Raw genomic sequence first — 57456 nt, forward strand, 5'->3', positions numbered from 1 at the left:
ATGGATAAAACTTGTACACACGTTTGGAATAGCTGCCTTCTAATCATAAAAGACAACATCCCAGCACAGAGCTTTAAGACTTGGTTCGAACCAATCAAGGCTTTGCGCATGGAAGGAAGCGTTCTGACGATACAAGTTCCAAGCTTATTCTTTTACGAATGGCTGGAAGAACATTATGTAGGATTATTGCGTAAGACGATAAAGAAACAGCTTGGAGAAGAAGGCCGCCTGGAGTATAATATCGTTGTTGAGCAATCATCTTCAAGTAAGCCGTACACCACCAATATGCCGTCGAACGGTAACGGTGCCGAATCGAAGAACCAATCCATGCCTGTTCCTATATCAATTAATAAGGATATCAAAAATCCATTTGTTATACCAGGCTTGAAGAAACTGAATGTAGACCCACAGCTTAACCAAAATTACACCTTCGAAAGCTTTGTGGAGGGTGATTGTAACCGTTTAGCCCGTTCGGCAGGTTATGCGGTAGCTGCCAAACCGGGTGGTACCTCATTCAATCCACTAATGATATATGGTGGCGTTGGTCTTGGTAAAACACACCTTGCACAAGCTATTGGAAACGAGATCAGGGTTAAATTACCGGATAAGCTGGTATTGTATGTCTCCTGTGAAAAGTTTACCCAGCAGTTTGTTGACGCCCTTAAGCATAATAACATTAATGATTTTGTGAACTTTTACCAGGCTATTGACGTACTCATCATGGATGATGTGCACAACTTTGCCGGTAAAGAGAAAACACAGGATTTCTTTTTTCATATTTTCAATCATCTGCACCAATCAGGCAAGCAACTGATCATTACTTCTGATAAAGCGCCTAAGGATCTGGCTGGTTTGGAAGAACGTTTGTTATCCCGCTTTAAGTGGGGTCTTTCAGCCGACCTTCAGGTTCCTGATCTGGAAACACGCATGGCTATCCTTAAAAATAAAATCTACCAGGACGGCATTGAGCTATCAAATGATGTGGTTGAGTACGTGGCACATAATATTGATAACAACGTGCGCGAACTGGAGGGTGCTATGGTATCCCTGTTAGCACAATCAACCCTTAACCGTAAGGAGATCGACTTGAACCTTGCCAAGCAGATGTTGAAGAATTTTGTAAAAAATTCGTCCAAAGAGATCTCTATGGAATACATCCAGAGCCTGGTTTGTGAGTATTTTGAAGTGCCAATTGATATGGTAAAATCACAAACCCGCAAACGCGAGATCGTACAGGCAAGGCAGATATCTATGTACCTGGCTAAAGCCCATACCAAAAGCTCATTAAAATCTATCGGCAGCTTCTTTGGCGGACGCGACCACTCAACCGTGATCTATGCCTGCCAGACAGTAGAGGATCTGATCGATACCGATAAGAAATTCAAAGGCTACGTAGCTGATATACAGAAGAAATTGAAAATGTCTTAATCGACATTCAGAAATATTTGAAACGCCGTTGTCAACAGCAGTGGCGTTTTTTTGTTTAATCACTAAAGGTATATCTCATAAATGCCTGCATCTTCATTTATTTGAAAGTTAATGATCTCTTTTTCAAGCTGGGTCAAGCGGTCACATATTTCTTCTGTGCTAATATTACCCGTACGTAACCAGATTATTTTGGGAGGAAAAGAATACAAGTTTTGAAGTTCCGAGAAATCTTCATCAAAAGTTAAAATGGTGTATTGATTTTCTTTTGCGAATTTCCAAATAAATAAATCAGATAGTCTTTCTCCTTTCTTAATTTCATTAGCCGGTAGAATATTCCATTGTGGGATCAGTTTCTTAATTCGCCAGGAAACATTCTCGTCAGAAACTAAACGAATGCTCATGCAACTTTAATAATTCTTTCTTTATTGGCTGCATAAGCAAGACAGGCTAATATATGCACTTCGGCCAATTGCGGAAAGTCATTGAGTATTTGTTCGTGCGTTAAACCGGAAGCCAGCCATTGTAACACATCATAAACAGTAATGCGTGTACCTTTTATAACAGGTTTACCAAACCTGATATCCGGGTTAACTTCAATATATTGTTTATAATCAACTTGTGACATACACAAATTTACTTAAATATAATGACAAATTGCTGCATACATCTATTTCAATTCCCCCAACTTTACTAACGCATAAAATAGCCCGGTGCAATGTAAAGACTGAGCTATTTTATTATCCATCAATAGCTGTTTTACTTCGGGGATGGTAAATGTCTCCACTATCAGTTCCTCCTGCTCATCCAGATGTTGTTCCTGCACTTTTTTGCCTCCCCGTGCCAAATAGCAATGGGTATGGTTATTAGCAGTGGATGGATTAGCATAAACAACGGACAGTAATTCAAAATCATCAAACTGGTAACCTGTTTCCTCTAACAATTCTCTACGCATGGCCTGTTCAGGGGTTTCGCCATGGTCAATTACGCCACCGGGTATTTCAAGCGACACAATTTCTGCAGCGTGGCGGTATTGGTGTACCATTAAAACTTTATTGTCTTCGGTAATAGCAACGGCATTTACCCAGTTGTTATATTCTAGAACGTAGTAGTCTTCAACAATATGACCGCTCGGCATTTCACACTTGTCAGTACGAAGTGTGGCCCATGGGCCTTTATGAATATAATGAGATGAGAGTTTTTTCCAGATAAGTTCGTTATAGCTCATAGTTGATAGTTCATGGATCATAGTAAAACATGGCTAATGTAGGGAATGCCTTTATAAGAAAAAAGCTTCTTGCCATGAACCATGAACTATCAACTATGAGCTAATTACTAACTACCAACTTCCGCTTGATCCGCCTCCGCCAAAATCACCGCCGCCAAAACCGCCGAAGCCTCCGCTATCGCCACCACCGCTGTCTCCGCCACCGCCTGAGAATCCACCCCAGCCGCCACTTTCACGCCCGAGCACAGCACCACCCAGGAACCACCAGAACGGACTTGCTCCGCCCCGGCTGTCAATGATATGCCCACCTCCGCCACGGTTACGGAAAATAACGATCAGAATAACGATAACAATAATGATCAGGATTGCTATACTACCGCCGCCACCACCTTTGTTCTGAGCCTTTTTATCAGCTTTGTATTCGCCTTTAAGGTATTTAATAATGTCATTAGTACCTGCATCCAGCCCGGCATAGTAATTACCGGCCTTAAAATTGGGTCTGATGTCATTTTGGATGATCTGATGGGTAATTATATCAGGCAAAGCGCCTTCTGCACCATAACCTGTTTGGATAGCCACTTTGCGGTCGCCAATAGCCACCAATATAACAACGCCATTGTTTTTACCTTTTTGGCCTATACCCCAGGCACGGCCAACACGTTGAGCATAGTCGTTAATGTCATAGTCACCTACCGATTTCATGATCACTACCGCTATTTGAGAAGAAGTAGAGTCATCATAAGCAACCAGTTTTTGCTCCAGTTGCTGTTGTTCAGAGGCTGACAGCGTATTGGTAAAATCAGTTACCAGCGTGCTTGGTTTAGGGGGCAATTCCTGCGAAAACGTAAAAAGTATGCATAGCACAAAACAGGAAAGCAATATAATTTTCTTAAACATGGTTTTAATTTTTAATCGCCGTCCATAAAGGCAACATCATCTGACAGTTCGTTGTTATTGTCCACTGTCTGAGGGAAATATTTTTGAAGATGTTCGCCGGCTATTTTAAGGCCGGTAACTATTCCTTCTACCAAATCACCATACTTAAAATGGTTGAGCATCTCCTCTTTGGTATCGTCCCAGAAATTTTCAGGTACCAACTTGTTGATACCCCGATCGCCTATAATGGCAAATTTACGGTCAACAGTAGCCAGATAGATCAATACGCCATTACGCAGCTTGGTTTTATGCATATCCAGCTGATGGAAATATTTGGCAGCACGGTCAAGTACATCCTCACTACAGGTTTTCTCAATGCAAACCCGTATCTGACCTGAAGTATGCTTTTCGGCATCCTCAATAGCACGGCGAATGCGCTGCTGTTCTTCTTCGTTGAAAACTGCCATATAGTTTATGATTACACCGATTATGTTTGGATTACACTGATTTTTGTAATCGCACCATCTGTGTAATCTATTTCAAAAATCAGTGTAATCATTTAATTAAAATTGAACTTTAGGTGCATTTGCTGCAGCTGCATCAGCCTGGAAATATCCCTTAGGTCCGAATCCAAACATATTAGCAAGAATATTGCTCGGGAACGACCGCACTTTCGTATTGTATGTCTGAACAGCTTCGTTGAAATCGCGTCTTGATACAGCTATCCTGTTTTCTGTTCCTTCCAACTGTGCCTGCAAACCGCTGAAGTTCTCATTTGCTTTTAATTGAGGATAGTTTTCAGAAGCAACCAGTAACCTGCCCAGGGCTGTGCTTAACTGCCCTTGTGCTGCCTGGTATTTCTGAATAGTTTCAGGAGTAAGTTTGGTTGGGTCAACCTGTATTGATGTAGCTCTTGCGCGGGCCTCCGTTACTTCAACTAAGGTACTCTTTTCAAAATTGGCTACACCCTTTACAGTAGCAACCAGGTTAGGGATCAGGTCAGCACGACGCTGATAATCTGTTTGTACAGTTCCCCATTTTGACTGAGTGTTTTGATCAAGACTTACTATCGAATTGTAGCTCGATGTGCAACCGCAACCACCTATAAAAAGGATAAGTACGACTATGCCTATTACGATATAAGAAGTTTTCATTTTTTGAATGTATTAATTTAAAAGTTGAATTTACAACTTTGATCGCAAAAGCTATACCGTTGTTACAAATTGATTTATGTAGACTTTTTGGCAGGTGATTTGTCTGAACCTGAATTCTATAAACGGCGTAGCCTTCTTGAACACCATTGAAAACAAACAATAGGTGAAAAACTCTGGTTCAGACATTGTAACTAAATTGTGTCAAATACATTTTTATTTAGGAATTAACTTTTTTGCTGTTATCTTAAGCTGCCCAATTAGTTATAATATCCAAACCCATCTTAAAACAGCATATTGAAGGATTTTTACAAACGCCGATCTTTTAAAATACCCCTTCTATTAGCATTTTGTTTGCTGGCTTTTGCTGCCAATGCGCAAAAAAAGAACGCAAATTACAGGTATCATATCCGCAGAGCAAGTTCTGCCATCGCTATTGATGGTGTAGGCGATGAGCCGGCCTGGCAGCAGGCAGATTCAGCCATAAACTTCCACATGGTGTTGCCGATGGATACCAGCCTGGCAAAAGTGCCAACCGTCGTGCGCATGACCTATGATGATCAAAACATGTATATCCTGGCGGTTTGTTATACCAATATCCCCGGACCATACATGGTGGAATCACTGAAACGGGATTTTAGTTTTTTAAAAAATGACAATTTCATTTTCTTTATGGATCCATTTGACGCCCGTACCGATGGTTTTACTTTCGGCGCCAACGCAGCGGGTGCACAATGGGATGGCAGTATGTATGCCGGTGGCAGCGTGGATCTGAACTGGGACAACAAATGGACATCAGCAGTAAAAAACTATCCTAATAAGTGGGTGTTCGAGGCAGCTATCCCTTTTAAAAGCATCCGTTATAAAAAAGGGATAAAAGAATGGGGTATCAATTTCAGCCGGAATGACCTGAAAAGTGCTGAAAAATCAAGCTGGACACCTGTACCACGTCAATTCCCAACTGCGTCACTGGCTTATACCGGTGTATTGGTTTGGGATGAAGAGCCGCCAACCTCAAGCAGTAATGTTTCTATTATACCTTACGCGTTGGCAGGCGTGACAAAGGATTATGCTGATAATAAATCTGCAGCGTTTAAAAAAGAGATAGGTGGTGATGCCAAGATCGCAGTAACTCCTTCACTAAACCTTGATCTCACGGTTAACCCGGATTTCTCACAAGTGGATGTTGATCAGCAGGTGATAGACCTGAGCCGGTACCAACTTTTCTTCCCTGAAAAAAGACAGTTCTTTCTCGAGAACGGCGACTTATTCTCCAATTTTGGCTATTCAGATATACGTCCGTTCTTTTCAAGGCAGATCGGTCTTAACCAGCCTATTGATTTTGGTGCACGACTGACCGGAAAGCTTGACAAGGACTGGCGCATTGGTGTAATGGACATCCAAACCGGCACATCAACCCAAAATGATCTGGATGCTGCCAATTATGGTGTGATCACACTACAAAGGCGTGTGCTCGATCGTTCTAACATTGCTTTTATGTTTGTGAATAAGGCTGTTACGAGTGCGGCACCCGGCAGCACAATTGGCCCTAATAATTATAATAGCAATATCGGCATGGAATTTAACCTGGCATCAAGAAGTAATATCTGGACAGGTAAATTGTTGGGATTAAAATCATTTACACCAGGCAAAAACGGGCACGACCTTGTACTTGCTGACAACGTTCAATACCTGAGTAAGTACTGGACCTTATACATGCAGGAGGAATACGTAGGTAAAAACTATAATGCTGAAGTTGGTTTTGTGCCGCGGGTAGGCTATATCAAACTGAGTCCGCTTTTATTGCGCAATTTCTTACCGAAAAAAGGTGATGTACTCAGTTATGGCTTACAGTTTACCTCCAATTATTATTTTGATGAGAGCTTTGACCGTACTGACAATGAAAGTGCTTTATCCTTTATCACTACTTTGCGCGACCGCAGTACCATCACCATTTCGGGGATCAATGATTATGTGAAGCTGCAACAACCCTTTGATCCTACTAATACCGGTAAGGACAGCCTGGCTATCGGCACCGAGCATCGCTATAATTCATTGGATATATTATTGGTATCCAAACCCCAAAGTGTATTTACTTATCAGTTAGAATCCATTTTTGGTGGTTATTATGATAACGGGCACAGGCTTAGTTTTAGCGGTACTATCGGTTATCGCATACAGCCTTACGTCAATATCGCCCTGAATGGCAATTATACAGATCTGCGCCTGCCATTGCCTTACGGTGATACCAGGTTTACACTCATCGGCCCAAAAATAGATGTCACTTTTACCAACACGTTGTACTTTACTACCTACGTGCAGTATAATGATCAGCAAAGGAACATGAACGTGAATGCACGTTTCCAATGGCGATACAAACCAGCTTCTGACTTTTTTATTGTGTATAGTGAAAATTCAATGCCATCACCATACACACCAAAGAACAGGCAGCTAGTGATTAAGTGGACCTATTGGTGCAATCTGTAATAGATGATCCGAATATTTAATTAAACATGATAATTTATATTGCGAATATTCTAAATTTACAAATGGATAGCCCTGAAAAGGCCGTTTCACACCAAATATAAACCTATTATCAACCAACAAAGTACAAACATGAAAACCCAATTTAAACTATTGTTATTGTTACCGGTGGCGGTTGCTGCATCTCTTGCGTTTACCGTTTGATTAGGTTGATTGAGTGAGTGGTTGATTGAGTTCAACGCATTTAAACCAATCCAACTTAATCAACCCAATCTAACTTAATATAACCAATTAACTATCACCCATTTATTCATGGAAGAAAAGAAAATAAATTCCCGGCGCGACTTCATCAAGAAGTCGGCTATTGCAGCAGCAGCATTTACTATTGTGCCACGCTTTGTATTAGGTAAAGGCTATCTGGCTCCAAGCGACCAACTGACCAAAGGCATTATCGGTGTAGGTGGTATGGGCAGAAACCATATCCCTTACGGAGGTACCCGTGTTGTAGCTATTTGCGACGTGGACAAGAACCACTTGTCAGACGTAGCTAAGATGCTCAACAACGGTGCTAAAACAATGAGCGATTACCGCGAGTTGATACAACTGCCCGAAGTAGATATTGTGCACGTAGCCACGCCACCGCACTGGCATGGTATTATTGCTGCCGATGCTGCACGTGCCGGTAAAGACATCTGGTGCGAAAAACCCATGACCCATACTATAGGCGAAGGAAAGCGCCTGATGGAAGCCGTACAACAACACGGACGGATCTTCAGGTTAAATACATGGTTCCGCTTTGAGGATAATTTTTATGGGATGGGTACTACCGTAAAACCGATCAAAAAATTAGTAGAAAGTGGTCTGCTTGGCTGGCCGTTGACTGTTACTGTTGGCAGGCATACCGGGTTCGACTGGAAATTTTATTGGGTGGGAAAAACCGATCTGCCTGAGATGCCCGTTCCGCCTGAATTGGATTATGAAACATGGCTCGGCCCTGCACCTTACAAGCCTTATCATCCTCATAGGGTACACCAAACCTTTAGAGGGTATTGGGATTATGATGGCGGTGGCTTAAGTGATATGGGGCAGCATTACCTTGACCCGGTACAATACTTTTTGGGCAAGGATGACACCAGTCCGATAAGTGTTGAGCTGGATGCTCCACAGCAAAATATGGATGCTGTAGGTACCTGGCGCAAGATCACCTATACTTATGCTGATGGCTGCAAGATCATCCTGGATGGTGAAGGCAGTGTAGAGGGTGTACCTTATATTGAAGGACCAAAAGGTAAATTATACCCTGGTTTTAAATCGGATATACCAGACCTGGACAAGAAACTGGCTGATTTTCCTGACCCTCAGCCACAGGTGACCGACTTTATAGATGCTGTAAAGAACCGGAAGAAATTTGCTCTGAACGAAGAGAACGGTTATCGCTCTTGCACCATTATCAATATGGGTTTGGTAGCGCTGCGTTTAGGCAGATCATTAAAATTTGACCCGGTTAAACAGGAGTTTATTAATGATGAGGGTGCCAATCGTTTGATATTCCCTCCACTGCGTGCACCCTGGACCATTTAATGTTTAAGCTTGATTCACAAACCATGAAGAAAATATTTATTGCAATTGCCTTTCTGCTTGTCTCTGTTGTTTCAACCAGGGCGCAGGATAACCGCATTACTGCCATTTTAGATAAAGAACCTGCAAATAATGCTACCGAGCTGAATGCTAATGCCGCTGCTGTTGCCCAGTTGGGTGAGGCTGGCATTGTTGATATGCTGAGCACGCTGCAACCATCCGGACAGGCAGATAATACCAAAGTTTATGATGCCATAAGCGGCTTTTCGTTCTATACCACCCAAACCGGCCGTGAACAATGGCGGGCTATGGCTGTACAGGCGTACGCCGAAGCCTTGGCTAAAGTAAACGATAAAGAAAACCAGGCGTTTATCATCAGTCAGCTCCAAATAACCGGTAAGGACGATGCCATTATCACCCTAAAAAAATACCTGAACGATGAGCGGCTTTGCGATCCTGCTGCAAGAGCTTTGGTGAAGATCAACTCTCCTGCTGCAAAATCAGCATTATTAGCAGCTTTGAAAACTTCCCAGGGAACTTGCACGCTATCCCTTACAAAATCATTAGGCGATAGTAAAAACGCTATCGCTGTAAAGAGTATTTCGGCATTGATTGGTAAAGACAAAAAGCTGGATAAGGTAGCTTTATATGCATTAGCCAATATTGCCGACCCTGTTTCTATCAATCTGATGGCAAATGCCGCCGATAAGGCCGGGCTTACTTATGACGAGACCAACGCCACATCAGCTTACCTGTTGTACATTGGCAACCTGGGTAAAAAGAATTCCGTTACTGCTACCCGTTTAGCCACAACCCTATCAACCAAAGCTGAATTAGCTAATCAGGTACAAACACATACTGCTGCTTTAAAATTGCTGGTAGATATACAGGGTGCAAAATGTACGCCATTGCTCATAGAAGCGGCACGTAGCAGTAATGCACAATATCGTGAAGCTGCTTTAAAGTTCGCCGGGCCATATATCACCCCAACTACCACTACGCAATGGGTAACCGAGCTGAACAGAGCCACTAAGGATGAGAAAATTGCCATCATCAAAATGCTTGCCTACAATAATGCAACGACTGCCTTACCTGCTATCCAGAAGCAATTGAAAAGCAGCGACAACGATATAACTATAGCCGCTATCGCCGCGTCGGGTAAAATAGGTCAGGATAAGGTGTTGACCGATCTGTTAAATGTAATGAGGCATGGTGACCAGGCACAAATCACAGCCGTACAAAATGCCTTATTGATAATGAAAGGGCCTACTGTTACTACCAAAGTGGCTAAAGCATTGCCGGATATGCCTACAGATGCCAAGGTGGCTTTGATCAGCGTATTGGCCGCACGACAGGCACATTCACAAATCGATATTGTAACTCCTCTGTTAGACAATCCGGATCCAAAAGTACGTGCAGCAGCCTATGCATCATTAAAACAATTGGCAGGTCCGGATAACCTGAACCAGCTATATGCTTTATTGGCTTCATCAATCCAGCCAACAGAAACCACAGATCTGCAGGTTGCCATTATTGCCGTTATCAGTAGAATGAAAGATAGATCTGCTGAAACTGCACAGGTATTGGAACAGATGGACAAAGCTTCGGCAGCTAAAAAACCAGTTTACCTTAATATCCTGGCAAGTATTGGCGATAAAAAGTCCCTTGGTGCCGTGTCAAATGCGTATAACCAGGGTGATGATGCAACCAGGCAAGCGGCGGTTACCGCGTTATCCCAATGGACAGACGTAACATCGGCTCCTGAATTATACCGCATCAGCAAAGAAAGTACCGATGCAGGCCTAAAAAACCAGGCTTTAAGAGGCTTTATTGCAGCCATCAGCAAATCAGATTATCCGGCTGACGAAAAAATAATTTACCTGCGCGATGCTATGGATATAGCGCAAACCGTTCCACAGAAGAAACTGATATTGCAGGAAGCATCAAACAACAAAACCTTCCCGGCGCTGGTATTTGTAAGCAAGTATTTGGATGATCCTCAATTGCAGGCTGATGCTGCCGAAGATGTATCAACCATTGCACTGTCTGACAAATCCTTCTATGGAAACGACGTAAAAGTATGGCTCACCAAGGCTATGGCGATAAAAAAGGGCGGCGATAGTGATTACGAAAAAGTAGCAATCCGCAAATTTATTACCGAGATGCCGCCGGATGCCGGCTTAGCTTTACTGTTCAACAACAAAGATCTTTCCGGCTGGAAAGGATTAGTGGGCAACCCTATCCTCCGCAGTAAAATGGATGTCCCTACGCTGGCTAAAGAACAGCACAAAGCTGACTCCATTATGCGCAAGGGCTGGTATGTGAAGGACAGCATATTAAACTTTAGCGGCAATGGCGAGAACATTTGCACCATAAAACAATACCGCAACTTTGAAATGTATGTGGATTGGAAGATAGAAAAAGAAGGCGATGCTGGTATTTATCTCCGTGGATCGCCACAGGTACAGATATGGGATACATCAAGGGTGAGCGTGGGTGCACAGGTTGGCTCTGGCGGTTTGTATAATAACAAGACACACGAAAGCAAACCGCTCAAATTGGCCGACAATGCCATTGGCGATTGGAACAATTTCCACATCATCATGAAAGGTGATAAAGTAACCGTATACCTTAACGGTGTGCTGGTGGTTGACAACATTGTAATGGACAATTACTGGGATTATAAACAGCCTATCTTCCCGAAAGAACAGATAGAGTTACAGGCACATGGCAACCATGTATATTACCGTGATATCTACCTGAAAGAGCTTTCGGATTGATGCTATTGATAGATAATAGTTAAATTGCTGCTATAACCAGACTGTTTAAACAATCGTATAAGCTTCCATGAGAAGTTTATCAAAATTTGTTGCAGTACTGGTTATAGCGTTTGCATTTAGCGCTTGCAAGAAGAGCAGCACACCTGCTCCGGATACTACCACCTCAACCATCATGACGCTTACATCTAACGGAACTAACATTAGTTTCGATGATTGTGAAGAGGTAACTGCATCAGTAAATAATGTTGTACATACCTTAATTTCCGGCAATAGCACTACCAATAAGAATATAAGCTTTACTGTAGACATTGTTCATGATCCCGCAACTATAAAAGCAGGACAAGCCTACCCGGTGATATCCACATCTAGCCAAACAGCAGATGCTGCGACTCTTTTCTATTCTCCTAACGCTACCGACACTTATGTTAGCCAACTGGCAAATAGCCAGGGTTCAGTAACTATTAACGGCGTTACGGCTACTACCATTACCGGCACTTTCTCGGGTGTATTATTTGCAGAGGGCGATTTTGAGACCGTAGTTTACACTATCACTAACGGCGCATTTACAGCAAAACGCAATTAAGAAAGTTGGCCGTTGGCACAAATCCGACTGCTACTGCAACTGCCACTGCCAACTAATATTTCTGATAAACATTATACAACACATTCAGATCCAGCTGGGTGAGTTGCGCGGTGACATCTGTTTGTACAAAGTGCCGTTTAAAGGCCACTATAGCGGCAGTGATGTTGGATGTATCATAGCCTATCAGTCTGAGGGCGGTGGCATAATCAAAATTATCCGGGGCAAGCTCCAGCACATCATCGCTCCAGTAGCCGAAACCATGCTGCGCCAATACTTTCCACGGGAAGAATGGTCCGGGGTCTGGCTTGCGGAGTGGTGCTATATCCTGGTGACCGATAAAATTATTCGCCGGTATATTATATGCCTTTTTCAGATGGGCCAGTAAAGCCAGCAGACTCTTTATCTGCGGATCGGTAAAAGGTTCGTTTCCATTATTATCAATCTCAATCCCTATCGAGCAGCTATTCATATCGCTGATACTGCCCCACTTGCTGATGCCGGCATGCCAGGCGCGCAGGTAATCGTTCAGCATATGCACCACCTTGCCATCCTTGCCCACCACATAATGCGCACTCACCTGTGTTTTTACCACCGTGAAAGTCTTGAGCGTTTGCCCTAGCGAATCCTGCGCGGTAAAATGGATGATCACATAATTAGGCTTGCGCATATTAAAGTTAACCGTCCCTACAAATGCCGACGGCACCGGCACACCCGCACTATCCGCCAGCATAGCCGGCTGCTCCTGCTCAATCACCTTAGCCATCGAGTCCGACTGGTGCTTGTACACCTTATTGGTAACCGCATAGGGTCCTTTAGGCGAACAGGAAGCCAGTGTGAAGGCAGTTAGCAGTAGCAGTAAGTAGTGGCGGTAGTTCATAAATGCTAACTTAAGCAATGTATCAATGTAATGCTATACAGCCACAAAAGTTTTACTTAAATACTGATTATATGCTTTTATCTTTCTATTGAAATTTTACATTGAACTTGCCGTTTGTAATTGTAACTGTATGGACAGCAGAGCTTTGATCCTGTTCATGAAGCGTTCCGCTAAAAGTACCTTGTACATTGGTGCTGCTAAGTGAAGTAATTGTTACTGTACCTGTATAAGGCCCATCGCTGGTACCATACGCATTTAACCGATTGTCAGGGCCATCAGAATTAAAATAATTTATCTCCGGACCCAAATTGTTGACATTTGTTGGATCAAAACTATAAGTGCCTATGGTTGGCTGATTGGGAAAGTTTACAATAACTTTAATGCCAGAAGAATTGCTGGGATCTTTAGCCGCTAAAAAAATAATCTCATAACCGCTTCCGAGACCATCCTGAGTGCTTTCAGCAAATGCTGCGAAATTAAAGGTTTCATTTACGCCATTAATAGTTGCCGAAATACCATTAGTAAGAGGGGTAACTGCTGGAGTGCTTTTCTTGCACGAGTACAAAACAAACAGCACACCTGCCGCAAGGAATAATAGCTTCTTCATTTTAATAAGGTTTAGTATTAAATAAGGTGGAAAGTTAAGCGGTTTTAGTTTAAGATGCAATATACAGGCATAATTGCTGTAGAATAAAGTGATTATTACTGACAAAACCCTGTCACCATAAGTTTTTTAGCGTTTGCCGAACTTTAGACCTATTAAATAAAATATGGAGAACAAACAAAAACCCACCTCAATGCAGCCGGGTCAGGCTGCCCCGTTCTCAAGTGTCTATGATCTTAGCCTTGATGACCTTAAAACATCCATCAACCAAATGATGAGTGATGACGACCAGAGTGACAAACCATTTGTTACCCGCTCAGCTTCTGCATGGCTGGAACATCAAAGCAACAAAGCCGCTGCCCTGCCACTGTTTGGCGAACTTTGGTTTGAGCATGAGCTGTGCATTCTATTTTCTGACACCAATATAGGCAAGTCTATTTTAGCGGTGCAGATAGGCGACAGTATTGCCAAAGGCGAAGGTATAGCGCCTTTTACTTTTGAGGCTGATCAGCAAACGGTGCTTTATTTCGATTTCGAGCTATCGGGCAGGCAGTTTGAGAGCCGTTATGTAGATGAGCATAAAAGCCGGTATGCCTTTAGTCCAAACCTGTACCGTGCCGAGCTAAACCCCTTGCTTGAAGTCCCCGACGGTTTCAGGAACTTTGAGGATTACATCTGCCACATGATCGAGCACGAAGTATTGCAGGTAAACGCCACTATTGTTATCATCGATAACATCACCTACCTGCGTACCGAAACTGAACGCGCCAAAGATGCCCTGCCACTGATGAAACAGTTAAAAGCACTGAAGGAAAAGTACAGTTTATCCATACTTGCGTTGGCGCATACACCAAAAAGGGATAAGTCAGCACCAATCAACCGTAACGACTTGCAGGGCAGCAAGATGCTCATCAATTTTTGCGATAGCGCGTTCTCTATCGGCGAGAGCCAGAAGGACTCCAGCATCAGGTATTTAAAGCAGATAAAACAGCGCAATACCGAGGAGCTTTATGGCGAGAAGAATGTGATAGTTTACCAGATACTAAAGCCTGATAATTTTCTGCATTACCGGCACATTGGTTTCAGTAGCGAATGGGATCACCTCAAACAACGAACAGACGAGGATGATGATGAAAGAAACACCCAGATATTCCAACTGCATCAAAAAGGTTTTAGCTTACGCGAAATTGGCAAGGAGCTTAACGTTTCGCATCAAACTGTAGGCCGGATACTGAAAAACCTTAAAGACTAACTGTAACAGGTGTAACGCCTGTCGCCCTTCTTTACACCTGTTACAGGTGTTACACTTCATCACTCAACAATCACTGTAACACGTGTAACACCTGTCACTCCCCTTTACAGGTGTTACAGATGTTACACTTCCCAAATCACCAATGACCACTCTACGCTATACCCTCGAACCCTATAACGGTCCGGCAAGCCGTTACCATTGCCCCATATGCAACCATCGTAACAAAACCTTTTGCCGATACATTGATACCGAAACCGACCAATACCTTGCCGATCATGTAGGTAGATGCAGTCGTGAAGACAAATGCGGATACCATTACAAACCACGCCATTATTTTTATGCCAACTGGATGTACAAGCCACAATCGACCCAAAAAACGTACAACGTAATACGTAAAACCTATAACCCATCGCCACCAAGCTATATCCACCCAGATACCGTTAATGCCAGCTTTACCAATTATGGTCAAAACTACTTTGTACAATATTTAATTACTCTTTTTGGGTTTGATAAGGCTGATGAATTAGTAGGCCGATACCGGATAGGCACATCTAACCATTGGCCGGGAGCAACCATATTCTGGCAGTTAGATACCGCAGGCAACGTACGTACCGGTAAAGTAATGCTTTATGATAAGCAAACCGGGAAACGGGTAAAAGAACCATTTAACCATATTACCTGGGCACATAAATTGGCTAATCTTGATGTGAACTTCAACCTAAAACAATGCCTATTCGGTGAACATCTTTTAAACGAAGAACCCACCAAACCGGTAGCCATTGTGGAGAGCGAAAAGACGGCCATTATAGCCAGCGCCTTACTACCCGACATGCTATGGCTGGCAGCAGGCAGTTTGCATAATTTGAAGTTTGAAATATGCCAGGCACTAAAAGGCCGAAAGGTATACCTCTTCCCCGATCTGAACGCTTATGACAAATGGCGCATAAAAGCCCTATCCATCCAAACCCAAATGCCCGGCACCACCTTTAAAGTTTTCAAAGCAATGGAACATAAAGCTAATGAGGATGAACTTAAACAAGGGCTGGATTTAGGGGATTTGTTGGGAAGGGGGTAAGATCATCAGGAGAAAGGTATTGTATTATTCAAATTATTATAAAACTTCACTATTAAAACAATAGTTAATATTACCAATATGATCAACAGAGCCACCATTAACCGCATCAAATATCTTACTCTCTTATTTTCAATATTTCTAGACCTAATTAAATTATCCGCTTTAATGTATGTTGTTGCACTAAAATAAATTATTACCAGCCCCAAAATAGCTGTTATCATCATGACTCTATAATCTATTTTTTCTGCGGCATTAACTTTTTTGAAAACCTTTATGCCAAGAACTTTCCCATTTAATTTAAACCCCGGATTTTCATTACCTGTGTAAATAATCTGAAATTTAAAAGCATAGTCAGGGTCAAAGTATTTCCAAGATAAGCCAAGTGATTTATTATTTATCTTGGTTAGATTAAATTTTGCAATATCAGGATCAGTCTGTTTTATTATTTTAAAATCGAGTATTTTTTGGGTTCCTGATAAGTTTAGAGATATATTTTGTCTAACATCTTCATTTGTTACAGGCAGATTACCACTATTCCATATAGTTCCTGTTAAAATGTAAACATTATCCTTTATTGGTATGCTGTCTTTCTCAATTACTTTTATTGCAGAAGATGAGTTTTTACTATCATAAATTAATGATGAGGGTTCAGTAATATTGTAAGATATAACTTTATTTTTTTTACTGTTCAGATAAAAAAAGAAGCCTGAAGCTATCCCTAAAATTGCTAATAGGATAGAAATATAATTAATAGGTTTTTTAAAGTCTTCTATAAAGGTCATGGTTAAAGGTTAGGTAATAATAAAATAAATATAAACAACTCACTTCAAATACACCACATCTCTATGATATTCTAAATATTGCAAGTTGTTATTGAATACCTTTCTCAATTTCATATCAGGAGATAGATTGAGCAAATCAGAATAGGGTTGAATATTCTTTGAAAGGATAATCCCACCGTTATTTTCAAAGGATATAAATCCTTCATCAAATAAAGAATCTAATGTTGGTGTAAGTATTAACCCATTATAAGGGTCTAGTCTTTCACTATTATCAGAATCCTTCCATGGTTTGATATGAGAAGCTTTTAATATTTCTGGAACTTTAACATTAGTAATTGCACATGCATCCCATAAGTTCAATAGGTTAAAACGGTACTTACCTTGTCCTATCCTGCTTAGTGAGAGAGAACGTTTTTCAGTTTCTTTCACGTTGTAGATAAATTCAGGTTCAGCAAATATTTTCGGGTTCTCATTATTATTAATTATCGGAGAGACTTGAAAAATGAATTGAAGCGGTCTATCAATTTTTTCGAAAAAATCAACCAATTCAATTATTCCTAAATATTTAAAATATGTGTGGTGCTTAAGTCGATAAAAAAGGTGTATAGGATCGCCATTTGCCTTCGCATTAATTATCCTATTATTGTTTGCGTCTTTTTCCTCACCTTCCCAGTAAAGAAAATCGTCATTTATATAATCATTGTATTGGGTGGCAGAGTTTTGTTTTTCTTTGGTAACGAAAAGGATTATTGCATTAGTGGATACAGGGGTAACTACGCCTCTGCTTAACGCTTGACGGCCTTTGTAGCGCCATAACTCAGTGAGGTAGTTCCGATCATAGAACTCTCCGACTTTAAGACTACCAAAATTTATGCTTATATCCAACTCAATTATCAGGTTCTATCTCTAAAAATACGTGTTTGCATTTAATATTTAAACATTCATTTATAAACAACTTGAGATTAGTATGATAGAAATCGGATATAATAGCAGTTCTTGCACCACAAATCGGGCAGGTAGTAGGCTGGTCGTTCATCAAATAAAATTCCATTAACGAATATAATTAGTGACGGAATGCTTATCAATCGACTATAAGTGAACTGTAACACTTGTAACACCTGTAAAACGGAGTGACACCTGTTACAGATGTTACAGCATCCCCAAACAAAAAATTGCCACAATAATTTTAATCCCTTATATTTAACCTCAAACCAAATCACGATTACCTAAATGAGATCACTTTATATTCTCTTGCTTGTTGCTTTGCCGACGGTCGTTTTCGCGCAAACTAATTTTCACCAGGGCTATGTTGTAAAAACCAATGGCGATACGGTAAAAGGCTATATCGATTACCGCGAATGGTCCGAGAGTCCCATTTCTGTTGACTTTAAGGCCACTAAAGACGACCAGCAAACGCAACAGTTCGACCCAACTACTGCCCGTGGTTTCGGCGTAAATGGTATGGAAACCTATATCACCTATACCGGGCTTATCAGTAATGACCTTAACCATTTCCCCAATTTAGCACCCAAACTGGATACCAGCAAGATACAAGCCAGCATATTTTTACGGTTGGTAACTGCCGGCAGTCATCTGTCGCTCTACTCACAAGCCGATGGCCGTAAGTTCCGCTATTTTGTTACTGAGGCCAATGGTACCCCTGTCGAGCTTAAATACACGCAATATTACAATGAGCAGCATCAGTCTGTTGAGCGGGCATTTTTTCGCGGGCAGCTGATCGTTTATATCAACCAATATACTCCGGGCAACACCAAACTAATCGACGAGGCCGGTACTATTGCCTTTGAGCAGGACCAGATAGAAAAGATAGTTTACAAAATAAATGGAGATACTGTAGCCAGGGCAAACGGGCATATTGAAAAATCAAGATTTCGCTGGTTCCTGGGCGGTTCATTTTCTTATGCGCAGGAAAAGTATGAGTCGGGCGTGTTCAATGCAATCCCGAGGATAAATTTCGGGTTCGACGCATTTGATAACCCAAACGTACAGCAATGGGTATTCAGAGTTACTGCCGGGCTTTCATACATCAACGCAAAAACAAGCTATTATACATCAACAGGCGCCGTTGCCATCGCAACATTCGATCAGGCAAGCTTCAGCATCGGTCCGCAGATACTCTATAACCTATACAACAGGGACAATATTAAGGTATTTGTTGGTGGCGGTGCAAACCTCAATTTTTCCGCCTACAGCAGCGATCCAACTTATGTTAACGGTTACAAACTCGTTGATCCGGGTGTATTTTGGTACAATTTACCTATTACAGCAGGCGTAGCGGTCAATAAAAAATTCGAAGTTGCTTTTAGCTATGCACCTTATGAGCGCACTCTTAGTATGCGTTTCTTTGATATAGGAGCGAAGTTTTATTTGGATAAGTAAACAATGTCAATCGGGCGGGAATGTGCGATTATGAATATTATTATTTGTTTTTGTTAGGTATTCATGAGCTCCTAAGGTCGGTTCCTTCCTCGGGGAAGGTGTAGGAAGGGGTTTTCCGATAGTTTTAATAGCGCAGAAACCCCTCCCTGCCACTTCACCTCCAGTCGCACCCCTCCCCAGGGAGGGAATTATATCGATAACTAAATCTTTTGAAAACTCCGACTTCGTTCCTCGCTATGAACTATAAAATCTGCATCTGCTTTAAAGTATCACTCAACTCCTCTGCCGTAGTAAAATGAATACATAGTATACCTATCTTCTCGGCGGCAAGTATATTGCGGTAGTTATCGTCGATAAATAAGGACTCTTCAGCTTTCACATGATAACGATCCAGCAGGATATGGTAAAACTCTGGAGTAGGCTTGCGCATTTTTTCGGCCCCTGATACTACGATACCGTCAAACCATTTCATGAAATCAAACCGCTCATAAGCCACCGGAAAAGTCTCTGCCGACCAGTTGGTGAGCGCATAAATTTTGTATTTATCATGCTGCTTTAACTGGTGCAATATTTCTACTACATCATGAAATGCATCGCCAAGCATCTCGTCCCAGCGACTGTAGAAAGCGCGGATGTTATCCTCATGCTCGGGGTGTTTGTTTACCAAAAACTCCGTCCCCTCCAGCAAGGAACGACCACCGTCCTGTTCCTCATTCCAGTCGGACGTAGTCACTTCACTCAGAAAACGTTCCATTTCGGTCTCATCGCTAAAGATAGTCCGGTACATGTATCTCGGGTTCCAGTCAATTAGCACCGCACCGAGGTCAAATATGATGGTGTTGATCATGAGATAAAATTCAGTACTAAATAAACACTTTTACTTTAAATTATAGTTTAGTAAATTAGAAGTATTAAAATATAGCTATGCTGACAAGGGAAGAAGTGTTAAAAAGTGTGAATGAATTGCCCAGTGAATTTAGTTTTGAAGAAATTCTGGACAGGTTATTATTATTGGATAAGATCGAAATCGGGTTAAAACAATCTAATGCCGGAAATACAGTTTCAACTGACGAGGCAAAAGAAAGTTTATCGAAATGGCTGAAGTAAAGTGGACAAAGCAAGCTATTCAGGATATTGATAAGATCGCTGAATTTATTGCTAAAGACTCGGACCATTACGCTAAAATTCAGGTACAAAGATTCTTCGATGCTGTAAAAGTTTTAGAAAAACAGCCAAAATCCGGTAAGATTGTACCCGAAAAGCAAGATATTTCTATCAGGGCAATTTTAATCGGAAGCTATAGGATCATCTACAAAATAGTATCTGAAAAAAGAATAGATGTGATTACAGTTCACCACAACAAACGCTTGCTTTCAAATAATCCCGGTTTGAAATAAGTATTCACCGCACCGAGATCAAATATGATGGTGTTGATCATGGGATAAAGATAGCTCAATAAGGATTTTACGCTTTGTATTTTTTAATTTTCCGGGGATTCCGGCGATTATCAATGAAGGAAATCAATTCAATTTCTTTTGTGCTTGTTTTAACACGATAGATAATGGACACCTGTTTAATTATAAGACCGATATGAACATTTTTAAATCTCCCTGTATTTTTCCCAATGAGAGGCTCTTCTTTTAATACCTCAAAATACTCATTTACCCTTTTCTTGAAATTTTTGATTTCTTTTTCTGTCCAGTTTATTTTCAGGTAGGTTATTCTGTCCTCAAAAGTTGTTAACGCTTCTGATGTCCATATTATCGTATAACTCATAAACCAAGCCGGGTAGCAGCTTTTTCGTGGCTAATAGTTTCTCCCTTGTCCGCCTGTTCCAATCCCCTTTTAACAGATGCCTGCTGATCAGTATCAAGATCATCAAACCAGTCATGATGATGACTTTTTAATAAATTTTCGACCTCCTTAATCAGGCCGATATCTTCTATATTCAACACAGCTTGAACTAACTTTAGTTTCTCTGCCTGTAAATCCATATCTGTTTACTTTAATAATACTAAGTTACTGAAGATTTGATAAATTTTAGTCTAAATGTTTTTTGCTTTCTAACGCCCTTCTCTATTCATTCTTCAATAACCAGTTCTTAAATCCTTCAAAATCTACTCCCAAAGATGCCGCCTGTTTAGTTTTGCCTTCCAGTTCCTGCACCTCGCCGGGTATCTCAATAGCTTTTGCAACATGCCCCGGCAATACATCCGGAAATTTACAAGGATGGGCGGTGGATAAAAATACGCCTGAGGCACGTCCGGTTGGCTGGTCCTGCTGCCAGTCTTTAAGCGCCTGCCAGGCAATTGCTGTATGCGGACACGCAACATAGTGGTAACTGCTGTAAATCTTCTCTACGGCAGCCAATGTCTCCTCATCATTATAGCTAAAACCGATGATCAATTCACTCAATTTATCTGCATCATCCTTAAACATATCGGCTATCCTAACCCAGTTGCTCGGGTTGCCTACATCCATCGCATTGGAGATAGTTTGTACCGATGGTTTGGGTTGATAAACGCCCGTCTTCAAAAACTCGGGCACGGTATCATTGGCGTTAGTAGCAGCTATAAATTGCGTTACGGGTAAACCCATTTTCCATGCTAACAACCCCGCACCGATATTCCCGAAATTACCGCTTGGCACAGAAAACACCACCTTATCCCTGCCCTGCTTCAGCATTTGGGCGTAGGCATTAAAATAGTAAAATGTTTGGGGGATAAGCCTGGCGATATTGATAGAGTTAGCAGATGTCAGGCGGAATTTAGCATTCAACTCAGGATCGGTAAAGGCCTGTTTTACCAGCGCCTGGCAATCGTCAAAAGTACCGTCAACCTCAATAGCACGGATGTTCTGGCCGTTTGTGGTGAGTTGTAATTCCTGTATGCCACTCACTTTCCCTTTGGGATAAAGGATGGTTACCCTTGTATTCGGCACACCTAAAAAGCCCAAAGCCACAGCACCACCGGTATCGCCTGATGTGGCTACCAGTACGTCCAACTGCTTTTCGCCATCCTCTAAAAAGTAGCTCATCACCCGGCTCATGAATCTGGCGCCAAAATCCTTAAACGCCAATGATGGCCCGTGGAAAAGCTCCAGCACAAAAACGCTTTCTTCCAGTCCAACCACAGGTGCATAAAAGTTAATAGCATCATGGATGATAGCCTTCAGATCTTCCGCCGGAATATCATCTTCCAACAGATTTTTAGCCACATGGAAAGCGATCTCCGGCAAAGTATAACCGTCCAGATTGTTGAGAAACTTATCATCCAAACGCGGAATTGTGGCAGGCATGTACAAGCCCCTATCCTGTGGCATACTATTAAAAACCGCCTCTTTAAAAGAAACACGGGTATCGGTATTGTTAGTACTGTAGAATTTCATCTTTGTATTTCGGATTTCGGATGTTCGATTTCGGATTTATTAATCTTATACTTTTATTAGTTTTCTCCTTTAAGCCTAACCTAAAACCCTATTAGAGTTTAGAATTTAGAAATTAGTGTTTTTATAAAACCTTCGGTCCTTTATCATTAATATCCGACACATAAGTATTTGAGCCGATCTGGATACTTGTCAGGTGCCGTTGTAATTTTTGGGTGATCTTCCTGGCGGTTTCCTCATCGCGCGTGAACGCAAACACCGATGGACCAGAGCCTGAGATACCAAAGCTTACTGCACCCATTTCCATCGCCATCTCGCGCATTTTATAAAAGTCGGGGATCAGCATAGAGCGTACGGGCTCAACCAGTATGTCTTTCATGCTTCTTCCAATCAGGTCGATATCATTCATAAACAGGCCGCTTACCAGTCCGGCGATATTGCCCCATTGGGTTACGGCATCTTTCATTAGTATTTTATTTCGGATGATCTGACGGGCCTCACGAGTTGGTACATCCACATCAGGAAATACGATAGCGCAATACAGATCTTTCGGATGCGGCAGCCTGATCACATCCAACGGATCATAGCTTCTGATCAATACAAAACCGCCCAACAGTGCCGGAGCTACATTATCTGCGTGTCCGTGCCCACAGGCCATTTCCTCACCTTTTCGAGCAAAAGGAAGTAGTTTTGCAGGGTCTGTATCATCGCCCAATAAGGTCTTGGCAGCAAACAAACCGGCAACCGTACTCGCCGAGCTTGAGCCCAGGCCACTACCTATCGGCATCTTTTTATGCAACTCAATATCCAACCCAATATCCGTCCTCCCAATGCTTTGCAAATAATGCTGAACACTTACGCTCACGGTATTCTTAGCCGGATCAAGTGGCAAGCGTCCATTGTCTCCGGTGATCTTACTGATGATAATACCTGGCTTGTTGGTTATACGCATGATCACTTCGTCGCCCGGTTCATTTACCGCGAAACCCAGCACGTCAAAACCGCAAACCACGTTGGCGACAGTCGCCGGGGCAAAAACTTTAACCCCCCGGCCCCCTGAAAGGGGAGCAAAAATGCTTGTCATTTTCTTTGATTCTTGTATATTATTGTCCATTTTGTTTTTACCATTACTCCCCCTTCAGGGGGCTGGGGGGCTGTTTGATTCTTGTTTTTACCATTACTCCCCCTTCAGGGGGCTGGGGGGCTGTTTAATTCTTGTTTTTACTCCCCCTTCAGGGGGTCGGGGGGCTAAGCCCCCACGTTTATCAGGTCAGCAAATACACCGGCAGCGGTTACCTCGGCTCCGGCACCGGGACCTTTTACCACCAACGGTCTGTCTTTATAGCGATCAGTAGTAAATGAAATTATATTATCACTTCCCGACAGCATGTAGAACGGATGGCTCTCATCCACCATTTGCAGGGTGATGGCCGCTTTGCCATCCTCCAGCTTACCAATGTAGCGTAATACTTTCTTTTCTTTTTCGGCTTGTTCTTTCAATTTGGTAAAGTACGCGTCTTCTTTTTTCAAAGCTGCATAAAAATCATCTACGCTTTGGGCCTCGAGGCAGCTTTTTGGCAGCATACTTTCTATCTGCACGTCTGCTGCTTCCATAGCATAACCTGCATCACGGGCGAGGATTAATATTTTACGCATAAAGTCTGTCCCCCTCAAGTCATCACGCGGATCAGGTTCGGTATACCCTTTATCCTGGGCCATTTTCACCACATCGTGGAAGTTAGCATCACCCTTAAAATTGTTAAAGATGAACGAAATAGTTCCCGACAGTATTGCTTCGATACGCTTAACCCTGTCACCGCTGCTCATCAAATCTTTCAAAGTACGGATGATTGGCAAACCAGCGCCTACATTGGTCTCATAAAAGAAATCAACCCCATGCTGCCTCGCAGTATCCCTGAAGGTTTTATACTGACTGTAAGCAGCCGAATTACCTATCTTATTACAGGTAACTACGGATATATTCGACTTAAAAATATCCTCGTAAAACTCAATAGGTTGCGGACTTGCGGTATTATCAATAAACACGCAGTTAGGCAAGTTCATTTGCTTCATCTTGGCTACAAATGCCGCCAAATTTGCTTTTTCATCCGATTGCTGTAATTCGTCCTGCCATTTATCCAGCGACAAACCATCCGCGTTAAAGATCATTTTGCGGGTATTGCTGATACCGGCAATTTTAACTTGTATACCGTTATTCTCCTGTAAAAACCCGCTATGCTGATTTAATTGATTGAACAAAGTAGTACCGATATTACCAGTGCCAAGGCAAAAGGCATGCAGCGTTTTATTCAGCTGAACAAAAAAGGCATCATGCACCGCATTCAGCGCTTTCGCCAGATCCTTGCTTGAGATAATTACCGAAATATTGTACTCAGACGAGCCCTGTGCAATAGCCCTCACATTGACACCATTACGGCCAAGCGCATGGAACAATTTACCGGATATGCCCGGAGTTTGCTTCATATTTTCCCCTACTATAGCCAAATTAGCCAGGTTTTGTTCAATATCCGGATGCTCCAGCTTATTGGCCAGTAGCTCCAGTTCAAATTCTTGTTCGATAACACGTCTAGCCTTTTCTGCATCGCCGGGGTTAACTGCAAAGGTGATGCTATGCTCTGATGAAGACTGAGTGATCAGTATAATATTGATCTGCTCGCGTGCCAGAAGGGAAAACAACCGTCCACTAAAGCCTGATTTTCCAACCATCCCGCTGCCTTCAACATTAATAATGCTGATATCATTAATAGATGATATTCCTTTTATCGGTAAAGAGGATGGTTTGCAATGGTGCTGTATAATTGTCCCTTCAAAATCTACCTCAAAAGTGTTTTTTATAATAATTGGTATTCTCTTTAAAAAAGCCGGAATCATCGTTGGCGGGTAGATCACTTTCGCACCAAAGTAGGATAACTCCATCGCTTCAGTATAGGTCAGCTCGGGTAAGGAGAATGCCTTCTTCACCATACGCGGATCAGCGGTCATCATCCCGTTTACATCGGTCCAGATCTGTATTTCAGCAGCATTCAGTGCCGAACCGAATATCGCCGCAGTATAATCACTGCCACCACGGCCTAAAGTAGTGATCTGTCCGGCATCATTAGAGGCTATAAAACCGGTTACAAACAACATCTTATCCGGGTTCTCCTGTGTAAAACCTTTGATCAGCAGTTCGGTCAGCTCCATATTCACCTTGGCGTGACCGAAATCACTGTCAGTCTTTATAAGTTCAGAGGCATCCACAAACAAAGCTTCCGGGAAATACTGCGCTGCCATTTTACTGATCATCAGTGTGGAGCAGCGTTCGCCATAGCTCAATATCAAGTCGCGGGTTTTCGGGGTAAGCTCACGGAGGGTCAGCACGCCTTGCAGCAATTCTTCCAGGTGGTTAAAGTTGATCTTGAGCCTGGTATACGCCGGGTTCTGATGCTGTACGTTGAGCAGCGTTCGTACCATATCAAAGTGACGGGTTTCCAGCTCTGCCAACTGAACTGTAAAATCTTCGCCTTTTGACGCGTTTTCAGCCATGGACGAGAGCAAATTGGTAACCCCGCTCATGGCCGACAAAACCACTACCGGCTTTTCACCAGCTTCGTACTCTTTTTTCAGGATGTCGATCACTGTACTGATGCTTTTTGCTGAACCGACGGAAGTACCTCCGAATTTTAAAATCTTCATTTACTGCTATTAAATAAAAAAGCCTCCCTCGTTTCGGAGGGAGGCTCGTTGTTGGTTTCTTTCTATGTTTTACACCACAAGATCATCTTCCTCCGGAAATTATCCCGGTGGTAGTTGTTGTTATAATTATGGTGCTGTTAATTATCATCTCTGTAATGCCTGTAAAGTAAGTAGATATTTTTTATATATGCAAGGGTTATTTTTATTTATAGCTCAACGTCTTAAATTCCCTCCCTCGGGAGGGGTGCGGTTGGATGCGAAGTGGCAGGGAGGGGTTTCTACGCTAAAAAGTCTATCGGATAAACCCCTTCCTCCACCTTCCCCAAGGAAGGAATCGCACATGGCTATGCACATTTATCATTTACTAACCAAGAAATTACCATTTAAATTATTTAAAAATATACTTGCGTAACTCAAAAGTTACTTATACATTTGAGTAACTTAAAAGTTACCTATTATGACAACAAGCATCAATCACCAATTTTTCTTCCCTCACCCGCAGGAGTCGGTTTGGGAATATCTGACCAATGCCGACCTTATGGCGCTATGGTTAATGAAAACTGATTTTCAACCTATTGAAGGGCGCGATTTTCAGTTCAATGTAAACCCGATACCGAGCCTTAATTTTGACGGCATCGTTTATTGTAAGGTGTTAGAGATCATTCCTTTTAAAAAACTCTCCTACTCGTGGAAATGCGGACCAGGTGATGGCAAGATCACCCTTGACACTGTAGTTGTGTGGGAGCTGCGGCCAAAAGGTAAAGGAACTGAGCTTTTCCTGGACCACTCAGGCGCTTCTACACTGGAAAATTTCAACTTGTACAACGCTATGGACGGCGGCTGGCTTCAAAATATCAATAAGATCGCTGAACACCTAAACGCTGAAAAAAAAGGCACACCGGTTTCCAGTTAGGGTAAACTATTAAAATATCAAACTATGAATATAGGAATCATTGGTGCAGGGCAAATTGGAAGTTGCCTTGCATCAAAATTTGTTAAGCTGGGCCATCAGGTTTCCATTGCTAACTCCCGTGGACCAGCTTCTTTAAAACAGCTTGCCGGGGAAATTGGCGCAGAGGCAACCACAGTTGAAGAAGCTGTAAAAAATAAAGAAGTGATCATTGTTACCATCCCGCAAAAGAATGTACCGAATCTTCCTAAAGAACTGTTTAAAGATCTTCCGGAGGACGTGGTTATCATTGACACCTGCAATTATTACCCAAGGCTTCGCGATGGAGTTATTCCTTCGCTTGAGCAAAGTGGTATTGAAAGCTTATGGGTTCAGGAGCAGTTGGGTATTCCTGTTATTAAGGTATTTAATTCCATTTTTGCAGCCAGTCTGAATGATCTGGGCAAGCCGAAAGGGGCGAAAGACCGTATTGCTTTAGCAGTCTCTGGCGATAATACTAAAGCCAAAGAAGTTGTATTTAAGCTGGTAGATGACTTGGGTTTCGACACTTTTGATATTGGCACAATTGCCCAATCGTGGAAGCAGCAGCCGGGCAGTTCTATTTATTGCAGGGATATCACGCTTGATGAACTCAAAAAAAGGGTTGAAGCAATGGGAACCGAGTGGTCTGACATGCGCGACCAGATCACAGGGAAACATCATGACAACGAGGCACAAATGGAGGCAGATTTTACAACCTGGCTGAAGAACTTTAAGGAGAATAAAATATAGCAGCCTCACCCTGCCCTCTCCAAAGGAGAGGGTTTTAATGGGAGCGCAGTTAAAGTCCTCTCCTTTGGAGAGGATTTAGGTGAGGCAACAAAAAACAACTCACATTTTGCTTGAGTCTTTGGCCATTTTGCCTTTTTTACTCATTTTATCGGATTTCTTATCCATCTTCTTATCCATTTTGTGATCCATCTTGCTCATTTTGCCGGTATCAGCGGGTGAAACATGAACTGATGCCATTACATTAAGACTGAAGCAAGCTGCAACTACAACGGCAATAGCCGCTTTTGAAAAAATTGATTTCATACTGTGTTTTTGGTTTGTTAATAGTTTTTTACACTTTTCTCCTTAGTCGGACGGGATTAACAAGCCTTACAAAGTATTTTAATTAAAATTTTAAGCTGTGATTTTTCTCTTTTGATGAGGCTCTGCACTTATCTTAAAACGTCCTCTTTTTGTCGCGGAACGCCCTCACTGTGAATGACTAAGTCTTTTATCTTTGATCTGATCTTAACAAAACACATCAGAAAAATCAAAGCTAAAACCAATAAAATGAGAAATTTAATCTACGCCATAAACACCACCTTAGATGGCTGTTGCGACCATACCAAATTTTCTCCTGCTGAAGAAATGATGGAGTATTTTATCCAACTCACGCGGGATGCTGACACATTCGTCTACGGGCGTAAAACTTATCAATTGATGGTTCCTTATTGGCCCGATGTGGCGAATGACCCTTCCCAGCAGGCAAATCCAGATTACGAATTTGCCCGGGCATTTGACGCTGTTGAAAAAATTGTTGTTTTTTCCCGATCATTAGAAAGCGCCGAAGGAAAAAAAACGAGAATTGTTCGTACGAGTCTTCAAGACGAAATACTTAAATTGAAACAAGAGCAAGGTAAAAATATTATGACCGGCGGTGTAACCATTCCGTCACAATTGGCAGAGCTTGGCCTGATTGATGAATATATTTTTGTGGTTCACCCAATAGTTATAGGAGAAGGGAGACGGGTATTTGACGGGATCAACCTGCAAGAGAAATTACAATTAAAATTGGTTGAGTCGACGGTTTTTAAATCGGGGACTGTTGTGCTTCGGTATTTGAAACAGTGAAGGGAAAATTTGATGGGGTTGAAGGTTGTGTTGACGAAAAGATAGAGCGATTATCTAATGCAGTTTGCTTATTCTTTAGGTGAGCATGTAAGATAATTTCTATATTCGGGAAACCTTATTGCAAGTGAAATTAACATACACACTTTCTGAGTCATCTAACCTCGATTCCAAAACTGCTATTGATAAAATCGTATTAGAGTTAAATAATAACAAGTATAGAGTACTTGATACCACCAATAATAAAGTTGAATTTGATGATAACTCTTTTAAGTTTATGTGGAGTTTTGAGACAGTAGGACGCATAGATGGCGGAACATTTAAAGTCGAAGTTCTCAAAAACAATATCGAAGTAACTTTAGACTACAACATAAACGTATTGCCCATATTAATCGGGATAATTGGGATAATTATTCTTTTTATAACTGAATCTCAATATATCGGAGCTATAATTTCTATTATATTTTGTTTCATAATAATTTATAGACGCACGATTAAAACACAAACAACAGCCAGAGATTTATTATTTGAAATTTTCAATGGAAGCTTTTGTTAAAAAATAGCCTTCCTGTCCAAATTGAGGAATATAATTAGTTCGCGAAAAAACTCTGTCCCTGCAGGGTCTCTCTGCGAGAGACCCTGCAGGGAAATAAAAAAACCGTAATTTCGCCCAAAACCCTATTACAACAAAAATCAAGTATGGAAGATAGTAATTATTGGAACTGTAGCGCCACAATAAGGGAAAGTGAAAAATACTATATCGATGGACTAAATATTTGGGAACACCAATGGAAAAGTACTCGTGAATATTTTTTAAAAAAAGACCGGTGCGCCAAATCAACGACAAAGTAACTGTCTACGAAATAGAGAATGAAGGCAAACTTATAAGATTTGGGGCTAAAGAAGTTTCGAGAGATACATATCTAATATATACCCATTACAAATAGTTTCCTAACTGCTATATCATTACATTCAAGAGGAAAATCGCACAATCCTCCATCCTAATCCTTATTCAACTCCTCCTCAATCCTATCCTGCAAATCCTTTTTAAATTCATCATCCAGCTTTGTTTCCTTATTTACAGCGCTATTAAAAAGCTGGCGGATCATCTCAGTGATCTTTATTGTTTGCTTTTGGTAAATGCGGCATACCGAGCAACCGAACAGGTGTATCCGCAGTTCTAATTGCTCACGCAGGGTAATGCGCCCGATAAGCTTCTTCTCTATCAGAAAAGTAGCCTTTTTACAGTTGTGTGTGATCTTTTTTAACGGTCCCATATCAAATCCAGTTTTTTTGAAGGCAAGCCCTCAGGTTAAGTTTTGTACGATGGATGATCACCCAAAAATTGGCTGCTGTCAGTTTCAGTTCGGCACAAATAATATCAGTTGTTTGATCATCCATATGCTTCATCGTAAAAACAGACATCCACAATGCCGGGAGTTTCTGCATACATTTTTGCAGTATACTATTAAACTCTTTGCTTACCACCAGGTCATGATTGTCAATACCGAACTCCCTCGGTGCACGTTCAGGCATCCAATGTCCATCTTCCGGGTCAAAAAAGTCTGCTTGCTCATCTTCCGCTTTTTCTACATCAGCATTAAGCAACCGGGATGATTTTTTACGGTATATATCTATTATTTTATTTCGCAATATGGCCGTCAACCATGTGCGCTCCGAGCTTTTTCCTTCAAATGAATTTACCTTTTCAAGTGCCGCTAAAAAGGTTTCCTGTACCAGGTCCTTCGCCTGCTCCTCATCATTGATACGGGCGTTGGCATAAGTATACATATAATCGGCATAAGCCTCCACCCACTTATGCGGGTTTAGCGTTTCTGTTTTAGTTATCATTAATTAAGCTGTAAGTATTAATGCTTAGTCGTAAATTTATCAAAACCTTACAAGGTATTTTTGCAAAAAATCATAGCCCGGTAAAAAAGTCGTAAATTTATGTAAGGAAAAGATTCTGCTGCCGACTAACTCTGTAAATAAGATCTCGACACACATTAAATATCAACAACATGAAAGCAATTAAAGTATTTATAGCCGCCACCTGCCTTGTAGTGGTAACTATATCAGCATTAGCTTTTATCAATGGCACACATTCAAAAGCAAACATTAACAGCAATGGTAAAGGATTTGCCGTGATCGAATTATTCACTTCCGAAGGCTGCTCAAGCTGCCCGCCTGCGGATAAGCTGATTGCCCGCTTAGAAAAAGAAAGCGGTGATAAACCAATCTATATCCTGGCTTTCCATGTAGATTACTGGGACCGGCTGGGATGGAAGGATGCATTTAGCAGCGCTGATTATACCGCTCGCCAAAAACAATATGCTCAATGGTTAAAATTACCACAATATTACACACCACAGGCCGTGATCAATGGTACCTCTGAATGTGTAGGTTCAGAAGAAGCCAATTTGCGCAATGCGATTAAAACCGGTCTTGACGGATCAGAGAAAACCAAACTAACGCTTAGCGGTATCAAAGTAGAAAATAACAAAGCAACCGTGCAATACCACACCGAAGGGGCTAAAAAAAATTATGACCTGCTAATAGCCCTGATCCAGAAGGATGCGACTACAAAAGTAGAGGCCGGAGAAAACGGAGGGCATACGCTATCGCATGTGCAGATCGTAAACCAACTGAAAGCTACGCCATTAAAAAAGGCGGCTGATGGTACACAAAGCTTTTCCCTACCCCAAGGCTTCGATCCGCAAAAATGGGAGCTGATCGGTTTTGTGCAAAATACATCAAGCGGAGAGATAATCGGGGCATCAAAAGCTGCATTCCCTGCTAATTTGAGCAGCAATAATTAATGTAGATTGAATATTAAAATGAGTGCCGGGATGTGCGATTCCTTCCTCGGGGAAGGTGTAGGAAGGGGTTTAACGATAGCTTTAATAGCGCAGAAACCCCTCCCTGCCACTTCACATCCAGTCGCACCCCTCCCAAGGGAGGGAATTTATTTCGAACATTTGTAGTTGGAAACCTATCGCTGATGTATGCCGTATTTTAAATAATTTCGCCACTGAATGAAAGTCATCAAAGAAAAACATCCCTTAGTAATGCGTTGGACGCATTGGGTTAACTTCCCCATATTAACCATCATGATATGGAGCGGGATGCTTATTTATTGGGCCAATGATGAGTATAGCATCACCCTATTCGGGCACACTTTTGTAAGGTTCTTTCCCGACTGGTATTATAACCTGCTACATATCCCCTCACGCCTTGCCGAGGGAATGGCGTTCCACTTCCTGTTCATGTGGTTCTTCACGCTGAATGGCATATTCTATATTTTGTACACCATTATATCCGGAGAGTGGCGGCAATTGGTGCCAAAGCGCAATTCATTTAAAGAAGCGTGGCTGGTGCTGTTGCATGATCTGCACATCCGTAAAACTGTCCCTCCGCAGGACAAATATAACGCTGCTCAACGTATTGCCTACACTGCTATTATAGTAATGGGTGTGGGTTCGGTCATCACCGGACTGGCTATTTATAAGCCCGTTCAGTTTTATTGGCTCTGCTGGCTATGTGGAGGATATCACCTGGCGAGGATTTGGCATTTTGTGTTGACCATCGGCTACGTTTTATTTTTTGTGATCCATATTGTACAGGTAATATTAGCCGGGTGGAACAATTTCAGATCGGTCATATCCGGATTTGAAGTAATAAACGAGTAACCAAAACCGGCAATAGAAATAGAAAGGAATAACGAAAATGAAAAAGCCTAAAAAGGAACTGACCATCGATCAGAAGATCAAACGTCGGAATTTTATTTCGTTTGCCATTTTTGGTGCTTATGCCGTTGGCGCCTATGAAGGCTGGCGATGGCTGTATAAATCGCCCGATGAAACTGCCGGGATAACTGCAGGCGCACATAAGCCATTACGCCGTGCCCTTAATAAAACCGAATTATTTTTCAGGAGACTTACGTTCAACGAAAACCATTTGGTAAAAACCTACCCACGGTCAATGGCTGCTAAAAAGATCAGGCATAATAGCGATATAGGTTCAGAAGGCAAACTGCCGCCCGAGAATTGGAAATTACAAGTAAAGAAACTTTCAGGTGAGACATTACAGATCACACTGGACGAAATCATGAAATTGCCCAAAACCGGCATTACCTATGATTTTAAATGTGTAGAGGGCTGGGACCAGATCTCGCACTGGGAAGGAGTAAAATTCCGCGACTTTATAGATCATTATAATCTCCAGTCTGAAGCGAAAATGGGCTATGTAGGCCTCGAAACACCCGATAAGCAATACTATGTCGGTATTGATATGCCAAGCGCCCTTCATCCGCAAACATTACTGGCTTACCAGATGAATGACGAATTGTTAAACGGTAATCATGGGCAACCTCTCCGGCTGATCATCCCGGTAAAATATGGCATCAAAAATCTGAAACGCATCGGGAGCATAAGCTTTAGCAACACCCGTCCGCGTGATTATTGGGCAGAACAGGGTTATGATTATTACTCTGGGCTGTAATATTTTTTTCGAATTAAAACGCGATAATCTATTTATAAGGAAGACCGCATGAGTTCCAATCGCTTTTAAAAAATTTTTGCTGATTTTAACTAAAGTCTCGCTTGTTTCCTCATCGTTTCCGTCTCATAAATGGCTACCGAGTACCCATATCATTTCATATACCCCAGCGGGGTAACATGTCGGTAGAAAAAAAAGACGCCATAGCTCATTTTGCCCCGTAGGTGCAATACATTTCGCCATTGTTATTCGAAATGCATAGTTCGGGTGTTGCACCTACGGCGCAAAAAATCATTTCAATTCTTCTACCAACATTTAGCTCCTAAAGGAGCAGCTTTTTTTGAGAAATATAGATGTGGATAGCCAGTAGCCATAAATGGGACGACAATGAATTTTAGCATCAGACTTTTTATTCATTGCTGTTTGGCTTTAGCTCCAAATCTATACGTATAACATTTTAAACGCCATTTCCATGATAGGAGCCCCCTGTTTATTATTAATTAGTGATCCCGCTTTCTAAAATAGCTTAATATTTGCATCTTGCGCTAAATGCCTGTTGCAAAATTACCCCTGAGCAAACAGCTCGCCTATGCCTGCGGAATGATCGGCTGGAGCATCATGACCAATATCATTATCGTGATGCTGCCCTACTTTTATCTTCCACCATCTAATGCAGGGCTTGTCCCTTTAGTTCCTCAGTTATTGTTGTTTGGAGTTGTTAATATCTTATCGATTATTGCTGCATCAGGCAGATTTGTTGACGCCTTATTCGACCCCTTTATTGCCTCCCTCAGCGATAAAAGTAAAAACCCCAAAGGACGACGCACTCCATTCATGAAATGGGCTATATTACCAGCTGTCGTTTTTTGCTGTCTTACCTTTTACCCGTTAGTAATGCGACAAAGCGGCAGTAACGCCGCCTGGCTTGCCGTTACCATGACCTTGTTCTTTATGAGTGTAACAGCTTATATAATCCCTTATAACGCATTGCTTCCCGAGCTAACAGAAACCCCGGAAGAAAAAGTTAAGCTATCTTCCTTTCAGCAAGCTGGGTTTGTGGTAGGGATCATGATCGCGGCATCCGTAAACAATTATGCCGATGTAGTACAATACCTATTCCATATTACCGCGCGCGACATCGCAGTACAATATACCATATGGGGGTTAGCTCTTTTTGCCGGAATAATTATGATGATACCCATATTTGCAATTGACGAGACAAAATACTCAAGCAGCAAACCATCGCATTTACCTATCCTGGCGGCTATCAGTAAAACTTTCAGCAATGTCAATTTTAAATACTACCTCATATCCGATTTTTCGTTTTATATGTCTCTGAGTGTTATCTCCAGCGGGATGCTATATTTTGTTACGGTGTTGCTTGGCCTGCCAGAATCTATCGGCGGGGCGTTAATGGGTGCAATGGTGGTATTATCATTGTTTTTCTACCCGCTTATTAATTACCTGTCCAAAAAGATAGGTAAAAAACCTTTGGTGCTTTTTTCATTTGCCTTGCTAAGCCTCATTTTTGTGGCGATGTATTTTCTGGGGAAGTTTCCAATATCGGCATACATACAGGCTTATGCTTTGGTGCTTTGTACATCGTTTCCATTGGCTGCATTGGGTATTTTACCTAATGCAATATTAGCCGGCATTGCGCAGGAAGATGCAAATGAAACCGGAGAAAATAGAGAAGGCATGTTCTTCGCCGTAAAATACCTGTTTGTAAAAATGGGACAGACATTAGGCATCGCCCTATTTGCCTTTCTTACTGTTTATGGTAAAGATCCCGGTCACGATTTTGGCCTGCGCCTGAGCGGTGTATGCGGGTTTGCACTTTGTATTACGGCGTTTATATTCTTCAGCCGTTTTAAAGAGAAGAGGGGTTGATTAAGAGAGAAGTTGATTAAGTTGATTGAGAGAGTGGTTGATTAGGTTTTATTCATCTTAACCAAATCAACCTAATGCAACTTATTCAACCAAGCAACTTATTCTAACCTAATCCAACCTAATCAACCGACCTTCCTCAACTGAATGATCCTCAACTTATGCATCAGTTTAATAACCGGGTATGATGGATCGAACTCAAACCAACGTTTGGCGAAGTTGGCATCATTTGGTTTTTTGTGATGGTTGTTCTGGAACAACTCGCCCAGCATCAGGAAATCAAAAGGCAGGGTGTTCTTGCTGTGATCGTCGTTATCAAAGTTAGAATAACCGTATTTATGCCCGCACCAGTTAACGATAGCGCCATGGATCGGTCCCATAAAAAAGTGGATCGGCAATAACAGGAACATCCACCAATAGCTGGCAAACGTAATATAAAAGGCAATATATAACAGACCGAAGCAGACACGCGTAATCCAAAGATCGCCTATCCGGTCAATAAATCCCCATGCAGGATAACGGTCTCTGAATTGAGGCTCAGGCTCTATTTGAAACCGCTGGTAATTCATGTAAATGTTTTTTGTCTTTATCATCATTCCCCAAACATCTTTGATAAAATGCGGCGAATGAGGGTCCTTTTCGGTATCACTGTAAGCATGGTGCATACGATGCATAATGGCATAAGCACGAGGGTTTAAAAATGACGATCCAAGGAATAAGAACGTGCACATATAAAACACCTTCTCCCAAAAACTATTCATTTTAAACATTTTATGAGATGCGTAACGGTGCAAAAAGAATGTCTGGAAGAACAGGGAGAAAAACCAGTGACAGAGAAAAAAAGCTAATATGATCATTGATGTAATAACAACTAAACTGACTGCCAGTTTATAATTGAGGGGACAAAGTTAGGCTATTTTTTCGCTAAAGATTATTTACTTCCGTTTTTTTAACATTTCTATAACTAAAAAGAGCTTTCCGATATCGGAAAGCTCTTTTTATTAATGTTTAAGCAAAAGCCTGCCGGCAACTGCTAACTGATTTAGAAAGGAAGATCATCCTCATCCGGTGCTGAACTAATGTTAGCAGGAGGAGCATATTCAGGCACGGTATTACCGTTAGCGCCCGAAAGAACATTCACTTTCCATAGTTGCAGCGAGTTAAAATAGCTCTTTTTGCCTGCTTTGTCTGTCCACGGACGACCTTTCAGATTAAAGAAAACCTCTATATCATCGCCAACGCGGATATTATCCAGTAGGCTGCAGCGATCTTGTATTGCTTCAAATTTTAAATATTCGGGATACTGAGGATTCTCTATATATTCAACAATCAGTTCTCTCTTCTTTAATGATTCGGTCACCTGTGCTGTAGGTGATACCTCGTGTACTTTACCCTTAATTTCCATGATTATAACAAAATTAAAAATGTAAAGTTAATGGTTAAGAAATTAAATAGCGGCTATTTAATTCATAAATTCGCCAACTTAATTATGCAAGTTTTCCACACTGAGAGTAAAATAATCATAACCTGTAACAAAAGGTTATCCGTCTACCTGCAAAAGGAGGTCGAAGAACTGGGCTTTACCCCTGTGCGGGTTTTCCCCACCGGTGTCGAGTTGTTAGGAACTGTTAATGACTGTGTTGCACTAAATCTTAACCTTCGCTGTGCAAGCCAGGTCATCTATCTTATAAAAAGCTTTACGGCGGCTGATCCGCAGGAATTATACAATAACCTGGTCGAAATTGAATGGGAAAACCTGATCGATTTTACAGGGTATTTTTCAGTTACCTCGAATGTTAATAATGAACATATCCTTACACCGCTTTTCGCCAATGTAAAGGTAAAGGATGCTATTGTTGACCGGATAAAAGCGAAAAAAGGCATCAGGCCAAACTCCGGACCAGAGCAGAATAAAGCTGTTGTCCACTTATACTGGCAGGATGATAAAGCCGAGATATTTTTAGATACATCCGGCGAAACGCTTGCTAAACATAGCTACCGTAAAATACCAGGTAAAGCACCTATGTTAGAGGCATTGGCTGCATCCACCATAATGGCTACCAACTGGGATAAGAACAGCACATTTATTAATCCAATGTGTGGTTCGGGTACGCTGGCTATTGAAGCAGCACTGTTGGCCACAGATAAAAGTCCGGGCTTTTTCAGGATGAATTACGGTTTTATGCACCTGATGGGCTATGAAGAGGAAGTATTTTTTACTGAACGTCGCAAACTAAAGGACAGGGGTAAAAAGGCGCTCAACTTTAAGATCATCGCTACCGACCTGTCTGCTGATGCAGTAGATATCGCTCAAAAAAACGCAAAAACTGCAGGTGTAGAACATTTAATTGATTTTAGCGTTTGTGATTTTGCGGACACGGAAGTTCCTGAAGAACCGGGCATCATCATGTTTAACCCGGAATACGGCGAACGCCTGGGTGTACATAGCAAACTGGAAGCAACCTACAAACGCGTGGGTGATTTTATGAAGCAGAAATGCCTCGGTTATCGTGGTTACATATTTACCGGTAACCCGGATCTGGCCAAAAAAATAGGTCTGCGTGCAGCCCGCAAAATTGAATTTTATAATGGTAAACTTGATTGCCGCCTGCTCGAATATGAGCTGTACGAGGGCAGCAAAAGAGAACCGAAGGAATAGATATCGTTGATTAGTTGATTAAGAGAATGGTTGATTAAGTTAAATTCAACCCAATCAACTTAGTCAACCTAATCTAACTTAATCAACTATTAATGAAGAAAGTTTTTTTATTAACTACTGCCTTATTACTATCGTTCTATTGCATGGCACAGCAACAATTGGCTTTCCCTTTCCAGGGAGGCGATAAGGCTATGACGCAATTTTTCAGTGACAGCATTATGGTGTCAAAGGACATCATCAGAAGTAAAGCAAACGGTACTGTAATTTTTAAATTTACCGCTGACGAAAAAGGCGCTATCAAAAAATTGGTGATCTATTACGCAGATGATGCTATTTTAGCTCCACCATTGATCGAAGCTTTAAGAAAATCAAGTAATAAATGGGTAATACCTGATCATGAAAAGTCCCACGACTTTATATTATCATTTTCAGTAGGTTTTATTCCTCCTGCTGACGGCGCTCCATCACCACACAAAGGCCTTTACAACTTTTATCAAAAGCATAAACCTATTTTATCTACAAACCAGGTTCCGTTGGATAATGTGACGCTTTTGCCTACAGTATTAGTAAAATATAAGTTAGACTAGGATAGAATCAAGAGGAAAGATTCAGGAGTCAGGATATTAGAACCAGGAATCAGAAAATAACTCATTTATAGGCCTTGCTAAAATATTCTGTAGATATATCTTCTTTTATTTCACCCGTGAAGCTATTTTCTTGATTCTTGACTCTTAACTCCTGACTCTTAACTCTTGGTTCTTGACTCTCAATTCTTGACTCCATCATGAAGCACGCAGAAACTATCGAAAAGACAATCACTTTCGTTCGTAAAACATTAGAAAACGCCGAAGGCGGGCATGACTGGTGGCATATTCACCGCGTTTGGCTAAATGCAAAACGAATTGCAGCGCATGAACAGGCCGATATGCTTGTGGTAGAGTTAGCTGCTTTGCTGCATGATATAGCCGACAGCAAGTTTCATAATGGCGATGAGGAGATCGGTCCGGCAACAGCAGGTAAGTTTTTAAATGAGTTGAATATGGATGAAGCAACCATTACGCATGTTCAACAGATCATCAGGCATATCTCTTTTAAATCCGGGTTTGATAAAAAGGCTTTCCACTCCAAAGAACTGGACATAGTACAGGATGCCGACCGGCTTGATGCAATTGGTGCTATCGGCATTGCACGGGCCTTTAGTTATGGCGGTTTCAAAGGTCGCGAGATCTTTAATCCGGAGATCGCTCCTAATCTAAACATGACTAAAGAAGAGTATAAAAACTCTGCTACCCCAAGCATCAATCATTTTTACGAAAAGCTATTGCTCCTGAAAGATAAAATGAACACTGCCACCGGCAAGCAACTGGCCGAACAACGACATCATTTTATGGAACTATACCTGCAGCAGTTTTTTGATGAAACCGGAACATTTGTACAGCAGTAAAGATTTAGCTTTGCTGAAATTTTAAACAGCTTATCTTCAATATCATGAAAGTACAGGTTGAACAGAAATTAGTAGATAAAAAGATCAATCCTACAGCGATGCGTTTGTTAGTGCTTGACCTTCTTTTACAACAAAACTCAGCCATTAGTTTAAGTGATATCGAAAAGAACCTGGAGCCTGCCGACCGGACCACCATCTACCGTACCCTTAAAACCTTTGAAGAAAAAGGGTTGACCCATACGATTGATGATGGCACCGGAACACCCAAATACGCCCTATGCCCCGAAGAATGTGATGACCACGAGCACCATGATCTGCATGTTCACTTTTATTGTAACTCCTGTAAAGAAACCTTCTGCCTCCCTAACTCCAAAATCCCTGACGTTATGTTGCCTAATGGTTTTGCTCCTTCTGAGATGAACCTCATCGTTAAAGGCACCTGCGACAAATGCAAAAATTAATGCAATACCATTGCATTGGTTCAACACCTTACTTTGCATAAAAAAATAAGAGAATTGAAATCCATTTAAGAAGTATTGGTTGGATTAACTTATTTTCTATTTAAAATTTAGATTAGTCTAAATTTATTATTAGATTTGTCTAATAAAACAAAATTGTAATGATCTCCTTAGTTAACAAGGGCTTAATACGAATAATCCATTTTTCCAAAATTTAGCCGGATGATTAAAAGCCTACTCTTTACTATATTTTTGTTGATTAGTGTGGATCTTGCCTTTGCGCAGGATACAGTTAAACAGCAACGTTTTAATTTCCATTTCCAGGAAACCACGGTCACGCAATATAAGCCTGCGTTTAGTGCTCCTTATAGCGGACAAAATAGTTTAATAACAACTTCCGAAACCCAAACCTCGATTACATCAGCATTGTATGGAGGCGCCCGTTTATGGAAAGGTGCCGAGGCCTATTTTAACCCTGAACTATCTGGCGGCGCAGGTTTAAGCAAAACATTGGGTGTAGCGGGCTTTCCTAATGGGGAGACATTCAGAGTAGGTGCCGCAGAGCCAAAGATCTATATCGCGCGCCTTTATTTAAAACAGAACTTTGAATGGGGAACCGAAAAAGACACAATTGAAGATGATGTCAACCAATTGGGGGGATTAAAAAGCAAGCGTTATTTCTCAATCGCCGTAGGAAAATTTGGTATGGCCGATTTTTTTGACGGCAACAATTTTAGCCACGACCCAAGAACACAGTTCATGAACTGGTCGCTGATGGATAACGGCGCCTGGGATTATCCGGCCAACACCCGCGGTTATGTTTTAGGAGCTACAGCCGAATTAGGTCAGCCGGATTGGACACTGCGTTTTGCCTTTACCATGGTTACCACGGAGGCGAATGAATCTGTATGGGACTCTAAAATAGCCAAAGCCAATACGCAAACTATTGAGTTTGAGAAACGCTATACCTTATCCGGGCAAAAAGGTACAGTCCGCATACTGGCCTTTACCAATAATGGTAAATTCGGCAATTATCGTGAGGCAATTAACCAAAACCCAACCGCACCAGATGTAGATTCTACGCAACATTATGGTCGCCATAAATATGGTTTTGGTATCAGTGCCGATCAATACCTAACAAAAGATTTCGGCGTATTTGCCAAAACCAGCTATAACGACGGGCATACCGAAACATGGTTTTTTACCGAAATAGATCGTTCAGTAAGTCTTGGAGCGGTGCTTAAAGGCACTTCGTGGAAGCGCAGTGATGATGAGTTGGGGCTGGCATTTATCGGCAACGGACTGTCAAAAGACCACCGTGACTATTTGGCAGCAGGGGGATATGGCTTCCTGATCGGTGACGGCAGGCTGAACTACTCGCCCGAAATGATCGCTGAGGTATATTATAAGATCAACGCCTATCAAAAGAAATTCTGGCTCACCCCCGATTACCAGTTCATCCTCCACCCCGCATACAATGCTGACCGTGGACCAGTGAATGTATTTGGTATCAGGGTGCATGTGGAGTTTTAATATCATAGCAGACTTACCTTTTAAAAACTTCGTAAGTCTTTTAATTAGAAACCCCGGTTACTTTTATAATATTTTAAAATGGCATGATAAATTTCATCGTCATCACCTCGTACCAAAAATAAACTGACTTCGAATGAGCTCGTTCGCCAATTTCTTGTTAACCAACGATATTTTTTGATGAATGGGTTTTTAACCATCTTAAGGTAGTTTTCGGGTTCACGAACCTTAATGGTAACGAAGCGAAACTTGACAAGGTTTATCACCCCAATTGAACTATAGGTCATATATACATTTCCGACATCGGTCCATTTAATAGTATCATTCTTAGCAGTTATAACAATACTTTCATTGGTTAAAATGATGGCCGGTTTTCCCATTAATGTAAATAAACCTATACGCAGGTTTTTTATCATGTAAATGAAACACAATAAAATTATAATGAATACAAACGGATTATGGGTAATGAGATACAGATTATACGTATCTGAAAAAAAATAACCTGCTGCAATTAAAAACATCATTGATAATGCTGGTTGCAGCAAACTGAACTTAAATTCCTCTTTCTCCATTTGTGACAGGTTTTGGTAGCGCTAATATAAAAAACATCGGTTATATATTATTATGTCGAAGCCCCGTTTAGCGGGTTACAAAAAACAGCTGCAATTAAAAAATCTGATTTCCAACAGATTTCTTTTAGATATTGGCCAATATTATCTTTAAGCGCTATCAATACTCTATGACTACAAAAAATCATACACATTCTAAAAAAGCTGACGCACAATATGTTTTGCAAAAGGTTCAACCGGCCCTGCTCGGCCTAATGGATGGATCGGTATCAACCTTGGCGCCACTGTTTGCGGCTGCCGGGTTAACGCATCAAACACATAAAGCATTCTTTGTTGGCCTCGCCGCCTCTTTAGGTGCCGGAATCAGCATGGGCCTGGCTGAGGCTTTATCCGACGATGGTAAAGTAACCGGGCGCGGCACTCCGCTGTCAAGAGGTATAATAACCGGTTTCGCGACAGCTTTGGGGGGCATGTTACATACACTTCCTTTCCTTATTGCCGACTTAAATACTGCCTTGCATTTCGCCTATATTGTTGTAATAGTTGAGTTAATAGTTATAGCCATGATCAGGTATAGATTCATGAAAACTCCTTTATGGTCAACCGTTATTCAGGTGATTATTGGCGGGGGTATTGTATTTGTTTTAGGTATCTGGCTGGGCACATTAGGTGTAAGCGATTGATCTGTATTTCAACAATAAAAAGCAGAGTGGATATGATAATGCTTTTAACGTCGTTTATTTAGCTGTATGAAAAAGCATTTTGCGTTAATATTGTTATTGTCTGTTGGTACATGGGCTTTTTCCCAGTCTAAATACACCGTCACCAAATCAACCATTACTTTCAAGATAAAAAATCTTGGTGTCAACACCGGGGGAAATATCAGCGGGTTCAAAGGAGATATTCAGTTCGATCCTGCTCATTTAGATGCCGGTTCAATAGAAGCATCTGTCGAGACAAATACAATTAACACCGGCAATGACACACGTGATGAGCATTTAAGGAGCGACAGCTATTTTGATGTGGCTAAGTATCCAAAAATTACGATCAAATCAGTTTCATTAAAGCATAAAAGCGGCGATAGTTATACCGGCACTTTTAATCTGACCATTAAAGACAAGACCAACACGGTAGATATTCCTTTTACCTATACCGAAACAGGTAATACAGCCTCATTTAAGGGAACTTTGCAAATAAAACGCTCAGATTATGACGTTGGCGGCAAAAGTATGATCATGTCTAACGATGTGAATATTACGATAGATGTGGAAGCTGCGAAATAGCCCTCCCAGTCATGCCGTCCGACTAAGGCGGATCGGCACCCCACATGCTAAGTGAATACCATGGCAGCTACCTGTCCTGTGAGATCCTGATCCGCCTAAAGGCGGACAGGATGACTTTCCTATATCCTCACAATTAAATAACCATAATTTAACATTGATATAGCCTGTAACTATCAAGCAATCACATACAAATTGTAACTTTACGGATATGAAATTGCGTGTCCTGGTATTTATCAATGCAGCCGCTGTAGCAATCACCGTGTCGGCTGTTAATTATTATTTTAAGCATAGCTGGTATGATGTGGGTGTCACTTTTATTCTGACACTGACCATCAGTTTTGTGACTTTTTATATCCTGCTCGAAAAGTATATCTATTCAAAGATCAAACTTATCTACAAACTCATCCATAACCTGAAACTCGGTCGCGATCTGCGCGATGCTCTGGGCGAACATGTTACAGCCGACCCGATAAACGATGTGGAACACGAAGTAAAAGAATGGGCCAGGCAAAAGAAAACCGAGATAGATGATTTACGCAAACAAGAAAAGTTCAGACGTGATTTCCTGTCAAACATCTCACACGAGTTTAAAACTCCATTATTTGCCATACAAGGTTATATAGACGCTATAATAGACGATGATTTTGAGGATACAGAAATGGCCCACCAGTTTTTAGGAAAAGCATCAAAAAACGTTGACCGCTTGAGCTACCTGATCAAAGACCTTGACGAGATATCAAAGCTGGAAACCGGAGAAATGCCCATCAATTACAGCAAGTTCAAGATCAATGACCTGATCAAGGAAGTGTTTGATTCTCTGGATCTTAAAGCAAAAGAACATAAGATCAAATTCGTCTTCAAGCAAAAATATGATGAGCCCATATTGGTAAGCGCCGACAGGGAGAAAATAAGGCAGGTATTGGTTAACCTGATCGATAACTCATTTAAATACGGCAAAGAGGATGGCAGCACCTCGATCAGTCTTTTTGAACTGCATGACCAGGTTTTGGTTGAAGTAACAGATGATGGTATCGGCATCGAAGAAAAATATTTACCACGCCTGTTTGAACGCTTTTTCCGTACAGATACCAGCAGGTCAAGGCAAATAGGTGGCTCCGGGCTTGGCCTTGCAATTGTTAAACATATTATTGAAGCTCATGATCAAACCATCAATGTTCGCAGTACAGAAGGATTGGGCTCAACTTTTGGCTTTACACTACAAAAAGCGAAGCAGGCTATCCCTTTCCCGGTGATACCCTCATTGAAGAGTTAACACTAACTTAACATTGTAAACTTTACTTTTGCAATAATTTAATATTAAGAAAATATAATTCCGACTCCAAACATATTCTATATGTCACTTAATTCCATCTTCCAATACTTTGTACCTAAGGACAAAAAAATATTCTTCCCGCTATTCGAACAGGCTGCCAATAATGTAGTCGCCATGTCAATGGTTTTGGTTGATGCGGTTAATTCCAATGATTTTAATACCCGTGAGGATCTGTTTAAACAGATTGATAAATTAGAGAACAAAGGTGATGAGATCACCCACCAGATCTACCTGGAGCTTGGTAAAAACTTCATCACCCCATTTGATCGTGAAGACATCCACTCATTAGCTACTGCTATTGATGATGTTGCCGATTTTATACAAGGCGCCGCCAACCGCATGAGTCTTTACAGAATAGATGATTTTAACGAACATATCCGCAAACTCTCCGAACTGATACTACAAGCCAGCCAGGATTTAGAAAAAGCAGTACGTGAGCTAAAAGACCTCAGGAACGTACGCAACATTGCCGACTCATGCATCCGTATAAACAGCGTAGAGAACCAGGCCGATTATGTATTTGACCGCGCCGTAGCTGACCTGTTTTTATATGAAACCGATGCAATACGCCTTATAAAGTACAAAGAAATATTAGCAGCACTGGAAACAGCCACAGACCGTTGCGAGGATGCAGCCAACGTTATGGAATCAATTTTAGTTAAAAACGCCTAATCACAATAAATGGTAACCTCGTCACTCGTTGTTGTAATTTGCCTTGCGCTAATATTTGACTACACAAACGGATTTCATGATGCAGCTAACTCCATTGCTACCATTGTATCCACCAAAGTATTAACCCCTTTCCAGGCGGTGCTCTGGGCTGCTACCTTTAATTTTATTGTATTCTTTTTTATTAAAGAGCATAAAGTTGCCAATACTGTTTCAAAAATAGTAGTCGAACATTTTGTAACCATACCAGTATTATTGGCCGGCCTTATAGCCGCTATAAGCTGGAACCTGATCACATGGTGGTTTGGCATACCGTCCAGCTCGTCCCACACGCTGATAGGTGGTTTTGCCGGTGCCGGTATTACAAATGCTTTGTATATGGGTTCATCAGCCTTAAGTGCGGTCAACATGGGTTACATATTAAAGATCATTGCCTATATTGTAGTCGCTCCTTTTATGGGCCTGATTATCGCCTACTTTGTCACCATTATTGTATTGCATCTAAGCAAAAATTCCAGGCCTTCAACTGCCGAGAAATGGTTTAAAAGAATGCAATTGGTGTCATCAGCAGCACTAAGCTTTGCACATGGCGGTAACGATGCTCAAAAGGTAATGGGTATTATTTATGTAGCACTAATCGCAGCAAGAGTGATCCCATCTGGCAGTCATATGCCTAACTGGATACCATTAGCCTGTTATTCGGCCATAGCATTAGGTACACTTTCTGGCGGATGGAAGATCGTTAAAACAATGGGTTCACGTATCACCAAGATCACTCCTTTGGAAGGTGTAAGTGCCGAAACTGCCGGTGCGATCACATTATTTTTTACAGAACGTTTCGGCATACCGGTTTCTACCACACACACCATTACCGGCTCTATCATTGGTGTCGGGCTAACCAAACGCTTATCAGCAGTTCGCTGGGGCGTAACCATTAACCTGGTTTGGGCATGGATCATCACTATCCCAATCTCTGGATTAATCGCCGGTGGAGTATTTGCTTTACTTCGGGTAATACATTAGTTTTATGTCCGTTATTACTGTATTGATTAAACCTATGAAAAAAGTATACTTGTTACTACCACTCTTGCTTGTGGGCTTTACACTCACGAGCTTTGATAGCTATAAACCGTTAAACACCGCGATAGACTATCCGCAAATTATTCCCTCAAACTTAGATATTGGAAATGCGTTAAAAGAAGCCTTGCAACAAGGCACTTCAAAAAGTACCGACCAGCTTTCGGCTGTGAATGGTTTCTTTGGTAATGCTGCCGTTAAAATCCTCTTCCCGCCCGAAGCAAAAAAGGTGGAAAGCACTTTACGTGGAATGGGAATGAACAGCCTGTGCGATAATGTGATCCTTTCACTTAACCGTGCTGCCGAAGATGCTGCAAAAGAAGCGAAGCCTATATTTCTGGATGCCATCAAGCATATGACTTTGCAGGATGTCACCGGAATATTAACTGGGCCAAACGATGCAGCCACGCAATATTTTAAAAGAACTACTACAATCCAATTAGCTGCTAAGTTTAAACCGGTTATAAAAGTTAGCCTTGATAAAGTAGGCGCCACAAAATATTACGGAACTGCTGCTGCTGAATATAACAAGCTGCCATTTGTAAAACACCTGAATCCGGATATTACAGATTATGCCACTCAAAAAGCCATTGAAGGCCTGTTTGTTGAAATTGCCCAGGAAGAATTAAAGATCCGTCAGAACTTGCCTGATGCCAGGTCAACCCCGTTAATGCAAAAGGTATTTGCTTTTGCGGATAAGAAAGGGAATTAATAAATATTTATCTATAGCGATGGGTTTGAAACCCATCGCTATGTAAGTAGCCTCTTGCTATATAACAAACTATTTTGCCTTAGTCCCCTCCTTAATATCCTTTAATTCATCACTAAATGTTTTATCACGATGATGAGTTTCCTGGTTATAAATATAATTTCGAACTTTTTGTACATTGTCAGGACTAACTGAAAATGCCGCAAAACCATCCTCCCATGAAATATATTTTTCAGGATCGTCTTTAAAATGTTCCCACGAATTACCTTTAATTGTTTTTACAACATTCGCGACTGATTGATCTGTACGCAGCCTGATCAGCAGATGGATATGGTCTTCAATTCCATTTATACAATCCAGGTAGATCTCAAAATCATTTGCTATTGATTTAATAGCGTCGAAAACTTCGATTTTTAGAGAGGGGATTAATATTGGTTCGCGATTTTTTGTAGACCAAATGAGGTGTACCCATAAGGATGAATAACTTTGTGGCATAAGGTTAAAAGGTAAATTATATCTATCTTATATTTTCATAGCGATGGGTTTGAAACCCATCGCTATTGATGAAAGTTAATACTCACACTCACCTCTTTAGCCCTGCCATCAGTACTACCAGTCCACACCGGGCCATTGGTTACCAGGTCGATAGCTTTTTTATCAGCTGCATCACTCAGGCCTTTGGTAACTTTAAGCTGGCTGAGACTGCCGTTTGCGGCTACCATAAATGATATTTTTACCTTTCCGGTTTTCCCGTCGGGCGATGCAGCATTCTTCTTCAGGTATTGGTTATAACTGTGCCAGCCATCTTTTGGACGCGCATCAGTTACATCTGCTATCTCTGCATCGTCATTACTCTTTTTAACGCCGTAACCAGTAACAACAACCTCGCTTAGTGAACTGCCTGCAGGCTCAAGACTGATACTTAAAGAGTCTTTATTACTCACATTTACTCTTTTTTGACTATAGCCAATATAGTTTACCGCCAAAGTCTGATCGCCAGCTACATCCTGAAGGGTGAATTTACCTTGTACGTTCGTAACTACGCCGAAAGGCCTACCTAATACTTTAACCGTTGCTCCTACTATTGGTTGCCTGTCATCACTGCCTATTACTATACCTGTAATTGTTCTGCCGGTACCATCGGCAGGAGTTGCGGAGACTCCATCTGCACGGCTTTTTAATAAAGTTTCTGTAGCAGGGGCAGGTTGCTTCGGTTTAATTGCAACTTCGGCTAAACTGCTATTCGCCTTCTTACTTTGAGCCATGTTGCTTACTATTAATTCATTTGTGGCAACAGAATCTTTCTTTGGTTTATAAAGCTCTGCAACCTGTTGATCTGAATTTCCTACAGGTTCAGCTGCTACAATTTCTTTATCTGCTTCTTTTACCACCAACTGCTCTGTATTGTCTTTGGTACTTTTCCCAGCCGAGGGTTTAGCAATGGGCTGTACCGGCTTGATTTGATCAGTACTTTTTTCAGTAGTTACAGCAGCCAACGGAGATGATGTTGCAATAGTATCCGGTTGCTTCTTTTCAACCTTTATATCCTGTGCAAGCCTTGCCGTTTTCTCTGGCTGTTTTCCGCTTAAGAACCATATACCCGCACCAATAAAAATCAGTATAGATGCCGCGATAGATAAAGGTCCCCATGGAATGATGCGCCGTTCCTTTTGGGCGATACGTTTGTGTAAACGATCAGACAAATCACCAAGATTGGCTTTTTGATCTCCTTTTACTTGTTCAAAACCTTCTATTGCATCCGCCAGAAAAGGATCGTCCAAAGCACGCTTTTCCAACTGATGCATGGCACGTGCATCAAGTTCACCTTTAAGGTACTTACTTATCTGCAATATGTCTTTTTCTCTATCCACTACTCTTTTCCAGGCATATTTTCAGGTTGCGCTTCCCGTTTTGAATATAACTTTTCACATCATTCAGGCTAAATCCTGTTATATCAGCTATCTCTTTGTAGCACTTCTCTTTTAAATAAAACAAGTCGACGCTTTGTTTTTGCACCGCCGTTAACTTGTCCATGCATCGCTCCAAAGCCTTCAGGGCTTCTTCTTTATTGTTATCCTCAGGATGCAGAAAAGGAGTAAATTCCATAACCTCATCCAAAGAAATTACTTCTGCTTTTTTACCAGACCGTAACTGCATCAGGCAATAATTGCGGCTCAATACATACACCCAGCTCCTGAACTGCTTTATCTCATGCTGTTTCACTTTTACAATCAGTTCCTCAAATATGCCCATCACGGCATCTTTTGCTGCGTCTTCGTCCTTGAGATACTTTAAGCAAACGCCAAATATCAGGGGTACATAGTTTTCAAACAATCCACCTAAAACCGCAATATCACCGCTTTTGCGGTAATTATTCAGTTGTGCTTCGTCGTTGGTATTATCGGTATTAACTGGTTTGCTAAAAAAGCTCATTTTCAGACCGGAAAATTAAAATTTTTCGTCGGCTTATGGAAATATGATTATCCCTGCATCCCTAAGGCAAAAACCAACGGAAATGAGAAAGCTTATATTACTTACTTTGATGATCGCCGCACTGGCATCATTTAAGACCAGCACTACCCGTCATATTACCGGAATCGTGTTTGGCAACGACGACAAATTGCCCATTATTGGCGCAACTGTTAAAGTGCAAGGCACTAACATTGGTGTGGTAACCAACCAAAAAGGGGCTTACGCTATTAATGTCCCTGAAGGAAAAGATCGTTTGATCTTTCAGTTTGTAGGTTACCAAACTAAAAATGTAACGATAGGTAAAGCCGATACACTGAATGTTTACCTGGATGCTGCAGCCAGTAGTTTAAACGAAGTGGTGGTAACCGGCTATAGTGTTCAAAAGGAAACTAATCGAACTGGCAGTGTATCTAAAGCCAGTGCACGAAGTTTACAGGGAAAAGTAGCAGGCATTGCCGTATATGACAAAAATGTGCCGACTAATAGCGCACCTATTCAAATCAGAGGAGTGGCTACATTAAATACACCCAACAGTAATGGTTATATTAGTAATAATGTAGCCAGTCCTGCTGATGAAAGCTATAAATCTATCAGTGAAAACGGCTTTTTACAGGCAAAGGATAATCCCCTATCTACCTTTTCTACCGATGTGGATGCTGCCTCTTACAGCAACGTAAGGCGGTTTATCAATAATGGTCAATTGCCTCCTGCTGATGCTGTGCGGATAGAAGAAATGATCAATTATTTTAAATACGACCTTAGCGGCCCAACAGGAAATCAACCGGTGGCTATTCATACCGAACTTTCATCCGCTCCATGGAATCCTAAGCACCGTTTGCTGCGCATTGGCTTAAAGGCCAGAACTATCGATATGGATAAATTGCCACCATCCAACCTGGTATTTTTGCTGGATGTGTCAGGCTCGATGGGGGAAGCTAATAAATTGCCGCTAGTGAAAACTGCCATGAAAATGCTGGTCGACCAACTACGCCCGCAAGATAGGGTAGCCATTGCGGTATACTCCGGACAAGCTGGATTAAAACTGGCCTCAACGCCCGGCGATCAAAAAGATGTGATTAAAGAAGCCATTGATCAATTACAGGCAGGCGGTTCAACTGCCGGTGGTGCGGGTATTAAATTGGCATATCAAATAGCCCGCGAAAACTTTATGAAGAACGGTAATAACCGCATCATTATGGCTACCGATGGCGATTTTAATGTCGGTGATTCAAGCGATGGCGATATGGAAACCCTGATCACCCGCGAACGCAGCAGCCATGTGCCTATCACTATTATGGGTTTTGGTATGGGTAATTTAAAAGACAGTAAGATGGAAACGCTCGCTGATAAAGGTAACGGCAACTACGCCTATATCGATAACCTGACCGAAGCACGTAAAACCCTGATCAGCGAATATGGTGGTACTATGTTCATGGTAGCAAAAGATGTAAAACTGCAGGTGGAATTTAATCCAGCAAAAGTACAGGCCTATCGCTTGCTAGGTTATGAAGACAGGTTACTTGCGAAAGAGGATTTTAATAATGATAAAAAGGATGCCGGCGATATGGGTTCAGGACACACAGTCACAGCATTTTATGAAGTTATATCAACTGGTGTTAAGGATGATTATTCATCAAGTGTTGATCCTCTGAAATATCAGAAAACAAAGGATGCACCAGTTGGTGGCGAGTCTGGCTCAAATGAATTAATGACCATTAAATTCCGCTACAAACAACCCGATTCGGGCACCAGCAAAATGAGCAGCGCAACCGTTACTGACAGACCACTAGATTTCAAAAGCACCACTTCTGATTTCCGCTTTGCATCAGCAGTAGCTGAATTTGGGATGTTGCTGCGCGGTTCAGAATTTAAACAAAAGAGCAGCTTCGACCAGGCCATCAGTATAGCTAAGGAGGCGAAAGGGAAGGATGATGATGGCTATCGGTCGGAGTTTGTGCGACTGGCAGAAGCAGCAAAAGCATTGGCCAAGGACGATCAACTGATCACTAAAGAATAATTAAAAAGAACCTAAACCTTTCCTATACTTTATCTATAGCAGGGCCTTGCAGAGTGGCCCTGCTTTTTATTTAATTGAGATGATTTGAAAAACACCCTGACTTGTTCCATGAGAACGCAGAGGAAACTTATTTTTTTAGGGTCAGCATAAGTCGATTTCTTAGAACTATTACTACAAGAACCGCAGCCGGATACGCATTAAATAATATGATAGAAGATAATTATTTAAATCTCAAATGTTTATTAGATTTAGGTTTTAATCCAATGCACTTAGCGAGAAAATATCTTCTAATCATATATATAACAATCAAATGCAATTACACCAATAATCTAGTTTTTGATAGATGAGCAAGCGTTTCTTATTGATTTTATCCCTTATTTTATTTATCTCTAATAGTGTTTTATTTGCCCAGGATGAATTATTGGAGAACAGAATAGTTCAGACTAAAAAAGATACAAGAACTTTTAACATTTTATCTCTCGAAGGTAGAACGGTGAAAGTAAAGGTCTTACCTGATTATGCACGTAATACTTTGTGTGTTATTTATTTAAGGGATACGGTTAAGGTCTTTGATTATTGGGATGTGTTTCCTGAAACGTCTTATCTAAGTAGGCAATTTCTTAAAATAAATTATGAAGTAAGGGGCGGTTCAAATTTAGGACTTGGAAACTCATTGATAATTTGTGTAAGTAATAACAAATTGTATGAAGCATTACATGTGTTACGTTATACAAATTGGGAGTCGGGTGATTTGATAAAAAAATACAATGTAAAGTTTGCATTAGTAACCCGCAAAAAGAATTATGTGATTGCTGCAAGCGTTAGAGATAATTCAATGTCAACAAATAATCCTGAAACAAATTATCATTATACAAACAGAAGTACGTTGCATTTTGATAAGAAACTAAAAGTATTTTATAGCATAAAACACGATTTATATGATACAGTAAAGGTTAGTTATCACAATACAACTTATAGGCGTCATATTGAAGGTAATTTTCCCGAAATATTTTTAGAGGACAATAAATATGTTTTTATTGGAGGTCAATGGTTCGAATTGAATAATGGCGCAATAATCAAATATTAAGTGTTAGCTATTATTGCATCTCAATCCTGCTAAAGGCCTCAATATACTTATCAATATAAAATTGCTTCGATTTGGCTTTATATTGCATGATGAACCGGGGATGTTCCAATGCGATCACTTCCTTAAAAAAATGATGCTTCTCGTTTAGCTTACGCAGATAGGTCTCATTTTTACCCGTACCGAAGCAGAAACAAATATAAGTTGCGACACCAAGATCAATTTGTGTTCTGATATTATCGACTATAAAGCCCTTGACGGTATTTTCAAGCTCCCTGCTGTCATAATAATTGTAGTTCTTTTCCTTACCACTATTATCAACGGTTGTAAAACCAAGCGGACAAAGTGAATTGATATAAAACTTGTTATAAAATGCTTCCACACCACCGTAGGCATGTATCATCTCATACACAAATACAGACGAAGGCTCATGTGCTGATTTTCCGTCGTAATCAATATGGCATTCTGATTTTAAGCGCTTTGGATCTGTAAATGGGATACCCGTTATTCCGCCTCCAAACCTGCCGGGATTGATCCCTAAAATGATATGGCGCTGATTATCATCATTATAATATTTACGGTAAAATAGCTCACTGATACGGGTAGTTTGCTCAAACTCCCGAAAAGGATTCATAATCCGGATACCCTGCGGTAATACAGGACCAGTATATTCCAATTGATCGTTAAAGCGGATCACTTTATCAGCAAAGGTCATTTGGCTAAATTAAAGAGAAGGATTTAGAATAAATAGCGTAGTTAACAAAAGAACGCTGTCATCCTGAGCCTGTCGAAGGATATGGCGTAGAGGCCATGCCCACCATGCTTCGACGGGCTCAGCATGACACCCCTGTAACTATTCTCCCAGCAACGCTTTCAAAGTATCCAGCGTGTCAGCTTCCTCCTTAGGCTTATCATGCCTCCACCTTAAAATGCGTGGAAAACGAAGCGCCACACCTGATTTATGCCGCGTAGAGCGATTAATGCCCTCAAATCCAATCTCGAAAACAAGTTCCGGTTTTACAGTGCGTACCGGACCAAATTTTTCGATGGTATTCCTTTTGATAAAATTATCTACCTTATTGATCTCCTGGTCGGTTAAACCCGAATAAGCTTTGGCAAAAGGTACCAATTTATCGCCGTCCCAAACAGCAAAAGTGTAATCCGTATACAGGTCGGCCCGACGGCCATGACCTTTTTGGGCGTATATCATTACCGCGTCAATAGATAAAGGATCGATCTTCCATTTCCACCAGTCGCCCCTACGACGGCCTACCTGATAAGTGGCGCTTTTGCGTTTCAACATAATACCTTCAGCAATCATAGCTCTTGATTGCTCCCGAATAACTGCAAGCTCATCCCAACTATTAAAGTTGATCAAGGCTGATAGGCGGAATATTTCGGGATAGGGTGTTGCAGCTTGCAATCTCTCTAATATTTCACGGCGCTCGCTTTGTGTTTTTGACCTGATATCTTCCCCTGCATATTCCAGGCAATCATAGGTAATCACTGCCACCGGACTTTCTTCCAGAATTTTCTTGTTCAGGTTTTTACGGCCGATACGCGTTTGCAGTACATTAAAAGGCAATGGCAATCCATCGCGGAAACTCAGTATCTCGCCGTCTAATACAGTACCATCAGGCAGGGCATTCAAAAAAGGGTGCAGCTCGGGGAACTTTTCAGTCGCCAGGTCCTCCCCCCTGCTCCAGATAAATATTTTGCCATCCCTTTTGATCATTTGTGACCGGATACCATCCCATTTCCATTCAGCCTGCCATTGATCAGCATCACCCAAAGTGCCCTGCAATTCCTCAACCGAGCGTTGCTTCTCGGATGTTTCCTGTATAGGATAAGCTAAAAAGAAAGGGTAAGGTCGGGATATATCATCAGAAGCGCCCTGCTCCTGTATCAGTTGATTGTAATGATAAGTCTCTGGTTCCCATTTACCCATCACCCTGTGAGTTAGGGTTGCCGCATCTAATCCAGCAACTTCAGCCAGTGCTTTGATCACCAGGTTCTGTGATACGCCAACACGGAAACCACCAGTCAATATTTTATTGAATACAAATCGCTCCTGCCCATCCAGCATCGCCCACGAATCCATCAACCATAATTTGCGTTCTTCCTCGGTCTTATCACCAAGCATGTTGATCTCAGCTATCCATTCAGTTAGTGATTTATTGCTCCCTGCAGTATTCTGGGGCATCAATAAGGCCATGGTTTCTGCCAAATCGCCAACAACGTGATAACTTTCCTCAAATAACCATCCAGGTATATTGGATGCCTCTATGGCCCAGTTGCGTATCAGGGTAGAATTGATCTGCCTCTTAGGCTTGCGACCAGTAAACAATGCCAGCATGTGCATTTTATCCGAATCAGGCACACTAATAAAATAGCCTTTCAAAATCTTTACCTTCTCATTGGTCTTATTTGTCTCATCAAGTGAAAGGAAAAGTTGTGCGAAGGCCTTCATGATACCCCTCCCAAATCTTCTTCAACGGGTAGTACTTTATTATCGTCTGTATTTTCCGGGACAACTGTTTCTTCTTCTTCACCACCGTACAATGTATGTACTTCCTGAGCATCAAAACCGATCTCATTCAGGTACCTTGAAAATGTAGCTGTATAGCCGTGTGTTAGATAAACTTTCTCGCAACCGGCAGCATCAATAGCACTAATGAGCCCGTCCCAATCAGCATGGTCTGACAATACGAAGCCTCTATCAGCTGCTCTCCTCCTTTTAGCACCACGTATAGCCATCCATCCCGAACAATAGCCAAAATTAAATGGACTAAACCGTCTCATCCATGCTGACCCAACTGCTGATGGTGGCGCCAGCACAATGCCTTTCCTGATATCTTCTTTTGGTGTAGAGAAGGTGATCCGTTCCGTAGGATGCAATTGCACACCGTTATTACGCAGGGCCTGCATCACATTCTCAATAGCACCATGTGTGTAAACCTTGCCATTAAATAAGTCAAGATTTTGCAGAATACGCTGTGCCTTACCCAATGAGTATCCAACCAAAACAGTAGCTAATCCATTGTCTAAATTACTCCGCCACCAACTGTTCACCTCTTCAAATATCTTTACTTGTGGCTTCCACTGGTAAACAGGCATCCCAAAAGTACACTCGGATATAAAGCGATGGCATTTTACTGGTTCAAATGGGGTGGATATGCCATCATCCTCTACTTTATAATCACCTGATACAACCCATACTTCTCCCTTATACTCCACACGTATCTGTGCCGAACCAATCACATGTCCTGCCGCGAAAAGTGAAATTTCTACACCGTTCTTTACTACCTTTTCGCCATACTCGACAGTTTGTAATTGAATATCACCCAAACGATATAATAGTACTTGTTTTGATAAATGATGTGCTAAATAATGTTTATGCCCCAAATAGGCGTGGTCTGCATGTGCATGGGTGATCACGGCATCGTCGACCGGCTTCCACGGGTCTATGTAAAATTTACCCTGCTCGCAGTATATTCCCCTGTCAGTAAATTCAAGCAACGGTTTTTTCGGCATAGCTTATAAACCTTTATCCTGTTCAATTAGTTTTAAACAAAAAAATCCCGGCTTGCGGCCGGGATATAAATATACTTTTATTTTAAATTTCCTTATTGACCCTGGCTTACAGGGGTAGTAGTAGTGTATTTGCTGCCCAGGTTGATATAATCTGTCAATATCTGACCGGCTTCGATCTTTAAGAAATCAAGATCTTCATTTCTTGGCCTGGTTTCACCTTTCTTCAATGGTTTAAAACCTAACGCTTCACGTTTAAGATTATCCCGCTCAAATGATTTTGCTTCATCAGCATCACGCTGTTTCTTTACCTCTTGCTCGTTAAGACTTATACTTTTTTCACTTTCGTGTTTAGCAAAATCAGCGATTTCTTCCGTCAGGTATTTATAGCTATTGCTGCTGCTCATACGCTGATCATGCAGTTTATTTAATGTAGGTACCACTGCAGTAAAATCACCTACTTTGGTATAATCACTTTTGGCAATAACATCGAATGGCAATGCAGACGGTTCGGTATCCTCACCGTATTTATCCAACGGTATCACCGAAGGGAATTTGATATCAGGAGTTACTCCTTTATGCTGAGTTGAGTTTCCGCTGATGCGATAAAACTTCGCTATCGTCAAATTAAGCTGACCATATTTGCCCTGACTGCCTGTAGAAACACTCTTGTCGGTTTTACCGGTTATTCTTGATACTAAATCGCTGGCAGATGGTTTGATCACTTTGTCCAGGTCTATCGCATTTTGCACAGTACCCTTACCATAAGTTTGTGTACCGATGATTAGCGCACGACCGTAGTCCTGCATAGCGCCTGCAAATATTTCTGATGCTGAAGCGCTGAAACGATCAACCAAAACAGCCATCGGGCCAGAGTAAGAAATAGAAGGATCTTCGTCATTATCAGCCTCTATTTGATTACGTGCATCACGTACCTGCACTATCGGACCTGTTTTAATAAATAATCCGCCCAAATCAATGGCCTCCATCAATGAACCGCCACCATTTTCGCGAAGGTCGATCACCACACCATCAACGTTTTCACGTTTTAGGGTATCCAATATCAATTTTACGTCGCGGGTTGTACTTTTATAATTTGGATTGCCTGATTTATAGTCGTTATAATCAATATAAAATGCCGGGATAGAAATAACACCGATCTTTACAGTCTTTCCGTTTGAGTTATAAGTGCGTATTTCTTCTTTGGCCGATTGATCCTTTAAAATGATCTTTTCGCGAACTATTTCAATTATCTTAGGTTTGCTGCTGGTACT

The 57456-nt window shown here is 41.4% G+C and carries 60 protein-coding genes (1 of these 60 only partly in view); 31 read left to right on the forward strand and 29 right to left on the reverse strand.

The genetic code is table 11. The features are described 5' to 3' along the window. Entirely contained in the window at positions 1-1428 is a 1428-nt protein-coding gene (gene dnaA, locus ACPPVU_RS00005; protein ID WP_426669630.1) for a chromosomal replication initiator protein DnaA, read from the forward strand. A gap of 62 nt (positions 1429-1490) precedes the next feature. On the opposite strand, the gene ACPPVU_RS00010 is transcribed toward dnaA, so the two are convergent. The 6 genes from ACPPVU_RS00010 to ACPPVU_RS00035 form a co-directional block, all read right to left on the reverse strand. After that, positions 1491-1829 (reverse strand): DUF5615 family PIN-like protein, encoded by a 339-nt coding sequence (locus ACPPVU_RS00010; protein ID WP_426669631.1) that lies wholly within the window; start codon positions 1827-1829, stop codon positions 1491-1493. Next, positions 1826-2053, reverse strand: a complete 228-nt coding sequence (locus ACPPVU_RS00015) for a DUF433 domain-containing protein (protein WP_426669632.1) — start codon at positions 2051-2053, stop codon at positions 1826-1828. The genes ACPPVU_RS00010 and ACPPVU_RS00015 overlap by 4 nt, the downstream gene beginning before the upstream one ends. A 42-nt stretch (positions 2054-2095) precedes the next feature. After that, positions 2096-2674, reverse strand: coding sequence for an NUDIX hydrolase (locus ACPPVU_RS00020; RefSeq protein WP_426669633.1), 579 nt, complete (start codon positions 2672-2674; stop codon positions 2096-2098). A gap of 90 nt (positions 2675-2764) precedes the next feature. Next, entirely contained in the window at positions 2765-3550 is a 786-nt protein-coding gene (locus tag ACPPVU_RS00025) for a TPM domain-containing protein (protein ID WP_426669634.1), read from the reverse strand. 11 nt (positions 3551-3561) lie between these two features. Then, positions 3562-3996: a TPM domain-containing protein gene (locus ACPPVU_RS00030; RefSeq protein ID WP_426669635.1), complete on the reverse strand. Its 435-nt coding sequence runs from the start codon at positions 3994-3996 to the stop codon at positions 3562-3564. A gap of 96 nt (positions 3997-4092) precedes the next feature. After that, positions 4093-4683: a LemA family protein gene (locus tag ACPPVU_RS00035; protein ID WP_426669636.1), complete on the reverse strand. Its 591-nt coding sequence runs from the start codon at positions 4681-4683 to the stop codon at positions 4093-4095. A 294-nt stretch (positions 4684-4977) separates the two neighbouring features. Between ACPPVU_RS00035 and ACPPVU_RS00040 the strand changes: the two genes are divergently transcribed. The 4 genes from ACPPVU_RS00040 to ACPPVU_RS00055 all read left to right on the forward strand — a co-directional run bounded on the left by ACPPVU_RS00040 (position 4978) and on the right by ACPPVU_RS00055 (position 12105). Further along, on the forward strand, positions 4978-7167 hold the full coding sequence (locus tag ACPPVU_RS00040) for a DUF5916 domain-containing protein (protein ID WP_426669637.1): 2190 nt from the start codon (positions 4978-4980) through the stop codon (positions 7165-7167). A gap of 309 nt (positions 7168-7476) precedes the next feature. Next, positions 7477-8745: a Gfo/Idh/MocA family oxidoreductase gene (locus ACPPVU_RS00045; protein WP_426669638.1), complete on the forward strand. Its 1269-nt coding sequence runs from the start codon at positions 7477-7479 to the stop codon at positions 8743-8745. Between the two features lie 23 nt (positions 8746-8768). Next, a complete protein-coding gene (locus tag ACPPVU_RS00050; protein WP_426669639.1) occupies positions 8769-11522 on the forward strand; it encodes a DUF1080 domain-containing protein in 2754 nt (917 codons plus the stop codon). 67 nt (positions 11523-11589) lie between these two features. Continuing rightward, positions 11590-12105: a hypothetical protein gene (locus ACPPVU_RS00055; RefSeq protein WP_426669640.1), complete on the forward strand. Its 516-nt coding sequence runs from the start codon at positions 11590-11592 to the stop codon at positions 12103-12105. Between the two features lie 52 nt (positions 12106-12157). On the opposite strand, the gene ACPPVU_RS00060 is transcribed toward ACPPVU_RS00055, so the two are convergent. Both ACPPVU_RS00060 and ACPPVU_RS00065 read right to left on the reverse strand, forming a co-directional pair. After that, positions 12158-12982, reverse strand: coding sequence for an N-acetylmuramoyl-L-alanine amidase (locus ACPPVU_RS00060; RefSeq protein WP_426669641.1), 825 nt, complete (start codon positions 12980-12982; stop codon positions 12158-12160). An 85-nt stretch (positions 12983-13067) separates the two neighbouring features. After that, on the reverse strand, positions 13068-13589 hold the full coding sequence (locus ACPPVU_RS00065; protein ID WP_426669642.1) for a hypothetical protein: 522 nt from the start codon (positions 13587-13589) through the stop codon (positions 13068-13070). 163 nt (positions 13590-13752) lie between these two features. On the opposite strand from ACPPVU_RS00065, the gene ACPPVU_RS00070 reads away from it, so the two are divergent. Both ACPPVU_RS00070 and ACPPVU_RS00075 read left to right on the forward strand, forming a co-directional pair. Beyond that, positions 13753-14838, forward strand: a complete 1086-nt coding sequence (locus ACPPVU_RS00070; protein WP_426669643.1) for an AAA family ATPase — start codon at positions 13753-13755, stop codon at positions 14836-14838. 142 nt (positions 14839-14980) lie between these two features. Beyond that, positions 14981-15913: a DUF6371 domain-containing protein gene (locus tag ACPPVU_RS00075; RefSeq protein ID WP_426669644.1), complete on the forward strand. Its 933-nt coding sequence runs from the start codon at positions 14981-14983 to the stop codon at positions 15911-15913. Positions 15914-15918: 5 nt separating this feature from the next. Here the strand turns inward: ACPPVU_RS00075 and ACPPVU_RS00080 are convergent, their stop codons facing one another. Together ACPPVU_RS00080 and ACPPVU_RS00085 are read right to left on the reverse strand one after the other, a co-directional pair. Further along, on the reverse strand, positions 15919-16695 hold the full coding sequence (locus tag ACPPVU_RS00080; RefSeq protein ID WP_426669645.1) for a hypothetical protein: 777 nt from the start codon (positions 16693-16695) through the stop codon (positions 15919-15921). Between the two features lie 39 nt (positions 16696-16734). Next, positions 16735-17580, reverse strand: coding sequence for an HNH endonuclease (locus tag ACPPVU_RS00085; protein ID WP_426669646.1), 846 nt, complete (start codon positions 17578-17580; stop codon positions 16735-16737). 345 nt (positions 17581-17925) lie between these two features. Between ACPPVU_RS00085 and ACPPVU_RS00090 the strand changes: the two genes are divergently transcribed. After that, positions 17926-19095, forward strand: coding sequence for a hypothetical protein (locus ACPPVU_RS00090; RefSeq protein WP_426669647.1), 1170 nt, complete (start codon positions 17926-17928; stop codon positions 19093-19095). A 241-nt stretch (positions 19096-19336) separates the two neighbouring features. On the opposite strand, the gene ACPPVU_RS00095 is transcribed toward ACPPVU_RS00090, so the two are convergent. After that, positions 19337-19942: an HAD family hydrolase gene (locus ACPPVU_RS00095; RefSeq protein WP_426669648.1), complete on the reverse strand. Its 606-nt coding sequence runs from the start codon at positions 19940-19942 to the stop codon at positions 19337-19339. Positions 19943-20019: 77 nt separating this feature from the next. Between ACPPVU_RS00095 and ACPPVU_RS00100 the strand changes: the two genes are divergently transcribed. Both ACPPVU_RS00100 and ACPPVU_RS00105 read left to right on the forward strand, forming a co-directional pair. Next, a complete protein-coding gene (locus ACPPVU_RS00100) occupies positions 20020-20202 on the forward strand; it encodes a hypothetical protein (protein WP_426669649.1) in 183 nt (60 codons plus the stop codon). Then, positions 20190-20492, forward strand: a complete 303-nt coding sequence (locus ACPPVU_RS00105) for a type II toxin-antitoxin system RelE/ParE family toxin (protein ID WP_426669650.1) — start codon at positions 20190-20192, stop codon at positions 20490-20492. Before ACPPVU_RS00100 ends, ACPPVU_RS00105 begins: the two co-directional genes overlap by 13 nt. 67 nt (positions 20493-20559) lie before the next feature. Here ACPPVU_RS00105 and ACPPVU_RS00110 read toward each other — a convergent pair whose 3' ends face one another. From ACPPVU_RS00110 to thrA, 5 genes are all read right to left on the reverse strand, one after another. Then, on the reverse strand, positions 20560-20871 hold the full coding sequence (locus tag ACPPVU_RS00110; RefSeq protein ID WP_426669651.1) for a type II toxin-antitoxin system RelE/ParE family toxin: 312 nt from the start codon (positions 20869-20871) through the stop codon (positions 20560-20562). After that, complete coding sequence (locus ACPPVU_RS00115) at positions 20868-21089, reverse strand: hypothetical protein (RefSeq protein ID WP_426669652.1); 222 nt, start codon at positions 21087-21089, stop codon at positions 20868-20870. Before ACPPVU_RS00115 ends, ACPPVU_RS00110 begins: the two co-directional genes overlap by 4 nt. Before the next feature lie 82 nt (positions 21090-21171). Continuing rightward, the gene (gene thrC, locus ACPPVU_RS00120; protein ID WP_426669653.1) at positions 21172-22482 is read right to left on the reverse strand and encodes a threonine synthase; all 1311 of its coding nucleotides are present in this window, start codon (positions 22480-22482) and stop codon (positions 21172-21174) included. Positions 22483-22603: 121 nt separating this feature from the next. After that, positions 22604-23563, reverse strand: a complete 960-nt coding sequence (locus ACPPVU_RS00125; protein WP_426669654.1) for a homoserine kinase — start codon at positions 23561-23563, stop codon at positions 22604-22606. A 164-nt stretch (positions 23564-23727) separates the two neighbouring features. Beyond that, positions 23728-26175, reverse strand: coding sequence for a bifunctional aspartate kinase/homoserine dehydrogenase I (gene thrA, locus ACPPVU_RS00130; RefSeq protein WP_426669655.1), 2448 nt, complete (start codon positions 26173-26175; stop codon positions 23728-23730). Positions 26176-26632: 457 nt separating this feature from the next. On the opposite strand from thrA, the gene ACPPVU_RS00135 reads away from it, so the two are divergent. After that, positions 26633-27088 carry an SRPBCC family protein gene (locus ACPPVU_RS00135; RefSeq protein ID WP_426669656.1) on the forward strand — a complete coding sequence of 152 codons (456 nt, stop codon included), beginning with the start codon at positions 26633-26635 and terminating at the stop codon, positions 27086-27088. Positions 27089-27112: 24 nt separating this feature from the next. Beyond that, positions 27113-27856, forward strand: coding sequence for an NADPH-dependent F420 reductase (locus tag ACPPVU_RS00140; protein WP_426669657.1), 744 nt, complete (start codon positions 27113-27115; stop codon positions 27854-27856). A 99-nt stretch (positions 27857-27955) separates the two neighbouring features. Here the strand turns inward: ACPPVU_RS00140 and ACPPVU_RS00145 are convergent, their stop codons facing one another. Continuing rightward, positions 27956-28159, reverse strand: coding sequence for a hypothetical protein (locus ACPPVU_RS00145; protein WP_426669658.1), 204 nt, complete (start codon positions 28157-28159; stop codon positions 27956-27958). Positions 28160-28405: 246 nt separating this feature from the next. On the opposite strand from ACPPVU_RS00145, the gene ACPPVU_RS00150 reads away from it, so the two are divergent. Then, a complete protein-coding gene (locus ACPPVU_RS00150) occupies positions 28406-28966 on the forward strand; it encodes a dihydrofolate reductase family protein (protein ID WP_426669659.1) in 561 nt (186 codons plus the stop codon). Between the two features lie 124 nt (positions 28967-29090). After that, positions 29091-29519: a hypothetical protein gene (locus tag ACPPVU_RS00155; protein WP_426669660.1), complete on the forward strand. Its 429-nt coding sequence runs from the start codon at positions 29091-29093 to the stop codon at positions 29517-29519. 445 nt (positions 29520-29964) lie between these two features. Here the strand turns inward: ACPPVU_RS00155 and ACPPVU_RS00160 are convergent, their stop codons facing one another. Both ACPPVU_RS00160 and ACPPVU_RS00165 read right to left on the reverse strand, forming a co-directional pair. Then, positions 29965-30240 (reverse strand): hypothetical protein, encoded by a 276-nt coding sequence (locus ACPPVU_RS00160; protein WP_426669661.1) that lies wholly within the window; start codon positions 30238-30240, stop codon positions 29965-29967. 1 nt (position 30241) lies between these two features. After that, on the reverse strand, positions 30242-30814 hold the full coding sequence (locus tag ACPPVU_RS00165; RefSeq protein ID WP_426669662.1) for a sigma-70 family RNA polymerase sigma factor: 573 nt from the start codon (positions 30812-30814) through the stop codon (positions 30242-30244). 170 nt (positions 30815-30984) lie between these two features. On the opposite strand from ACPPVU_RS00165, the gene ACPPVU_RS00170 reads away from it, so the two are divergent. From ACPPVU_RS00170 to ACPPVU_RS00185, 4 genes are all read left to right on the forward strand, one after another. Continuing rightward, positions 30985-31782, forward strand: a complete 798-nt coding sequence (locus ACPPVU_RS00170; protein ID WP_426669663.1) for a DUF1223 domain-containing protein — start codon at positions 30985-30987, stop codon at positions 31780-31782. A 216-nt stretch (positions 31783-31998) separates the two neighbouring features. Then, complete coding sequence (locus ACPPVU_RS00175; RefSeq protein WP_426669664.1) at positions 31999-32652, forward strand: cytochrome b/b6 domain-containing protein; 654 nt, start codon at positions 31999-32001, stop codon at positions 32650-32652. A 37-nt stretch (positions 32653-32689) separates the two neighbouring features. Continuing rightward, on the forward strand, positions 32690-33463 hold the full coding sequence (locus ACPPVU_RS00180; protein ID WP_426669665.1) for a molybdopterin-dependent oxidoreductase: 774 nt from the start codon (positions 32690-32692) through the stop codon (positions 33461-33463). A gap of 546 nt (positions 33464-34009) precedes the next feature. Then, positions 34010-35350 carry an MFS transporter gene (locus ACPPVU_RS00185; protein WP_426669666.1) on the forward strand — a complete coding sequence of 447 codons (1341 nt, stop codon included), beginning with the start codon at positions 34010-34012 and terminating at the stop codon, positions 35348-35350. 122 nt (positions 35351-35472) lie between these two features. On the opposite strand, the gene ACPPVU_RS00190 is transcribed toward ACPPVU_RS00185, so the two are convergent. Together ACPPVU_RS00190 and ACPPVU_RS00195 are read right to left on the reverse strand one after the other, a co-directional pair. Further along, positions 35473-36204 carry an acyl-CoA desaturase gene (locus ACPPVU_RS00190; RefSeq protein ID WP_426669667.1) on the reverse strand — a complete coding sequence of 244 codons (732 nt, stop codon included), beginning with the start codon at positions 36202-36204 and terminating at the stop codon, positions 35473-35475. A gap of 185 nt (positions 36205-36389) precedes the next feature. Further along, a complete protein-coding gene (locus tag ACPPVU_RS00195) occupies positions 36390-36752 on the reverse strand; it encodes a DUF3127 domain-containing protein (protein ID WP_426669668.1) in 363 nt (120 codons plus the stop codon). An 84-nt stretch (positions 36753-36836) separates the two neighbouring features. On the opposite strand from ACPPVU_RS00195, the gene ACPPVU_RS00200 reads away from it, so the two are divergent. The 5 genes from ACPPVU_RS00200 (at position 36837) to ACPPVU_RS00220 (ending at position 41441) form a co-directional block, all read left to right on the forward strand. Then, complete coding sequence (locus tag ACPPVU_RS00200) at positions 36837-38006, forward strand: THUMP domain-containing class I SAM-dependent RNA methyltransferase (protein WP_426672232.1); 1170 nt, start codon at positions 36837-36839, stop codon at positions 38004-38006. Between the two features lie 92 nt (positions 38007-38098). After that, positions 38099-38593, forward strand: a complete 495-nt coding sequence (locus ACPPVU_RS00205) for a hypothetical protein (protein ID WP_426669669.1) — start codon at positions 38099-38101, stop codon at positions 38591-38593. 197 nt (positions 38594-38790) lie between these two features. Next, entirely contained in the window at positions 38791-39450 is a 660-nt protein-coding gene (locus tag ACPPVU_RS00210) for an HD domain-containing protein (protein WP_426669670.1), read from the forward strand. A gap of 44 nt (positions 39451-39494) precedes the next feature. After that, positions 39495-39911, forward strand: a complete 417-nt coding sequence (locus tag ACPPVU_RS00215) for a Fur family transcriptional regulator (protein ID WP_426669671.1) — start codon at positions 39495-39497, stop codon at positions 39909-39911. Between the two features lie 219 nt (positions 39912-40130). Beyond that, positions 40131-41441: a carbohydrate porin gene (locus tag ACPPVU_RS00220; RefSeq protein WP_426669672.1), complete on the forward strand. Its 1311-nt coding sequence runs from the start codon at positions 40131-40133 to the stop codon at positions 41439-41441. A gap of 44 nt (positions 41442-41485) precedes the next feature. Here ACPPVU_RS00220 and ACPPVU_RS00225 read toward each other — a convergent pair whose 3' ends face one another. Then, positions 41486-42010: a hypothetical protein gene (locus tag ACPPVU_RS00225; RefSeq protein ID WP_426669673.1), complete on the reverse strand. Its 525-nt coding sequence runs from the start codon at positions 42008-42010 to the stop codon at positions 41486-41488. Between the two features lie 167 nt (positions 42011-42177). Here ACPPVU_RS00225 and ACPPVU_RS00230 point away from each other — a divergent pair, with 167 nt between their 5' ends. The 6 genes from ACPPVU_RS00230 to ACPPVU_RS00255 all read left to right on the forward strand — a co-directional run bounded on the left by ACPPVU_RS00230 (position 42178) and on the right by ACPPVU_RS00255 (position 47081). Then, entirely contained in the window at positions 42178-42690 is a 513-nt protein-coding gene (locus ACPPVU_RS00230) for a VIT1/CCC1 transporter family protein (protein ID WP_426669674.1), read from the forward strand. A 66-nt stretch (positions 42691-42756) separates the two neighbouring features. After that, a complete protein-coding gene (locus ACPPVU_RS00235; RefSeq protein WP_426669675.1) occupies positions 42757-43290 on the forward strand; it encodes a YceI family protein in 534 nt (177 codons plus the stop codon). A gap of 208 nt (positions 43291-43498) precedes the next feature. Continuing rightward, positions 43499-44563, forward strand: coding sequence for a sensor histidine kinase (locus ACPPVU_RS00240; protein ID WP_426669676.1), 1065 nt, complete (start codon positions 43499-43501; stop codon positions 44561-44563). Positions 44564-44644: 81 nt separating this feature from the next. Beyond that, on the forward strand, positions 44645-45295 hold the full coding sequence (locus ACPPVU_RS00245) for a DUF47 domain-containing protein (RefSeq protein WP_426669677.1): 651 nt from the start codon (positions 44645-44647) through the stop codon (positions 45293-45295). Between the two features lie 9 nt (positions 45296-45304). Then, positions 45305-46315, forward strand: a complete 1011-nt coding sequence (locus ACPPVU_RS00250; protein WP_426669678.1) for an anion permease — start codon at positions 45305-45307, stop codon at positions 46313-46315. 34 nt (positions 46316-46349) lie between these two features. After that, positions 46350-47081 carry a DUF4197 domain-containing protein gene (locus tag ACPPVU_RS00255; RefSeq protein ID WP_426669679.1) on the forward strand — a complete coding sequence of 244 codons (732 nt, stop codon included), beginning with the start codon at positions 46350-46352 and terminating at the stop codon, positions 47079-47081. 69 nt (positions 47082-47150) lie between these two features. On the opposite strand, the gene tnpA is transcribed toward ACPPVU_RS00255, so the two are convergent. The 3 genes from tnpA to ACPPVU_RS00270 form a co-directional block, all read right to left on the reverse strand. Then, a complete protein-coding gene (gene tnpA / locus ACPPVU_RS00260; protein WP_426669680.1) occupies positions 47151-47573 on the reverse strand; it encodes an IS200/IS605 family transposase in 423 nt (140 codons plus the stop codon). Positions 47574-47635: 62 nt separating this feature from the next. After that, positions 47636-48949 carry a carboxypeptidase-like regulatory domain-containing protein gene (locus ACPPVU_RS00265; RefSeq protein WP_426669681.1) on the reverse strand — a complete coding sequence of 438 codons (1314 nt, stop codon included), beginning with the start codon at positions 48947-48949 and terminating at the stop codon, positions 47636-47638. Then, a complete protein-coding gene (locus tag ACPPVU_RS00270; protein ID WP_426669682.1) occupies positions 48942-49511 on the reverse strand; it encodes an RNA polymerase sigma factor in 570 nt (189 codons plus the stop codon). Before ACPPVU_RS00270 ends, ACPPVU_RS00265 begins: the two co-directional genes overlap by 8 nt. Before the next feature lie 82 nt (positions 49512-49593). Here ACPPVU_RS00270 and ACPPVU_RS00275 point away from each other — a divergent pair, with 82 nt between their 5' ends. Beyond that, the gene (locus ACPPVU_RS00275; RefSeq protein ID WP_426669683.1) at positions 49594-51567 is read left to right on the forward strand and encodes a YfbK domain-containing protein; all 1974 of its coding nucleotides are present in this window, start codon (positions 49594-49596) and stop codon (positions 51565-51567) included. Positions 51568-51910: 343 nt separating this feature from the next. Next, entirely contained in the window at positions 51911-52654 is a 744-nt protein-coding gene (locus tag ACPPVU_RS00280) for a hypothetical protein (RefSeq protein WP_426669684.1), read from the forward strand. Positions 52655-52664: 10 nt separating this feature from the next. Here the strand turns inward: ACPPVU_RS00280 and ACPPVU_RS00285 are convergent, their stop codons facing one another. The 4 genes from ACPPVU_RS00285 to ACPPVU_RS00300 form a co-directional block, all read right to left on the reverse strand. After that, the gene (locus tag ACPPVU_RS00285; RefSeq protein ID WP_426669685.1) at positions 52665-53366 is read right to left on the reverse strand and encodes a uracil-DNA glycosylase family protein; all 702 of its coding nucleotides are present in this window, start codon (positions 53364-53366) and stop codon (positions 52665-52667) included. Positions 53367-53504: 138 nt separating this feature from the next. Further along, positions 53505-55121: an ATP-dependent DNA ligase gene (locus ACPPVU_RS00290; RefSeq protein ID WP_426669686.1), complete on the reverse strand. Its 1617-nt coding sequence runs from the start codon at positions 55119-55121 to the stop codon at positions 53505-53507. Next, positions 55118-56185: a ligase-associated DNA damage response exonuclease gene (locus ACPPVU_RS00295; protein WP_426669687.1), complete on the reverse strand. Its 1068-nt coding sequence runs from the start codon at positions 56183-56185 to the stop codon at positions 55118-55120. Before ACPPVU_RS00295 ends, ACPPVU_RS00290 begins: the two co-directional genes overlap by 4 nt. A gap of 92 nt (positions 56186-56277) precedes the next feature. Next, positions 56278-57456, reverse strand: the 3' portion of a protein-coding gene (locus tag ACPPVU_RS00300) for a carboxy terminal-processing peptidase (protein WP_426669688.1). It continues 969 nt past the right edge of the window; 1179 of the gene's 2148 nt are visible here — the last part of the coding sequence; its start codon lies beyond the right edge, outside the window; the stop codon is at positions 56278-56280.

This window comes from Mucilaginibacter sp. McL0603 (genome assembly GCF_049992945.1).
In the GTDB taxonomy this organism is placed as follows: Bacteria; Bacteroidota; Bacteroidia; order Sphingobacteriales; family Sphingobacteriaceae; genus Mucilaginibacter.

Excerpts from the sequence above, each read along its gene's own strand:
- thrC (WP_426669653.1), bottom strand. The coding sequence starts at position 22,482 with ATGAAATTCTACAGTACTAACAATACCGATACCCGTGTTTCTTTTAAA.
- ACPPVU_RS00295 (WP_426669687.1), bottom strand. The coding sequence starts at position 56,185 with ATGCCGAAAAAACCGTTGCTTGAATTTACTGACAGGGGAATATACTGC.
- ACPPVU_RS00195 (WP_426669668.1), bottom strand. The coding sequence starts at position 36,752 with ATGGAAATTAAGGGTAAAGTACACGAGGTATCACCTACAGCACAGGTG.
- ACPPVU_RS00275 (WP_426669683.1), top strand. The coding sequence starts at position 49,594 with ATGAGAAAGCTTATATTACTTACTTTGATGATCGCCGCACTGGCATCA.
- ACPPVU_RS00160 (WP_426669661.1), bottom strand. The coding sequence starts at position 30,240 with ATGGGACCGTTAAAAAAGATCACACACAACTGTAAAAAGGCTACTTTT.
- ACPPVU_RS00080 (WP_426669645.1), bottom strand. The coding sequence starts at position 16,695 with ATGACCTTTATAGAAGACTTTAAAAAACCTATTAATTATATTTCTATC.
- ACPPVU_RS00100 (WP_426669649.1), top strand. The coding sequence starts at position 20,020 with ATGCTGACAAGGGAAGAAGTGTTAAAAAGTGTGAATGAATTGCCCAGT.
- ACPPVU_RS00215 (WP_426669671.1), top strand. The coding sequence starts at position 39,495 with ATGAAAGTACAGGTTGAACAGAAATTAGTAGATAAAAAGATCAATCCT.
- ACPPVU_RS00270 (WP_426669682.1), bottom strand. The coding sequence starts at position 49,511 with ATGAGCTTTTTTAGCAAACCAGTTAATACCGATAATACCAACGACGAA.
- ACPPVU_RS00035 (WP_426669636.1), bottom strand. The coding sequence starts at position 4,683 with ATGAAAACTTCTTATATCGTAATAGGCATAGTCGTACTTATCCTTTTT.
- ACPPVU_RS00190 (WP_426669667.1), bottom strand. The coding sequence starts at position 36,204 with ATGATCATATTAGCTTTTTTTCTCTGTCACTGGTTTTTCTCCCTGTTC.
- ACPPVU_RS00070 (WP_426669643.1), top strand. The coding sequence starts at position 13,753 with ATGGAGAACAAACAAAAACCCACCTCAATGCAGCCGGGTCAGGCTGCC.
- ACPPVU_RS00135 (WP_426669656.1), top strand. The coding sequence starts at position 26,633 with ATGACAACAAGCATCAATCACCAATTTTTCTTCCCTCACCCGCAGGAG.
- ACPPVU_RS00050 (WP_426669639.1), top strand. The coding sequence starts at position 8,769 with ATGAAGAAAATATTTATTGCAATTGCCTTTCTGCTTGTCTCTGTTGTT.
- ACPPVU_RS00220 (WP_426669672.1), top strand. The coding sequence starts at position 40,131 with ATGATTAAAAGCCTACTCTTTACTATATTTTTGTTGATTAGTGTGGAT.
- ACPPVU_RS00015 (WP_426669632.1), bottom strand. The coding sequence starts at position 2,053 with ATGTCACAAGTTGATTATAAACAATATATTGAAGTTAACCCGGATATC.
- ACPPVU_RS00010 (WP_426669631.1), bottom strand. The coding sequence starts at position 1,829 with ATGAGCATTCGTTTAGTTTCTGACGAGAATGTTTCCTGGCGAATTAAG.
- ACPPVU_RS00045 (WP_426669638.1), top strand. The coding sequence starts at position 7,477 with ATGGAAGAAAAGAAAATAAATTCCCGGCGCGACTTCATCAAGAAGTCG.
- ACPPVU_RS00280 (WP_426669684.1), top strand. The coding sequence starts at position 51,911 with ATGAGCAAGCGTTTCTTATTGATTTTATCCCTTATTTTATTTATCTCT.
- ACPPVU_RS00140 (WP_426669657.1), top strand. The coding sequence starts at position 27,113 with ATGAATATAGGAATCATTGGTGCAGGGCAAATTGGAAGTTGCCTTGCA.
- ACPPVU_RS00115 (WP_426669652.1), bottom strand. The coding sequence starts at position 21,089 with ATGGATTTACAGGCAGAGAAACTAAAGTTAGTTCAAGCTGTGTTGAAT.
- ACPPVU_RS00255 (WP_426669679.1), top strand. The coding sequence starts at position 46,350 with ATGAAAAAAGTATACTTGTTACTACCACTCTTGCTTGTGGGCTTTACA.
- ACPPVU_RS00290 (WP_426669686.1), bottom strand. The coding sequence starts at position 55,121 with ATGAAGGCCTTCGCACAACTTTTCCTTTCACTTGATGAGACAAATAAG.
- ACPPVU_RS00200 (WP_426672232.1), top strand. The coding sequence starts at position 36,837 with ATGCAAGTTTTCCACACTGAGAGTAAAATAATCATAACCTGTAACAAA.
- ACPPVU_RS00025 (WP_426669634.1), bottom strand. The coding sequence starts at position 3,550 with ATGTTTAAGAAAATTATATTGCTTTCCTGTTTTGTGCTATGCATACTT.
- tnpA (WP_426669680.1), bottom strand. The coding sequence starts at position 47,573 with ATGCCACAAAGTTATTCATCCTTATGGGTACACCTCATTTGGTCTACA.
- ACPPVU_RS00145 (WP_426669658.1), bottom strand. The coding sequence starts at position 28,159 with ATGAAATCAATTTTTTCAAAAGCGGCTATTGCCGTTGTAGTTGCAGCT.
- ACPPVU_RS00095 (WP_426669648.1), bottom strand. The coding sequence starts at position 19,942 with ATGATCAACACCATCATATTTGACCTCGGTGCGGTGCTAATTGACTGG.
- ACPPVU_RS00060 (WP_426669641.1), bottom strand. The coding sequence starts at position 12,982 with ATGAACTACCGCCACTACTTACTGCTACTGCTAACTGCCTTCACACTG.
- ACPPVU_RS00240 (WP_426669676.1), top strand. The coding sequence starts at position 43,499 with ATGAAATTGCGTGTCCTGGTATTTATCAATGCAGCCGCTGTAGCAATC.
- ACPPVU_RS00105 (WP_426669650.1), top strand. The coding sequence starts at position 20,190 with ATGGCTGAAGTAAAGTGGACAAAGCAAGCTATTCAGGATATTGATAAG.
- ACPPVU_RS00235 (WP_426669675.1), top strand. The coding sequence starts at position 42,757 with ATGAAAAAGCATTTTGCGTTAATATTGTTATTGTCTGTTGGTACATGG.
- dnaA (WP_426669630.1), top strand. The coding sequence starts at position 1 with ATGGATAAAACTTGTACACACGTTTGGAATAGCTGCCTTCTAATCATA.
- ACPPVU_RS00205 (WP_426669669.1), top strand. The coding sequence starts at position 38,099 with ATGAAGAAAGTTTTTTTATTAACTACTGCCTTATTACTATCGTTCTAT.
- ACPPVU_RS00020 (WP_426669633.1), bottom strand. The coding sequence starts at position 2,674 with ATGATCCATGAACTATCAACTATGAGCTATAACGAACTTATCTGGAAA.
- ACPPVU_RS00125 (WP_426669654.1), bottom strand. The coding sequence starts at position 23,563 with ATGACAAGCATTTTTGCTCCCCTTTCAGGGGGCCGGGGGGTTAAAGTT.
- ACPPVU_RS00170 (WP_426669663.1), top strand. The coding sequence starts at position 30,985 with ATGAAAGCAATTAAAGTATTTATAGCCGCCACCTGCCTTGTAGTGGTA.
- ACPPVU_RS00250 (WP_426669678.1), top strand. The coding sequence starts at position 45,305 with ATGGTAACCTCGTCACTCGTTGTTGTAATTTGCCTTGCGCTAATATTT.
- ACPPVU_RS00245 (WP_426669677.1), top strand. The coding sequence starts at position 44,645 with ATGTCACTTAATTCCATCTTCCAATACTTTGTACCTAAGGACAAAAAA.
- ACPPVU_RS00110 (WP_426669651.1), bottom strand. The coding sequence starts at position 20,871 with ATGAGTTATACGATAATATGGACATCAGAAGCGTTAACAACTTTTGAG.
- ACPPVU_RS00150 (WP_426669659.1), top strand. The coding sequence starts at position 28,406 with ATGAGAAATTTAATCTACGCCATAAACACCACCTTAGATGGCTGTTGC.
- ACPPVU_RS00165 (WP_426669662.1), bottom strand. The coding sequence starts at position 30,814 with ATGATAACTAAAACAGAAACGCTAAACCCGCATAAGTGGGTGGAGGCT.
- ACPPVU_RS00065 (WP_426669642.1), bottom strand. The coding sequence starts at position 13,589 with ATGAAGAAGCTATTATTCCTTGCGGCAGGTGTGCTGTTTGTTTTGTAC.
- ACPPVU_RS00180 (WP_426669665.1), top strand. The coding sequence starts at position 32,690 with ATGAAAAAGCCTAAAAAGGAACTGACCATCGATCAGAAGATCAAACGT.
- ACPPVU_RS00055 (WP_426669640.1), top strand. The coding sequence starts at position 11,590 with ATGAGAAGTTTATCAAAATTTGTTGCAGTACTGGTTATAGCGTTTGCA.
- thrA (WP_426669655.1), bottom strand. The coding sequence starts at position 26,175 with ATGAAGATTTTAAAATTCGGAGGTACTTCCGTCGGTTCAGCAAAAAGC.
- ACPPVU_RS00030 (WP_426669635.1), bottom strand. The coding sequence starts at position 3,996 with ATGGCAGTTTTCAACGAAGAAGAACAGCAGCGCATTCGCCGTGCTATT.
- ACPPVU_RS00185 (WP_426669666.1), top strand. The coding sequence starts at position 34,010 with ATGCCTGTTGCAAAATTACCCCTGAGCAAACAGCTCGCCTATGCCTGC.
- ACPPVU_RS00225 (WP_426669673.1), bottom strand. The coding sequence starts at position 42,010 with ATGGAGAAAGAGGAATTTAAGTTCAGTTTGCTGCAACCAGCATTATCA.
- ACPPVU_RS00075 (WP_426669644.1), top strand. The coding sequence starts at position 14,981 with ATGACCACTCTACGCTATACCCTCGAACCCTATAACGGTCCGGCAAGC.
- ACPPVU_RS00090 (WP_426669647.1), top strand. The coding sequence starts at position 17,926 with ATGAGATCACTTTATATTCTCTTGCTTGTTGCTTTGCCGACGGTCGTT.
- ACPPVU_RS00175 (WP_426669664.1), top strand. The coding sequence starts at position 31,999 with ATGAAAGTCATCAAAGAAAAACATCCCTTAGTAATGCGTTGGACGCAT.
- ACPPVU_RS00230 (WP_426669674.1), top strand. The coding sequence starts at position 42,178 with ATGACTACAAAAAATCATACACATTCTAAAAAAGCTGACGCACAATAT.
- ACPPVU_RS00285 (WP_426669685.1), bottom strand. The coding sequence starts at position 53,366 with ATGACCTTTGCTGATAAAGTGATCCGCTTTAACGATCAATTGGAATAT.
- ACPPVU_RS00210 (WP_426669670.1), top strand. The coding sequence starts at position 38,791 with ATGAAGCACGCAGAAACTATCGAAAAGACAATCACTTTCGTTCGTAAA.